Consider the following 48,410-nt stretch of genomic DNA (forward strand, 5'->3'; position numbering starts at 1 on the left):
GCGGCGTTCCCGGTGTTCGCCGCCGCGCTGGACGAGATCTGCGCCTGCTTCGATCCGCTGCTCGGGCGTTCCCTGAAGTCCGTCATGTTCGACGGTGGTGACGGTCTGCTGGACCGGACGGACTTCACGCAGCCGGCGTTGTTCGCGTTCGAGGTGGCGTTGTTCCGGCTGCTGGAATCCTTCGGGACAAGCCCGGACTTCCTGATCGGGCACTCCATCGGTGAACTCGTGGCGGCCCACGTCTCGGGTGTGTGGTCGCTGGAGGACGCCTGCCGGCTGGTCGCGGCACGCGGGCGGCTCATGGCCGCGCTGCCGGAGGGCGGGGCGATGCTCGCCGTCGCCGTGCCGGAAGCGGAGGCGGCCGCCGCCGTCGCCCCGTACGCGGACCGGGTGTCGATCGCCGCCGTGAACGGCCCGGCCTCGGTCGTCCTGTCCGGCGACGAGGAACCGGTCGCCGAGCTGCGACAGCGGTTCGCCGACCAGGGCGTGAAGACCTCGCGCCTGCGCGTCAGCCACGCCTTCCACTCGGCGCGCATGGAACCCATGCTCGACGCGTTCACCGCCACCGCCGAGAGCCTGACCTACCACCGGCCGCGGATCCCGCTGGTGTCGAACCTCTCGGGGGACGTCGCCGGGGACGAACTGCTCGACCCGGCCCACTGGGCGCGGCAGGTGCGCGGCGCGGTGCGGTTCGCACCCGGCGTGCAGACCCTCTACACCCTGGGCGCCCGCCGGTTCCTGGAGGTCGGCCCCGACGCCGTGCTCGCGGCGACGACCCGGCAGTGCCTCACCGAGGAGGCGTCGGCGCGGTCGCTGGTGACGGCCGCGGCACGCCGCGACCACGACGAGACGGAGCAGTTCCTGACGCTCCTGGCCGGGGCGCACACGGCCGGTGCCGACATCCGCTGGGACGTGCTGTTCGCCGGGCGTCCCACGGCGCGCGTCCCGCTGCCCACCTACCCCTTCCAGCGGCAGCGCTTCTGGCTGCACCCCGCTCCCGAGGGTGTCGCCGGCGGCTCCTTCGGCCACCCCCTGCTGACCGGCGCCGTACCCGTGGCCGGCCGCGACGAATGGGTCTTCACGGGACGGCTGTCGCTGCGGACCCACCCGTGGATCGCCGACCACGCCGTGTTCGGGTCGGTCCTCATGCCGGGCACCGGATTCCTGGAGATGGCCCTCGCGGCAGGCGCCCGCCTCGGCCTGGACACCGTCCGGGAACTCCTCCTGGAATCGCCGCTGGTGCTCGCCGACGACGCCGACATCGACGTCCAGGTCACCGTCGGCCCGCTCGAGGAGGACGGGTGCCGACGGCTGACGGTCCATTCCCGCCCCGTCGACGACGGCTCCGGCGCGGCATCGGACGCGGACTGGGCGGCACACGCCCGCGGGGTGCTGGCGCCCGAGTCGGCCGTGCCGGAGTGGAGCGGTGACACCCGGCCGCCCGTCGGGGCCGACCAGGTGGACCGCGAGTTCCTCTACGACCGGCTCGCCGGACTCGGGTTCGGCTACGGGCCGGTGTTCCAGGGCGTGGCCGGTGCCCGCACCCGCGGGGACGAGGTGTTCGCGGAGGTCGCGCTGGACCATGTGACGGCGGCGACCGCGGGCGAGTTCGGGGTCCACCCGGCCCTGCTCGACGCCACCCTGCACGCCTCCATCGACGTCCTCACCCGGGACACCGCCCCGGGGCGGATCCCGCTGCCGTTCTCCTTCTCCGGGGTCACGGTGCACCGCCGGGGCGTGCCCGCCGTCCGGGTCCGGGTCCGGCACAGCGGCGAGCAGGTGCGCGTCGACGCCGTCGACGACACCGGCAGCCCCGTCCTCACCGTAGAGTCCCTGCTGGCCCGCCCGGTCGACGCCCGGGTGGTCGACGCCGCCCGCGGCGGCACCGGCCCGGCCCTGTTCGGCATCGAGTGGGTCGAGGCCACCGCCCCGGCCACCGCCCCCGCGCCCGCACCGGCCTCCGTGACGGCGGCCCTGCTGGGCTCGGCCACCGTGCCCGGAATCGACCGGCGGTACGCGACCCTCACCGACCTCGTCGCCTCCGGGGAACTGCCGGGCCTGGTGGTGTGGCACGTCGACGACTCCGGCCCGGACACCGGCGACGTGACCCGGGCCGTGCGCGAACGGGTCGGCGCCGTGCTGGACATGCTGCGCGCCTGGCTCGCCGAGGACCGCCTGGCCGGCACCCGGCTCGTGCTCGTCACCCGCGACGCCGCCGGCCTGCCCGGCGAGACACCGGATCTGCCGGCCGCGGCCGTGTGGGGCCTGGTGCGCAGCGCCCAGTCGGAACACCCGGGCCGGTTCGTCCTGGTGGACCGCACGTCCGACCTCGCCGCCGACACGGTGGCCCTGGCGGCGGCCGTCGACGAACCGCAGCTCGCGGTGCGGCCGGCCGGTGTCCTGGTGCCGCGCGTCAGCCGGACGCCCGCACCCCGCGAGGCCGCCGTCTCCTTCGGCGAGGGAACGGTGCTGGTCACCGGCGGCACCGGCGGCCTGGGCGCGGTCGTCGCCCGCCACCTCGCCGCCGTCCATGGCGTGCGGCACCTGCTGCTGGTGTCGCGGCGCGGCGAGGCCGCCGCCGGAGCGGCCGGACTCGTCGCCGAACTCGGCGAACTGGGCGCCACCGCGCGGATCGCGGCCTGCGACGTCACCGACCGGGCCGCGCTGCGGAGCCTGCTCGACACCGTCCCGCGGGAACAGCCGCTGACCGCCGTGGTGCACGCCGCCGGTGTGCTCGACGACGGCACGATCGAGACCCTCACGGCCGAGCAGGTGGACCGGGTGCTCGCCCCCAAGGCCGACGCCGCCCTGCACCTGCACGAACTCACCCGCGACCTCGACCTCTCGGCGTTCGTGCTGTTCTCCTCGGCGGCGCCCCTGCTCGGCGGCCAGGGCCAGGGCAACTACGCGGCGGCCAACTGCGTCCTCGACGCGCTCAGCCGACGACGCCACAGCGAGGGCCTGCCCGCGCACTCCCTGGCCTGGGGTCTGTGGACGATCGGCATGGCGGAGGCGCTGGGCCGCGAGGGCAGCGAGCACCTGGCACGGCAGATCCGCACCCGCCTCGGCCTCGCCCCGATCGGCGCGGAGCAGGGCACCGCCCTGTTCGACGCCGCGCTGGCGACCGACGAGCCGGTCGTGCTGACCGCCCTGCTCGACACCACCGCCCTCGGCGCGCTCGCCGCCGGCGGCATGCTGCCCAGCACCCTGCGCGGCATCGTCCGGACTCCCGCCCGGGAACGCCGGGCCGAGGCCGGTGCGCTGGCGCGGCGCCTGGCCGGACTGCCCGAGCAGGACCGCGAAGGCCACGCCGTCGAGGAGATCCGGGCCCTGGCGGCGGCGGTCCTCGGACACGGCTCGGCCGACGCGGTCGACGCCGAGACGCCGTTCACCGAACTCGGCTTCGACTCGCTCGGCGGCATCGAGTTCCGCAACCGGCTGGCCAAGGCCTCCGGGCTGACCCTGCCGCCCACCCTGGTCTTCGACCACCCGACGGTGCGCGAGGTCGCCAAGTTCGTGCTCGCGGAGGCCGAGAACGCCGGCACCGACGGCGCGGACCCCCGGCCGGCGGCCGGGACCCGGGGCACCCTCACCGACCTGGTCCTCGGCGCCCACCGGCGGGGCGCCGTCATCGACGCCATGCCCCTGCTCGTCACGAGCTCCACCCTGGCGCCGGCCTTCGCCGCCGTCGACGAACTCGCCGAGCGGCCCCGGCCGGTGCCGTTCACCCGGGGCACGTCGGCACCGGCACTGATCTGCGTGCCGTCCTTCCTGGCCGGGTCGGGCGCGCACCAGTTCGCCCGGCTGGCCCGTGAACTCGGCACGGACCACGCGGTGTCCGCCCTGCGACTGCCCGGCACGACACCGGGGGAGGCGCTGCCGGGCTCCTGGGAGGCCGCGATCGACCACCTCGCGAGCGGCGTCGGCGACGAACCCGCGCACCGGCCCGTGGTCCTCGTCGGGTACTCGATCGGCGGCGCGATCGCCCACGCGGTGGCACACCGGCTGGAGGAGCGGGGCACCGGCCCCGCCGGGGTGGTGATGATCGACACCTACTCCCCGGACGACATGGACCTCAACCACGCGGTGCTCGCCGACGCGCTCGGCGCCCTGCTGGACCACGAGCAGGCGGCGGCGCTGGTCGACGACAAGGGCCTGGTCGCCATGGGGAACTACGTGCGCATCTACGGCGAACGCAGGCCACGGCCCATCGCGGCGCCCACGCTCAACCTGCGCGCGACCAGCGCCCTCGGCGCCACCCCCGTCCCGGAGCCGGTGCCCGCCTGGCAGCACTCCGGCCCGGTGGTCGAGATCGACACGAACCACTTCTCGATCATCGAAGAGGACGCTCCGCTCACCGCCCAGCGCATTCGACGCTGGCTCGACTCGACCATCCGCGGATGAATTCGGGAACGGAAACGATGACACAACGCCATGAACAGCGTCCGGGCCGTGCCCGTCCGGCCCCCGGCCGGCTGAAGCGGACCTTCGACCGCGTTCATTTCGTCCGGCGTGCCTGGGGCACGACCGAGGACGAACGGACGGGGACCGAGGAATGCATGAAACACGTCCCCCCGCCGCTCGACACGTACTACCGGGGCATCACCGTGCACGCCGACCGCGCCGTCGTGTGGCGCTGGCTGTGCCAGATGCGAGTGGCTCCCTACAGCTACGACTGGATCGACAACTACGGCCGCCGCAGCCCCCGCACCCTCACCCCCGGCGCGGACGACCTGGAGATCGGGCAGCCCATCCTGGTGATCTTCCAGGTGGTCGGATTCGAACGCGATCACCACATCACCGTGCAGATCAAACCCGGTCTGCGCTGGTTCTGGGGCAACACCTGCTGCACGTTCCGGGTCGCGGACAGCGCCGACGGCGACGGCTGCCGACTGCTGATGATCATGACTGTGCACGACCGGCCCGGCCGGCTCGCCCGGGCCACCGGCCTCTACCAGGTGCGGAAGTACTTCTTCCCGTGGGCCGAGTTCGTGATGGTCCACAAGCAGTTCCGCACCTTCAAGATGCTCGCCGAGAAGACGGCGAGGGAGAACCCGTCGAAGGAGGCCGGAAATGCCGGTGTCATTCCACCTGGCTAGTTACCCGGTACGCGGCTGGGTGCCGCTCATGACCCGAATATCCCGCATCAACAAGGAGATCCGGCAGGCGCCCGGATTCCTGGAGGGCCGGGTCTTCGGCACCGGCGACCTGAAACCGCCCATCGGCGGCGCGCCCGTGTTCCGGCGCTGGGCACTCCTCGTCGCGTTCCGGTCCGACGAGGAGATGAAGGAGTTCCAGCAGTCCCGCACCGTGGACGAGTTCACCGACCGGGCCCGCGAGGTGTGGCGAGCGTCCCTGGTCCCCACCCGGGTCGGCCGCGGAACCTGGCGGGGATGGCGCCCCGAGGTCGACCCGGTCCCGCACGACGACACCGAGCCGGTGCTGTCACTGACGTACAGCCACATCCGCACCCCCTACGTGCCGGCGTTCCTGTGGAACAACAAGCGCGTCGTCGACCAGCAGCGGACCACCGCCGACGGACTGATCGCGCAGCTCGGCATCGCCGACGACCTCACCGCCACCAGCACCCTGTCCGTCTGGCGCAGCCAGGCCGACCTGGTCGACTTCGCCTACCGCCGGTCACCCGCCCACAAGGCCGTCATCAAACCGTCGCTGACGAAGTGGCAGACGCAGAACTTCTCGGCGCGTTTCCGCATGACCGAGTCCTCCGGCACCTGGGACGGCCGTGACCCCGCCGTCGCCGCACGACTCGCCGCCGAGGAACTCGCCCGCCTCCGCACCACCCACCCCTGACCCCCCTGCACCGCCCCACCGACCCGGAGGATCCCGCCATGCCCGTGCTGTCCTTCAACCCCGCCAACACCCCGCCCCCCGCCGAGGGGTTCAGCCACGCGACGCGAGCCCGCGGCGACATCATCCACCTCTCCGGCCAGGTCGGCGTCGACGAGTCCGGGGCCGTGGTCCCCGGCGGCCTCGCCGCCCAGACCGAACAGGCACTGCTCAACCTCTGCCGCGCCGTGGAGGCCGCCGGAGGCCGCGCGGAAGACCTCGTCAGCGCCCGCTTCTACGTCGTCGACTGGAAGCCCGAACTGTTCGGCGAGCTGATGGCCGGCGGCCAGGCGGCCGGCAGCAAGCACGCCTTCCCCGAGATGGCGGTGACGCTGGTCGGAGTGGCCCGCCTGTTCACCCCGGAACACCTGATCGAGGTCGACGGCGTCGCGGTCGTCGACACCGCCGGCTGACCACGGACCGGCACGGCCCCGCCTCCGGCCCCCGACCCCGCAAACCGCTTCTTCGACAGATCAGGTGGAATCGATGTACGACGTGACCATCGTCGGCGGCAGTCTCGCCGGCTGCTCGGCCGCCATCCTGCTGGGCCGCGCGGGCCTGAGGGTGGCGGTGCTGGAGACCCACAAGGACCCCGCGCACTACAAGCGCCTGTGCACCGCCACCATCCGCTCCAGCGCCCTGCCGACGCTGCAACGCCTCGGCCTCGACAAGAAGATCGCGGCCGAGGGCGGCATGCCCTGCCACGACGCCTTCCACGGGGACGACGGCTGGATCCGCGACCCCGGCTCCGCCTCCCGGCCCGAACACGGCTACAACCTCCAGCGGCCCAAACTCGACCCGCTGATCCGGCAGGCCGCCGCCGAGACACCCGGCGTCGACATGGTGCTGGGCGCCAAGGCCTTCCAGCTGTCGCGCGGCCCGCACGGACGGGTCAACGGCGTCGTCGCCAAGGTGCGGGGCGAGGAGCAGCTGTTCAGCAGCCGCCTGGTGATCGGCGCCGACGGCAGGTCCTCCACCGTCGCCGACCTGGCCGGCCTGGAGAGCAGGACCTCGGCCAACGACCGGTTCATCTTCTTCGCCCACTACCGGAACGTCGAGGTCCGCCCCAAGGAGACCCTGCGGGCCTGGTTCGTCATGCCGGACGTCTTCCTGCTCGCCAGCTTCGGGGACGGCACCACCGTCATGGCCGTCGCCCCCGACAAACGGAGCCTGCCCGAGTTCGAGAAGGACCGTGAGGCCTTCCTGCTGGGCGCCTTCGCCAAACTGCCCGACGCGCCCGACATGTCCCACGCCGAACGCGTCACCGACCTCGTCGGCACCAAGGACTACCCGAACCTCAGCCGCAAGCGGATCGTGACCCCCGGCCTCGCCGTCATCGGCGACGCCGCGATGGTCAACGACCCGGTGAGCGGCGTCGGATGCGGCTTCGCCTTCCAGTCCGCCGAATGGCTCGCCGACGCCGTCACCGAACCCCTGCGCCGCGGCGACACCGCCGCCGTCGACAAGGCACTGCGCGGCTACCAGCGGCAGCACAAGCGCCGCCTGTCCGCCCACCACCTGACCATCGCCGACCTCAGCAAGCGCAAGGTGCTGCCGCCGGTGATCCGCCTGATCCTCGCCGGAGCGGTCACCGACCCGCAGGTCGCCGAACGCTACGTCGGCGTCGTGACCCGCAACGTCTCCCCGCTCTCCCTGTTCTCACCCCCCTACCTGGCCCGCGCGGCGGTCGCCGCCCGCCGGACCCGGTCCGCCGACCCCGACGCGTCGGTGCCGGCACTCGGCAAGTGACCTGCTCGTACCCAGCTCCACCGCATGCCGACGGCCCGCCGGACACCCCCGGCGGGGCGGCGCCGTGCGCACAACGGAAAGGAAGCCACAGGTGACCGGATCGGCGTATGACGTCGCCATCGTCGGTATGTCCTGCAGGATGCCGGGCGCGGCCGATCCCGACAGCTTCTGGCGGCTGTTGCGGAACGGACGCGACGCGATCGGCGAAGCCCCGGCCCCACGCGGTGCCCTCACCGAGCGGGCCGGATTCCTCGACACCGTCGGTGACTTCGACGCGGACTTCTTCGGCGTCTCACCCCACGAGGCGCGGGCGGTCGACCCGCAGCAACTGCTCGCCCTGGAACTGGCCTGGGAGGCACTGGAGGACGCCGGCCTGGCCGGCAGGCCCGGCGACACCCCCCGCCACGGCGTGTTCCTCGGCAGCACCGGCACCGACTTCGCCGAGATCCTGGCCTCCCGGGGCGGGCTGGGCGTCAGCAGGCACTCCCTGTGGGGCGTCGGCCGCGGCATCATCGCCAACCGGATCTCGAACCACTTCGGCTTCGGCGGCCCCAGCATCGTCGTCGACAGCGCCCAGGCCTCCTCCCTCGTCGCCGTCCACCTGGCCTGCGAGAGCCTGCGCAGCGGGGAGAGCGACCTGGCCCTGGCCGGGGGCCTCAACCTCATCCTGTCGCCCACCAGCGGCACCCGGATCGAGCAGTTCGGCGCACAGTCGGAACACGCCCGCTGCGCCACCTTCGACGCGGACGCCGACGGCTTCGTACGCGGCGAGGGCGGCGGCATCGTCGTACTGAAGCCGCTCGCCCGCGCGATCGCCGACGGCGACCGCGTCCACGCCGTGATCCGCGGCACCGCCGTCAAAACCGGCAACGAACGCCGCGTCCTCAGCGCACCCAGCCAGGACGCCCAGACCGCGGCCATCAGGGACGCGCTGACCGCCGGCGGCGTCGAGCCGCACTCCGTCCAGTACGTCGAACTGCACGGCACCGGAACCCCCGCCGGCGACCCGGTGGAGGCCGCGGCCCTCGGCGCCGCCTACGGCACCGGCCGCACCACCGGCACCCCGCTGGCCGTCGGCTCCGTCAAGACGAACATCGGGCACCTCGAAGGCGCCTCCGGCATCGCCGGACTCATCAAGACCGTCCTCTGCCTCAAGCACCGCGAACTCGTCCCCAGCCTCAACTTCCGCACCCCGAACCCGCGCATCCCGCTCGACGACCTCGGCCTGCGCGTGGTCACCGCCCCCGAGCCCTGGGACGCGGACACCGCCCTGCGCGCCGGCGTGTCGTCGTTCGGCATGGGCGGCTCGAACGCCCACGTCATCCTGGAGGAAGCCCCCACCACCGGCACCGCCGGAACCCCCGCCGGCGACACCGCGGACGTCCGGGCTCTGGTCGTGTCCTCCAGCACCGAGACCGGCGTGCGCGCCCAGGCGGCCCGGCTGCGGGACTGGCTGACCGACCACCCGGAGCTGGACACCGCCGACGTGGCCCGGTCACTGCTCACCACCCGCGCGCCACTGGAATGGTGCGGCGCCGCCGTCGGACAGGACCGCGACGAACTCCTCGCCGCCCTGACCGCCCTCGCCGACCCGGCCGCCCCCGCCGACACCGTCGAGATCACCACCGGGCAGACGGCCCGGCGCCAGGTCGCCTTCGTCTTCCCCGGCCAGGGCAGTCAGTGGGAGGGCATGGCGCTCGGCCTGCTCGACGCGGGCGGCGTCTTCGCCGACTCCCTCGCCGACTGCGAAGCCGCCCTCTCCGAGTACGTCGACTGGTCCCTCACCGCGGTGCTCCGCCGCGCGGCCGGCGCCCCCTCCCTGTACCGCGTCGACGTCATCCAGCCGGTGCTGTTCGCGGTCATGGTCTCGCTGGCCCGCAGGTGGCAGGCCGCCGGCGTCCAGCCCGACGTGGTGATCGGCCACTCCCAGGGCGAGATCGCCGCCGCCTGCGTCGCCGGAGGACTCTCCCTGCCCGACGCCGCCCGCGTCGTGGCGCTCCGCTCCCGCGCCGTCGCCGAAGAACTGGCCGGCCAGGGCGGCATGGCCTCCATCGGGCTTGGCGCCGACACCGTGCGCGAACGCCTCGCCCGCTACGGCGACCGCCTCTCCCTCGCGGCCGTCAACGGGCCGCGGCAGACCATCGTCGCCGGCGAGTCGGAAGCGCTGGACGAGTTCCTCGCCGACTGCGCCGAAGCCGGCGCCTGGGCCCGCCGCGTCCCCGTCGACTACCCGTCCCACTCGAAGGCGGTGGAACGACTCCAGCACCGCCTGCTGGAGGAACTCGCCCCCGTCCGACCCCGGACCGGGACCATCCCGTTCTTCTCCACCGTCCACGCCCGGCGCTTCGACACGGCCGGCCTGGACGCCGAGTACTGGTACCGCTCACTGCGCGAACCCGTCCGGTTCGCCGACGCCGTCACCGCGCTCATCGAGTCCGGGATCAACGCGTTCGTCGAGGCGAGCCCCCACCCGGTGCTCACCATGGGCATCGCCGTCACCGCCGAGACCACCGCCCCGGCCGGCCGCGTCACCGTCCTGGAGTCACTGCGCCGCGGCGACGGCGGACCCCGCCGGTTCACCGCCTCCCTGGCCCAGGCCCACTGCGCCGGACTCCCGGTCGACACCGACGCCCTCGCCCCCGGCGGCACCCGCGTCGACCTGCCGCCCCACGCCTTCGAGCGCCGCAGCTACTGGACCGGCACCGAGCCCCTCGCCACGCCCGCACCCGAGGCGGCCACCGAGGAACCCTTGGCTCCCCAGGACGACCGGCACAGCGCGGTCCCCGACGACAGCCCACTGGCGCGCCGGCTGGCGGACACCCCCGAGTACCAGCGCGAAACGGTCGTCCTGGACGTCGTACGCGAACACGCCGCCGCCGTACTCGGCCACGACTCCGCCCAGTCCATCCACCCCGAACTGCCCTTCACCGACCTCGGATTCGACTCGGTGAGCGGCACGGCACTGGCCACCCGCCTGTCCCGGGGCACCGGCGTGCCACTGCCCCGGACCCTGATCTTCGACCACCCGACCGCCACCGCCGTCGCGACGCTGCTCCACGCGCACCTCACGGGAGCGGGCCGGGAACAGCGGCGGATCTCCCGCCGCGCGGCACTGGACGAGCCCATCGCGATCGTCGGCATGGGCGCCCGGTTCCCCGGCGGTGTGAACTCGCCCGAGGACCTGTGGCGCCTGGTCGCGGCCGGCCGGGACGCGATCGGGGACTTCCCCTCGGACCGCGGCTGGGACCTGTCCGGACTGCTCGACCCCGACCCCGACAAACCCGGCACCGTCTACAGCCGGGGCGGCGGATTCCTGCGCGCCGCGGGCGACTTCGACGCCGGCTTCTTCGGCATCTCACCGCGCGAGGCCCTGGCGATGGACCCGCAGCAGCGGCTCCTGCTGGAGGCGACCTGGGAGGCCCTGGAGGACGCTGGCATCGACCCGGCGTCACTGCGCGGCACGGACGCGGGCGTGTTCGCCGGGGCCTGTGCCTCCGGGTACGTCGACCGGGTTTCCGGCGACCTGGAGGGCTTCCGCCTCACGGGTACGTCGCACAGCGTCATCTCGGGCCGGGTGGCGTACGCGTTCGGCCTGGAGGGCCCGGCGGTGACGGTGGACACGGCCTGTTCGTCGTCCCTGGTGGCCCTGCACCTGGCCTGCCAGGCCCTGCGCCAGGGGGACAGCTCCCTCGTGCTCGCCGGCGGTGTGACGGTCGCGGCCAGCCCGTACCTGTACGTGGACTTCTCCCGCCAGCGGGGCCTGTCGCCCGACGGCCGCTGCAAGGCGTTCTCGTCCACGGCCGATGGTGTGGCGTGGTCCGAGGGTGTCGGTGTGCTGGTGCTGGAGCGTCTTTCGGACGCGCGGCGGCTGGGGCACAACGTGCTGGCGGTGGTTCGTGGCAGTGCGGTGAACCAGGACGGTGCGAGCAACGGCCTGACGGCGCCCAACGGCCCGTCGCAGGAGCGGGTGATCGCGCAGGCCCTGGCCAATGCCGGTCTGACTCCGGCGGATGTCGATGCCGTGGAGGCGCACGGGACCGGTACGACGCTGGGTGACCCGATCGAGGCGCAGGCGTTGATCTCCGCTTACGGGCAGGAGCGTGAGGAACCGCTGCGGATCGGTTCCCTGAAGTCGAACATCGGGCATGCCGTGGCTGCCGCGGGTGTGGCCGGTGTGATCAAGATGGTGCAGGCGCTCAGGCACGGCCAGCTGCCGCGGACGCTGCATGTCGACGAGCCGTCGCCGCACGTCGACTGGACGGCGGGTGCGGTGCGGTTGCTGACCGAGGCCGAGCCGTGGCCGGTGAGCGGTCGGGCCCGCCGGGCTGGTGTGTCGTCCTTCGGTATCAGCGGCACGAACGCGCACGTGATCCTGGAGGAGGAGCCCACCCCGCAGGAGACTGCGACTGAGTTGGCTCCTGTCTCGGTGATTCCGTTGGTGGTGTCCGGGCGGAGTGAGTCGGGTGTGCGGGCTCAGGCTGGGCGGCTGCGGGAGTGGCTGCTGGAGCGTCCGGATGTGGATCTGTCCGATGTGGCTGCTTCGTTGGTGCAGTCTCGGGCGCAGTTGGAGTGGCGGGGCGCGGTCGTCGGGCGTGACCGGGATGAGCTGCTTTCCCGCTTGAGTGATCTCGAACCTGATGTGGTCGGTTCGGGGAAGACGGCGTTCTTGTTCACCGGGCAGGGTGCGCAACGGGCCGGCATGGGTGCCGGTTTGTATGAGGCGTTCCCGGTGTTCGCCGCTGCCTTGGACGAGGTGTGTGCGGCGTTCGGTCCGCTGCCGTTGAAGGACGTCATGTTCGGTGACGGCGAGCTGCTGAACCGGACGGAGTTCACGCAGCCGGCGCTGTTCGCGTTCGAGGTGGCGTTGTTCCGGCTGTTGGAGTCTTTCGGAGTGCGGCCGGATGTGCTGATCGGGCACTCGATTGGTGAGCTGGTGGCCGCGTACGTCTCTGGCGTGTGGTCGCTGGAGGATGCCTGCCGTGTGGTGGAGGCTCGGGGTCGGCTGATGGGTGCTCTGCCCGAGGGCGGGGCGATGCTCGCGATAGCCGCTGCCGAGGACGAGATCGCGGACGACCGGATATCCATTGCCGCGATCAACGCCCCTGGAGCCATTGTCGTTTCGGGTGAGGAAGAGGCGATCGCTGAGGTCGAGCAGCGCTTCACCGAGGCCGGTCGCAAGACCAAGCGCCTCCAGGTGGGCCACGCGTTCCACTCGGCGCTGATGGAGCCGATGCTGGAGGACTTCGCGGCTGTTACGCGCGAGGTCACCTACAACGCCCCGCGCATACCGCTGGTCTCGAACGTCTCCGGAGAGCTGGCTGGTGACGAACTGCTGGACCCCGCCTACTGGGTCCGCCAGGTGCGTGCAGCGGTCCGTTACGCACCGGGCGTGGAAACGCTCCTCGCTTCCGGTGTCCGCCGTTTCTTGGAGGTCGGTCCGGACGCGGTCCTGGCGGCCATGACCCGCCAGAGCCTCCCCGGAGAGACGAGGGCCTTCGTGGCGGCGGCCGCGCGCCGCGACCACGACGAGCATGAGCAGTTCGTCACGATGCTCGCCCAGGCGCACACCGCCGGCATCACCGTCGACTGGACCCCGCTGTTCCCGGGCCGCCCGCAGCGGCACATCGCCCTGCCCACCTACGCCTTCCAGCACGAGCGCTACTGGTTGCAGCCCAGGCCCGACCGGGCCGGTGACGGGCTCGGGCACCCCTTGCTGACCGGTGTGGTGCCGGTCGCGGGCAAGGACGAGTGGGTCTTCACCGGCCGGCTGTCCGTGCCCGACCAGCCGTGGGTCGCCGACCACATGACGTACGGCACCGTCGTGGTGCCGAGCGCGACCCTGGTCGAGTTCCTGCTGGTGGCGGGGGGCAGGATCGACTGCGGTGTCGTCGAGGAACTGACGCTGGAGGCACCGATCCTCCCGTCCGAGGGTGACGAGGTCGAGCTCCAGGTCGCGGTGCAGGAGCCGGACGAGGCGGGCAGGCGGCCGTTCACCTTCTACTTCCGCATGGGCGGTGCGGGCGAGTGGGTCCGCAACGCGAGCGGCGTGCTAGCCGGGGCCTGGACCGCCGGCGACACCCTGCTGGAGCGGCTGCGGGACGAGCAGTGGCCGCCGTCGGACGCCGAGCCGCTGGACACCGCGTGGATCCCGGAACGGATCGCGAAGGGCTCGGGCCTCGAATACGGCCCCGCGTTCCTCGGGGTCCAGGCCGCCTGGGAGCGGGACGGGACGGTCTTCTCCGAGATCACCCTGGACGTGGCCGCCGCGCCGGAGCCGGAGCTGTACGACCTGCACCCGGCGCTGCTCGACCTGGTGATGCACGCGGGCCTGGCCGGGCTCGTCTGGCACGAGCAGGACAGCGATCCGAACACCGGCCGGCTGCTGTTCCGCTGGGGCGGGGCGCGGCTGCACCAGCCCTTGGTGAAGGCGACGACCCTGCGGGTCCTCGCCGTGGCGAGCGGGCCGGAGACGATATCGGTCGCGGCCGTGGACGATTCCGGACGCCCCGTCGTGTCGGTCGACGCGGTCGTGATGCGGCCCTACGACGTCAAGCAGCTGCGCGGCACGCTGTCCGGCGGTGACACCGAGCTCTACCAGGTGCGGTGGGCCGACGCCCCCGAGCCCGCGTCGAGCGTGCCGGCGGACCGGATGGCGGTGCTCGGAACGACCCCGGTGGACGCGGTGCGGGCCGAGTACGCCACGCCCGCGGACATCGCCGCCGCGCCGGCCGTGCCGGACCTCGTGATCTGGCATCCCCTGGCCGGCTCGGCGGGCACCGGCGATCCGGTGGACGTCCGGCGGCACCTGGAACTCACCCTCGCCACCGTGCAGGCGTGGCTGGCCGAGGACCGGCTGGCCGACGCGCGCCTCGTCGCGGTGACCACGAACGGCGCCGGGCTCGCCGGCGAGGCGCAGGACCCGGCCGCGGCCGCGGTCTGGGGCCTGCTGCGCAGCGCCCAGACCGAGCACCCCGGCCGGTTCGTCCTGATCGACCTGGAACCGCAGACCACGATCGACCCGGCGCTCGTGGGCGCCGTCGCCGGCGCGGACGAGCCGCAGGCGGCGGTGCGCGGCGGCACACCGCTGGTGCCCCGGCTGGCTCGCGCGACAGCGGCCCCGGGGACCGAGACCAAGACCGAGACCAAGACCGAGACCGAGATCGAGATCGAGATCGAGCCGGGGGAGCGGTTCGGCACGGGCACCGTGCTCATCACCGGCGGCACGGGCGGGCTGGGCGCGCTCCTGGCACGCCACCTGGTCACCGCGCACGGTGCCCGGCGACTGCTGCTGGTCTCCCGGCGCGGCCCCGCGGCCGACGGCGCCGACGCACTCGCCGCCGAACTCACCGCTGCGGGCGCCCACGTGCGCGTCGCCGCCTGTGACACCGGGGACCGCACGGCCCTGGAGACCCTGCTCGCGTCGATCGACCCCGAACACCCGCTCACCGCCGTCGTGCACGCGGCGGGCGTCGTCGAGGACGGAACGGTCGCCGGGCTGACGACCGGGCAACTGGACCGCGTCTTCACCCCGAAGGCCGCCGGCGCCTGGCACCTCCACGAGCTCACCCGCGACGCCGACCTGAGGGCCTTCGTGCTGTTCTCGTCCGCCGCGGCGGTGCTGGGATCGGCCGGACAGGGCAACTACGCGGCGGCCAACGGTTTCCTCGACGCGCTGGCCCGCCTGCGCCGCGCCGCCGGACGGCCCGCGACGGCGCTGGCCTGGGGCCCCTGGAACCAGGGCAGCGGCATGACCGGCGAGCTGGACCGCACCGCCGTCGCCCGCTGGGAGCGGCTCGGCCTGCGCCCCATCGCCGACACCGACGGCCTGCGGCTGTTCGACGAGGCGGTGGCCCGGGCGGACGCCCACCTGGTGCCGATCCGGTTCGACCCGGCCGAACTCCGCAGGGAGGCCGGCACGGGCACGGTCCCGGCGCTGCTGCGCGGGTTCGCGCGCCGGGCGGTGACACCGGCCGCCGCCTCCTCCGGATCGCTCGGCGCCCGGCTGAGCCGAGTGCCGGAAGCCAAGCGGGCCGAGGTCGTGCTGGAACTGGTGCGTGAGCACGCCGCGGCCGTGCTGGGACACGGCTCTGCCGAGGACGTGGACCCCGAGCGGCGCTTCGACGACCTGGGCTTCGACTCCCTCGGCGGAATCGAACTCCGCAACCGGCTGGCCAAGGCGACCGGCCTGTCCCTGCCGTCCACCCTCGTGTTCGACCACCCCTCGGCCGCGGCCGTGGCGACCCTGCTGCACGCCAAGACCGCCGGCGCGGACGCCGGGCCGCGCACGACCCGGGCGGCACGGCGGGCCCGCGCGGACGACCCCATCGCGATCGTCGGCATGAGCTGCCGCTTCCCCGGCGGGGTGCGCACACCGGAGGAACTGCTGCGCCTGGTCGTCTCCGGCACCGACGCCACCACGCCGTTCCCCGACGACCGCGGCTGGGACCTGGAACGGCTCATCGACCCGGACCCCGACAAGCCCGGCACCGTCTACAGCCGGGGCGGCGGATTCCTGCGCGACGCGGCCGACTTCGACGCCGGCTTCTTCGGCATCTCGCCGCGCGAGGCCCTGGCCATGGACCCGCAGCAGCGCCTGCTGCTGGAGGCGTCCTGGGAGGCCCTGGAGTACGCCGGGATCGACCCGCTGTCCCTCCGTGGCAGTGACACCGGCGTGTTCGCCGGCGCCTGCGCCTCCGGATACGTCGACCAGGTCTCCGGCGACCTGGAGGGCTTCCGGCTGACCGGCACCACGCACAGCGTGGTCTCCGGGCGCGTGTCGTACGTGTTCGGCCTCGAAGGCCCGACGATGACCATCGACACGGCCTGTTCGTCGTCGCTGGTGGCCCTGCACGTGGCGTGCCAGGCGCTCCGCCAGGGCGAGACGTCCCTCGCGCTGGCCGGCGGCGTCACCGTCGCGGCGACGCCGTACCTGTACGTGGACTTCGCACGCCAGCGGGGTCTGTCACCGGACGGCCGCTGCAAGGCCTTCTCGGCCGACGCGGACGGCGTGAGCTTCGCCGAGGGCGTGGGTGTACTGGTGCTGGAGCGGTTGTCCGACGCCCGGCGGCTGGGGCACAACGTCCTGGCGGTGGTCCGCGGCAGTGCGGTGAACCAGGACGGTGCGAGCAACGGCCTGACGGCCCCGAACGGCCCGTCGCAGGAGCGCGTGATCGCGCAGGCCCTGGCCAACGCCGGTCTGACGCCTGGCGATGTGGATGCGGTCGAGGCTCACGGGACCGGTACGACGCTGGGTGACCCGATCGAGGCGCAGGCGTTGATCTCCGCTTACGGGCAGGACCGTGAGGAACCGCTGCGGATCGGTTCCCTGAAGTCGAACATCGGGCACACCGTGGCCGCTGCCGGTGTCGGTGGCGTGATCAAGATGGTGCAGGCGCTCCGGCACGAGGTGCTGCCGCCGACCCTGCACGTGAACGAGCCGTCGCCGCACGTCGACTGGACGGCGGGTGCGGTGCGGCTGCTGACCGAGGCCGAGCCGTGGCCCGCGAACGGGCGTGCTCGCCGGGCTGGTGTGTCGTCCTTCGGCGTCAGCGGCACGAACGCTCACCTGATCCTGGAGGAGGCGCCTGCCGCTGCACCGCAGGAGACTGCGGCTGTTTCGCCGCCGCTGCCCGTGACTCCGTTGGTCGTGTCGGGGCGCAGTGAGTCGGGTGTGCGGGCCCAAGCGGAGCGGTTGCGGGAGTGGCTCCTGGAGCGTCCGGAAGTGGATCTGTCCGATGTGGCGGCCTCGTTGGTGCAGTCGCGGGCGCAGTTGGAGTGGCGGGGCGCGGTCGTCGGCCGTGACCGCGACGAGTTGCTGTCCCGCCTGAGTGACCTGGAAGCGCGGGTCGTTGGCTCGGGGAAGACGGCGTTCTTGTTCACCGGGCAGGGTGCCCAACGGGTCGGCATGGGCGCTGGGTTGTATGAGGCATTCCCGGTGTTCGCTGCGGCGCTGGACGAGGTGTGTGCGGCCTTTGCTCCACTGCCGTTGAAGGACGTCATGTTCGGTGACAGCGAGCTGCTGAACCGGACGGAGTTCACGCAGCCGGCGCTGTTCGCGTTCGAGGTGGCGCTGTTCCGGCTGCTGGAATCCTTCGGGATAAGCCCGGACTTCCTGATCGGGCACTCCATCGGAGAGCTGGTCGCGGCCCACGTCTCCGGCATCTGGTCCTTGGAGGACGCCTGCCGCGTCGTCGAGGCCCGGGGTCGGCTGATGGGTGCTCTGCCCGAGGGCGGGGCGATGCTGGCCATCGCGGCCACCGAGGACGAGATCACGGACGACCGGGTGTCCATCGCGGCCGTCAACGCCCCCGGGGCTATCGTCGTTTCAGGTGACAAGGACGCGATCGCGGAGGTCGAGCAGCGCTTCACCGATGCCGGTCGCAAGACCAAGCGTCTCCAGGTCAGCCACGCCTTCCACTCGGCCCTGATGGAGCCGATGCTGGACGACTTCGCCGCCATCACCCGCGAAATCACCTACAACACCCCGCGCATACCTCTCGTCTCGAACGTCTCCGGTGACCTGGCCGGTGACGAACTGCTGGACCCCGCCTACTGGGTCCGCCAGGTCCGCGCGGCCGTCCGTTACGCCCCCGGCATCGAGAAGCTTCTCGCCTCCGGTGTCCGGCGTTTCCTGGAGGTCGGCCCGGACGCGGTCCTGGCGGCGATGACCCGCCAGTGCCTGCCGGAGGACCTCGAGGCGAGGTCCCTCGTGGTGGCGGCCGCGCGCCGCGACCACGACGAGCACGAGCAGTTCGTCACGATGCTCACCCAGGCGCACACCGCCGGTGTCACCGTGGACTGGACGCCACTGTTCCCGGACCACCCGGGAACACACATCCCCCTGCCCACCTACGCCTTCCAGCACCAGCGTTACTGGCTCGAACCCCGCCCCGCCGGGCAGGGCGGCGGATCCGCCTCGGATCACCCGCTGCTCACTTCGGTGGTCCGGGTCGCCGACCGCGACGAGTGGCTGTTCACCGGCCGGTTCTCGCTGAAGACCCACCCGTGGATCGCCGACCACACCACCTACGGCGTGGTGCTGGTGCCGAGCGCCGCCCTGATGGAGATGCTGCTCGTCGCCGGGGACCGGATCGGCTGCCCCGGCGTGGACGAACTCACCCTGGAGACGCCGATCCTCCCGCCGGAGGACGGCGAGGTGGAACTCCAGGTCCTGGTGCAGGAACCGGACGACTCGGGCCGCAGGCCGTTCACGTTCCACTACCGCCGCGCCGTCGAAGGCGGCGCCGGGGAGTGGAGCCGGAACGCCAGCGGTGTGCTGAGCGGCCCACAGCCCGCCGGCACGGAGCTGATGGAGGCGCTGCGCGAGGAACCGTGGCCCCCGATCGCCGCCGAACCGGTCGGCACCGACTGGATCCCGGCCCAGGTGGCGCGTGCCGCCGGGCTGGAGTACGGGAAGTCGTTCATCGGTGTCGACGCCGCCTGGCGCAGCGGGGACACGGTGTTCTCCGAGGTGACCCTGAACGCGGACACCCCGGCCGAGCGGTTCCGGCTGCACCCGGCGCTGTTCGACATGGTGATGCACGCGGGGCTCGCCTGCCTGATCTGGCCGGACCACCCGGGCAACGCGGCCGAGGGCAAGTTGCTGTTCCGCTGGGGCGGCACGCGGTTCCACGGCACGGCCGCCGAGGTGACGTCGCTGCGGGTGATGGCCGTGCGGCGCAGCAGCGAGGCGATCGGCGTCGTGGCCGTCGACCAGGACGGCAACCCGGTGGTGACCATCGACGAGGTGGTCATGCGCTCCTACGACGTCCAGCAGTTCCGCGCCGCGCTGCCCGACGCCCGGGCCGGGATGTACGGACTGCGCTGGACCCCGTGCACCGCCGAGCCCGATCGGCGATCCGCCGTGACGCTGGCCTCGCTCGGTGCCGTCACGATCCCGGGGATCGACGACCGGTACCCGGATCTGTCGGCACTCACCCAGGCAACAGCCCAGGCAACCGCACAGCCACCCGCCCGGCCGGACGCCGCGCCACACGCCGTGCCCGACGCCCTGGTCTGGGAGGCCACCACCGTCGACCCGGCCACCACCGTCGACCCGGCCACCACCGTCGACCCGGCGACCGCCCGTGAAGCGGTGACCGCGGCCCTGCACATCGTGCAAGGCTGGCTCAGCGACGACCGGTTCGCCGGGTCGCGGCTCGTCGTGGTCACCACCGGCGCGTCGGCGGCCCTGCCCGGTGAGGTGCCGGATCCGGTCGGCGCCTCCCTGTGGGGGCTCGTCCGCAGTGCGCAGACCGAGTACCCGGGCCGGATCGTGCTGCTCGACCGCGCGGCCTCCGATGACACCGGCCTCTCGGGCGACTCCGTCCGGGCCGTGCTGGCGACCGGTGAGCCCCAGGCGGCCCTGCGGGGCGGCAGCGTACTGGCGCCCCGGCTGGAAGCCCTGCCCGAGCCGGCCGCCGCGGCGCCGGTGTCGTTCGGGACCGGGACCGTGCTCGTCACCGGCGGCACCGGTGGCCTCGGGGCGCGGCTGGCCCGCCATCTCGTCGCCGAACACGGCGTACGCCGCCTGCTGTTGGTGTCCCGGCGCGGTGAGCGGGCCGAGGGCGCGGCCGATCTCGTGGCCGAACTGCGCGAGGCCGGTGCCGAGGCACGGGTCGCCGCCTGCGACGTCACCGACCGTGACGCGCTGCGGAACCTGCTGCGCACGCTGCCGGCCGACCAGCCGCTCACCGGCGTCGTCCACACGGCCGGCGTCCTCGACGACGGCACGGTGCACACCCTGACGGCCGGCCAGGTCGACGCGGTGTTCGCGCCCAAGGCCGACGCCGCGTGGGCGCTGCACGAGCTGACCCGTGAGGCGGACCTGTCCGCGTTCGTGCTGTTCTCCTCGGTGTCCGGGCTGATCGGCTCGGCCGGACAGGCCAACTACGCCGCCGCGAACGCCTTCCTGGACGCCCTGGCGGTGCGGCGCCGCGCCGAGGGGCTGCCCGCGCTGTCCCTGGCCTGGGGCCCGTGGGAGCAGGACACCGGCATGACCGGCGGCCTCGACCGGACAGGGGTGGCCAGGCTGGCCCGGCTCGGCCTGCACCCGCTGGACGGCACCGACGGACTGCGGCTGTTCGACGGGGCGCTGTCCGCGCCCGAACCGGCCCCCGCCCTGCTGCGGTTCGACCCGGACGACCTGCGTCTGGAGGCGCAGACCGGGGCGGTGCCCGCGGTGCTGCGCGCGTTCGTCCGGACGCGGCGGCAGCAGTCCCCGACGGCGGCGGCGAACCGCACGGCCTCGCTGGGCGAACGACTGCACGGCGTTCCCGACGGGAAGCGGCACGCGGTCGTGCTCGACCTCGTGCGGGAACAGGCCGCCACCGTCCTGGGATTCGCCTCGCCCGCCGACATCGACCCCGACCGCGGCTTCGACGTGCTGGGCTTCGACTCCCTCGGCGGGGTCGAGTTCCGCAACCGCCTGGCCAAGGTGACCGGGCTGTCCCTGCCGTCGACGCTGGTGTTCGACTACCCGACGGTGAACGACATGGCCGGCTACCTGCTGTCCCGGACCACCGTCACCGCACCCGCCGAGACGAAGGCCGCCGTCCAGGGCGACATCGACCGGCTCAACGCCCTACTGGAGCGGATCCTCGCCCACGCCGGCGGCGACGACGAGACCGTCGCCGGACTGCGGGGCGTCAACGACCGCCTGCGCACCTACCTGGCCCCGTGGCCGGCCGGTGACGCCGACGATCTCGCGTTCCACTCCGACGACGAACTCTTGGATCTGATCGACGAGGAGTTTGGCCCAGCATGAGCAACCCCAGCACGAACAACGAGGAACGGCTCAGCCGGTACCTGCGGAAACTCACCGGAGACCTGCGCGCGGCCAACAAGCAGATCCACGAGCTGGAGGAGCGCGCCCGCGAGCCGCTCGCGATCGTGGGCATGAGCTGCCGCTACCCCGGCGGTGTCGAGACCCCCGCCGACCTGTGGGACCTGGTGGCGTCCGGAACCGACGCCATCGGCCCGTTCCCGCCCGACCGGGGCTGGGACCTGGAGAAGCTGTTCGACAGCGATCCCGACGCGCCCGGCACCGTCTACACCAGGGAAGGCGGATTCCTCGACGGGGCCGCCGACTTCGACGCCGGTTTCTTCGGCATCGGCCCCCGCGAGGCGGCGGCGATGGACCCGCAGCAACGCCTCTTCCTGGAGGCGTCGTGGGAGGCGCTGGAGCACGCCGGCATCGACCCGGTGTCCCTGCGCGGCAGCGACACCGGGGTGTTCGCCGGTGTCATCCACCAGGACTACGGCCACCGCGTGGGTTCGCCCGCGCTGACGGCCGAGTCGGAGGGACACGCCTACCTCGGCGTGTCGGCCAGCGTCCTGTCCGGCCGCGTGGCCTACACCCTGGGGCTCAAGGGCCCGGCCGCATCCGTGGACACCGCCTGCTCGTCGTCCCTGGTGGCCCTGCACCTGGCGTGCCAGGCGCTCCGCCAGGGCGACACGTCCCTGGTGCTGGTGGGCGGCGTCACGGTGATGTCCGACCCGACCCTCCTGATCGCGTTCGGACGCCAGCGCGCCCTGTCGCCCGACGCCCGCTGCAAGGCGTTCGCCGCGGCGGCCGACGGCACCGGGTTCTCCGAGGGCCTCGGCATGCTCGTGGTCGAGCGGCTGTCCGACGCCCGCCGCCTCGGGCACCGCGTCCTGGCCGTGATCCGCGGCAGCGCCGTCAACCAGGACGGCGCCAGCAACCGCCTCACCGCGCCCAACGGCCCCTCCCAGGAGAAGGTGATCGCGCAGGCGCTCGCCAACGCCGGTCTCACACCCGTGGACGTCGACGCGGTCGAGGCGCACGGCACCGGCACCACGCTCGGCGACCCGATCGAGGCGCAGGCCCTGATCGCCGCCTACGGCCGTGACCGGTCCGGGGAGCCGCTGCGGATCGGCTCGCTCAAGTCGAACATCGGGCACACCTCGGCGGCGGCCGGTGTCGGCGGCGTCATCAAGATGGTGCAGGCGCTCCGGCACGAAGTGCTGCCCCGGACCCTGCACGTGGACGCCCCCACCCCGCACGTCGACTGGTCCGACGGATCGGTCCGGCTGCTCCTCGACGCCGAGCCGTGGCCGGCCGGGGAGCGGGTGCGGCGGGCCGGCGTGTCCTCCTTCGGCGCCAGCGGCACCAACGCCCACGTGATCCTGGAGGAAGCCCCGGCGGAGCCCCCCGCCACCGAGGCGGCGGACGAACCGGCGGAGCCGGGACGGCCCGGCCTCCTCCCGGTCGTGGTGTCGGCCAGGACCGAGGCCGGCGTGCGCGCCCAGGCGGCCAAACTGCGGCACTGGGCGGCCCGGCGCCCCGACCTGGCCGTCACCGACCTGGCCCACGCGGCGCTCACCACCCGCACCGCGCTCGAATGGCGCGGCGCGGTGGTGGCCGAGGACCGGGACGGTGTGCTCGCCGGGCTCGCGGCACTGGCCGAACCGGAAGCGGCGGGCGCCGCCGACGACGTGGTCACCGGCCGCGCGACCAGCCGCAAGGTCGCCTTCGTCTTCCCCGGACAAGGCAGCCAGTGGCAGGGCATGGCCCTCGAACTGCTCGCGGCCGGCGGCCCGTTCGCCGAGTCCATGGCGGCGTGCGAAGCCGCCCTGAGCCGGTACGTCGACTGGTCCCTGAGCGCCGTGCTGCGCGGCGAGGACGGCGCACCCTCACTGGAGCGGGTCGACGTCGTCCAGCCCGCGCTGTTCGCCGTGATGGTGTCCCTGGCCGAACAGTGGCGCGCCGAGGGCGTCGAACCCGATGTCGTCGTCGGCCACTCGCAGGGCGAGATCGCCGCGGCGTACGTCGCCGGCGCCCTCACCCTCGAGGACGCGGCCCGCGTGGTCGCCCTGCGCAGCCTCGCCGTCGCCGAGGAACTCGCCGGCGCCGGGGCGATGTCCTTCGTGAACCTCGACGAGGAGGCCACCCGGGCACGACTGGCGCCCTACGGCGACGGGCTGTCCCTCGCGGCGGTCAACGGCCCCGTGCAGTCCGTCGTCTCCGGCGACCTGGACGCGATGGACGAGTTCCTCGAAGCGTGCCGGCAGGACGGCGTGCGGGTGAAGCGCATCCCCGTCGACTACGCCTCCCACTCCAAGGCCGTCGAACGGCTCCGCGAGCGCCTGCTGCGCGAACTCGCCCCCGTCCGCCCCCGCTCCGGGACCGTCCCGTTCTTCTCCACCGTGCACGCCGACTACCTGGACACCTCCGGGCTGAACGCCGACTACTGGTACCGGGCGCTGCGCGAGCCCGTCCGCTTCGCCGCCGTGTCCGAGGCACTGATGCGGGCCGGGTTCACCGCCTTCGTCGAGGCCAGCCCCCACCCGGTGCTCACCGTGGGCCTGGCGGCCACCGCCGAGGCCGCCGGAGTCGCCGACCGGGTGAGCATCGTCGGCTCCCTGCGCCGGGACCGGGGCGGGCCCCGGCAGTTCACCCTCGCCCTGGCCCAGGCCCACGCGGCCGGACTGCCGGTGCGCTGGGAGTCCCGCTTCGGCGACCGCCCCCTGCCCACCGTCGACCTGCCCACCTACGCCTTCCAGCGGCAGCGCTACTGGATCCGGCCCGAGGCACCGGGCGCCGGCGGTGACGTCACCCACGCCGGCCTGGTCTTCCCCGACCACCCGCTGCTCGGCGCGGCCGCCGAACTGGCCGGCCGCGACGAGTGGTTGTTCACCGGCCGCATCGCCACCCGGACCCACCCGTGGCTCGCCGACCACGTGGTGTTCGGCACCGTGGTGGTGCCGGGCACGGCCATGGTCGAGATGGCGCTGTGCGCGGGGGAGAAGCTCGGCTGCCCCGTCGTCGAGGAGATCGTCTTCCAGGCGCCGCTCGTGGTCGACGGCGAGGACGACGTCCAGATCCAGCTCGCCGTCGGCGAACCGGACGACCGCGGGCGGCGCGTGCTGTCGGTGTACTCCCGCCCGGACGCCCCCGCCGACTGGACGCTGCACGCGGAAGGCGTGCTGGCCCCCGCCACCGGCGACGACCCACCCGGACCGGCCGACCCGTCCGAGGACGCGGAGCACCTCGACGGCCAAGCGCTCTACGACCGCCTGGCCGGCATGGGCTTCGGCTACGGCAGCGCCTTCCAGGGCGTGACCTCCCTGTGGCAGGACCACGACGAGGTCGTCGCCGAGGTGTCCCTGGACGACCCGACCGCCGAACAGGCGGGCCGGTTCGGCATCCACCCCGCACTCTTCGACGCGGCCCTGCACGGCCTCGGCCTGCTCGGCCGGTGGGAGGAGGGCAGGCTGCCGCTGCCGTTCTCCTTCACCGGCGTACGGCTGCACCGGCCCGGAACCGACGCGGTGCGGGTCCGCATCACCGGCATCGGACGCGACCGCGTGCGGATCGCCGCGCACGACGACACGGGCGAACCCGTCCTCACCGTCGAGGCGCTGCGCACCCGCCCGATCGACGCCGGCACCCTGCTCGACACCCGGCGGGACACCCACCACTCACTCCACCTGCCGCAGTGGAAGGACCTGCCCGCCCCGACCCCGGCGAACCCGCCGCGGCTGGCGTCGCTCGGGACCGCGCCGGACGCCGCCCCGGGCATCGAGCACACATACCCGGACCTCGACGCCCTCCTCGACTCCGGCGACACCCCGGACGCGGTCGTATGGACCGCGACCGACGCGCACGGGCCGGACGCGACCGACGCACACGGATCGGTCGCGGGCGACGCGCACGGACCGGTCGTGGCCGACGCGCACGGATCGGTCGCGGCCGGGGTGCACGCAAGCGTGCGGGCCACGCTCACCACCCTGCGGACCTGGCTCGCCGACGACCGCTGCGCCCGCTCGACCCTCGTGGTGGTCACCCGCAACGGCGCGGGCCTGCCCGGCGAGTCCCCGGACCTCGCCGCGGCCGCCGTCCGGGGACTCGTCCGCAGCGCACAGTCGGAACACCCGGGCCGGATCGTCTCCGTCGACTGCCTCGACGAACTCACCGCGGACCTGGTCGCCGCCGCGCTCGCCACGGACGAACCACAGATCGCCGTCCGCGACGGCGGCCTGCGCGTGCAGCGCCTCGGCCGGTCCCCCGCCCCCACAGCAGAACCGGAGCAGCCGTTCGGCACGGGCACCGTGCTGATCACCGGCGGCCTCGGCGGCCTCGGCTCCCTGGTGGCCGAACACCTCGTCGAGACACACGGCGTGCGCGACCTCCTCCTCGTGTCGCGGCGCGGCGCCGAGGCCGAGGGCGCGTCCGCACTCGTGACCCGGCTGACCGAGCGCGGCGCCCGGGTCCGCGCCGCGGCCTGCGACGTCACCGACCGCCCGGCCCTGGCCGCCCTGCTCGACTCGATCGCACCGGACCGCCCCCTCACCGCCGTGATCCACTCGGCCGGTGTACTGGACGACGGCACGATCGAGACCCTCACCGCCGACCAGGTGGACCGTGTCCTCGACGCCAAGGTCGACGCCGCCCTCAACCTGCACGAACTGACCCGGAACCATGACCTGTCGGCGTTCGTCCTGTTCTCGTCCGCCGCGGCACAGCTGGGCTCACCGGGTCAGGGCAACTACGCCGCCGCGAACAGCGCCCTCGACGCACTGGCCCGGCACCGGCACAGCGCCGGACTCCCGGCCCAGTCGGTCGCCTGGGGCCCCTGGCAGCAGCGCAGCGACATGACCGGCGGCCTCGGCCAAGCCGGATTCGCCCGACTGGAACGCATGGGACTGCGCCCGGTCGACAACGACTTCGGCCTGCGGCAGTTCGACGTGGCCACCGCCACCAGCGAACCGCTCACGACCGCCGTCGACTTCGACCGCGCCGCACTGTCGCTGCAGGCCCGGGCCGGCCTCCTGCCCGCCGTCCTGCACGGACTCGTCCCGGTGCCGGAACGGCGAGCCGGCGCGGCCGGGGCCCTGGCCCACAAGCTCATGGCGGCGGACGAGGCCGAACGGGACACACTCGTCGTCGATTTCGTCCGCGGACACGCGGCAGCCGCCCTCGGCCACGCCACGACCGACGCGATCGGCACCGACGTGCCCTTCACCGAACTCGGCTTCGACTCCCTGGGCGGCGTGGAGTTCCGCAACCGGCTGGCCAAGGGCACCGGCCTGGCCCTGCCCTCCACACTGGTCTTCGACCACCCGACCGTCACGGCCGTGGCCGCACTGGTGCGCTCCCGCATCGAGGGCGAGCAGACCCACGCCCCCGCACGACGGACGGCACGCCGCGCGGCGCACGACGAGCCCATCGCCATCGTCGGCATCGGCGCGCGGTACCCCGGCGGCGTCGGATCGGCCGAGGAACTGTGGCGCCTGGTCGCGGCCGGCCGGGACGTCATCGGGGACTTCCCCACGGACCGCGGCTGGGACCTGTCCGGCCTGTTCGACCCGGACCCGGACCGGCCCGGCTCGGTGTACACGCGGTCCGGCGGATTCCTGCACGGCGCGGGCGACTTCGACGCGGGCTTCTTCGGCATCTCACCGCGCGAGGCGTCCGCCATGGACCCGCAGCAGCGGCTCCTGCTGGAGGCGACCTGGGAGGCGCTGGAGAACGCCGGCATCGATCCGACGTCGCTGCGCGGCACGGACGCGGGCGTGTTCGCGGGCGCGTGCGCCTCCGGATACGTAGACCGGGTCTCGGGCGACTTGGAGGGCTTCCGCCTCACGGGTACGTCGCACAGCGTCATCTCGGGCCGAGTGGCCTACACGCTGGGGCTGGAGGGCCCGGCGGTGACGGTGGACACGGCCTGTTCGTCGTCCCTGGTGGCCCTGCACCTGGCCTGCCAGGCCCTGCGCCAGGGGGACAGCTCCCTCGTGCTCGCCGGAGGCGTCACCGTCGCCGCCGAGCCCGACATCTTCATCGACTTCTCCCGCCAGCGCGGCCTGGCACCGGACGGCCGCTGCAAGGCCTTCTCGGCCGACGCGGACGGCGTCGGCTTCGCCGAGGGCGTGGGTGTGCTGGTGCTGGAGCGCCTGTCGGACGCTCGGCGGCAGGGGCACAACGTGCTGGCGGTGATCCGCGGTAGCGCGGTGAACCAGGACGGTGCGAGCAATGGCCTGACGGCCCCGAACGGCCCGTCCCAGGAGCGAGTGATCGCGCAGGCCCTGGCCAACGCCGGTCTGACGCCTGGCGATGTGGACTCGGTCGAGGCTCACGGGACCGGTACGACGCTCGGCGATCCGATCGAGGCCCAGGCGCTGATCTCCGCGTACGGTCAGGACCGTGAGGAACCGCTGCGGATCGGCTCCCTGAAGTCGAATATCGGGCACACTGTGGCCGCTGCCGGTGTCGGTGGCGTGATCAAGATGGTGCAGGCGCTTCGGCACGAGGTGCTGCCGCCGACCCTGCACGTGGACGAGCCGTCATCCCATGTGGACTGGTCTTCAGGTTCGGTGCGGTTGCTCACCGAGGCCGAGGCATGGCCGGTGACCGACCGGGTCCGCCGGGCTGGTGTGTCGTCGTTCGGCGTCAGCGGCACGAACGCCCACCTGATCCTGGAGGAGGCGCCCACCGCCCAGGAGGCCCCTGCCGAGCCGGCTCCTGTTCCGGTGGTGCCGTTGGTGGTGTCGGGCCGGAGTGAAGCGGCTGTGCGGGCACAGGCATTGCGGCTGCGGGAGTGGCTGCTTCAGCGGCCGGATGCGGACTTGCCTGACGTGGCTGCGTCGTTGGTGCAGTCGCGGGCGCAGTTGGAGTGGCGGGGCGCGGTCGTCGGCCGTGACCGCGACGAGCTGCTGTCCCGCTTGAGTGATCTCGAGCCCGGTGCGGTGGGTTCGGGCAAGACGGCGTTCCTGTTCACCGGTCAGGGTGCGCAACGGGCCGGTATGGGCGCCGGGTTGTATGAGGCGTTCCCGGTGTTCGCCGCCGTGCTGGACGAGGTGTGTGCGGCCTTTGCTCCGCTGCCGTTGAAGGACGTCATGTTCGGTGACGGCGACCTGTTGAACCGGACGGAGTACACCCAGCCCGCGCTGTTCGCGTTCGAGGTGGCGCTGTTTCGGCTGTTGGAGTCCTTCGGAGTGCGGCCGGATGTGCTGCTCGGGCACTCGATTGGCGAGTTGGTGGCCGCCTACGTCTCCGGCGTCTGGTCGCTGGAGGATGCCTGCCGGGTCGTCGAGGCTCGGGGTCGGTTGATGGGTGCTCTGCCCGAGGGCGGGGCGATGCTCGCGATAGCCGCTACCGAGGACGAGATCGCGGACGACCGGATATCCATCGCCGCGGTCAACGCCCCTGGAGCCATTGTCGTTTCGGGTGAGGAAGACGCGATCGCGGAGGTCGAGCAGCGGTTCACCGATGCCGGTCGCAAGACCAAGCGCCTCCAGGTCAGCCACGCCTTCCACTCGGCTCTGATGGAGCCGATGCTGGACGACTTCGCGGCTGTCACCCGCGAGGTCACCTACAACACCCCGCGCATACCGCTCGTCTCGAACGTCTCCGGAGAACTGGCTGCTGACGAACTGCTGGACCCGTCCTACTGGGTCCGCCAGGTGCGTGCGGCCGTCCGTTACGCCCCCGGCATCGAGACACTCCTCGCCTCCGGCGTGCGCCGTTTCCTGGAGGTCGGCCCGGACGCGGTCCTAGCGGCGATGACCCGCCAGAGTCTCCCCGAGGAGGCCAAGGCTTTCGTGGCGGCGGCCGCGCGCCGAGACCACGATGAGCACGAGCAGTTCGTCACGATGCTCACCCAGGCCCACACGACCGGCGTCACCGTGGACTGGGCCCCGCTGTTCCCGGGCCGCCCGCAGCAGCACATCGCTCTGCCCACCTACGCCTTCCAGCACCAGCGCTACTGGCTCCAGCCGCCTGCGGAAAGCACCGGCGACCGGTTCGAACACCCGTTGCTCACAGGCGTCATGCCGGTCGCGGGGAAGGACGAGTGGGTCTTCACGGGCCGGCTGTCCCTGGCCACCCACCCCTGGATCGCTGACCACGCGGTGTTCGGCTCGGCGCTGTTGCCGGGCACCGGCTTCGTGGAGCTGGCCTTGGCCGCCGGCGAACGGCTCGGTGCCGACACGGTCGAGGAGATCCTGCTGGAGTCACCGCTCCTGCTCGACGGGGACGAAGCCGTCGACGTCCAGGTCACCGTGGGCCGGGCCGACGACGAGGGCCGTCGCGCGTTCGCCATCCACTCCCGCGCGGTCGACGGCGACGCCGACTGGGTCGGACACGCCGGCGGCTCCCTGATCGCCGTCCCCGCGGCAGCGGACGTGGACGCGGCCGGGGCCTCCTGGCCCCCGCCCGGCGCGGAGCCGCTGCCGGTGGACGACCTGTACGACCGCCTCGCCGAGTTGGGCGTCACGTACGGCCCCGCCTTCCAGGGCGTGAGCTCGGCTTGGACGCTCGGTGACGAAGCGTTCGCCGAGATCGTGCTGGACGAGGCCACCGCCGAGGCGGCCACCCGCTTCACGGCGCACCCGGCGCTGCTCGACGCCGCGCTGCACGCCGCGATCGACACCCTGGCCCGGGACATGCCCGCGGGCCGGGTGCCGCTGCCGTTCTCGTTCTCCGGGGTGCGTGTCCATCGCGCCGGCACCGCTGCCGTCCGGGCCAGGATCGTCCGTACCGGCGCCGAGAGCGTACGAGTGGAAGCCGTCGACGAAACCGGGGCGCCCGTGGCGACGGTGGGAACCCTGCGCGCCCGCGCGGTGGACGCCGCCACCCTGGGCGGCCGGCGACAGACCGGCAGGACGCCCCTCCACGAACTGCGCTGGACCGACGTCGAAGCCGGCACCACCCCGTCCGTCTCTGCCTCCGCCCCGCGCGTCGCCGCGCTCGACTCGCCCGAGGTGACCGGCGTCGTCGCTCACCACGGCGGCCCGGCCGACGCGGCCCGCGCCGAGGACCCCGCAGAGGTCCTGGTGTGGACCGTGGAGGCCGGCGGCACCGGCACCGCCGACCGGTCGGTGCGCGACCGGGTGCGGGCGGCACTTGTAATGATCAAGGCCTGGCTGGCGGAGGACCGCCTGTCCGGCACCCGGCTGGTCGTGGCCACCCGCAACGGTGCGGGACTGCCCGGCGAGACACCCGATCTCGCCGCCGCGGCGGTGCGCGGACTGGTGCGCAGCGCCCAGTCGGAGCACCCCGGCCGGATCGTGCTGCTCGATCACGACGGTGACCTGTCCGCCGACACGGTGTCGATCGCGCTCTCCGCCGGTGAGTCCCAGGTCGTCCTGCGGGACGGCAGGACTCTCGTGCCCCGCCTGACCCGCGGCACCACACCCGCGCCGGACCAGGACGCCCGGGCGGCGTCGCTCGGCACGGGCGGCACCGTACTCGTCACCGGCGGCACCGGCGGCATCGGCGCCCGCCTGGCCCGTCACCTGGTCGCGGAGCACGGCGTGGCGGACCTGCTGCTGGTGTCCCGCCGGGGCGACCGCGCGGACGGCACCCGGGAGCTGGTCACCGAACTGACCGCGCTGGGCGCCCAGGTTCGGGTGGCCGCGTGTGACGTGTCCGACCGCGACGCGGTGCGGGCACTGCTGGACACCGTCCCCGACGAGCGTCCGCTGACGGCGGTCGTCCACGCCGCCGGCGTCGTGGACGACAGCACGATCGAGAAGCTGACACCCGACCAGCTCGACCGGGTGCTGGCCTCGAAGGCGGACGCGGCCCTGCACCTGCACGACCTCACACGGCACCTGGACCTGTCGGCGTTCGTGACGTTCTCGTCCGTCGCGGCCGTCGTGGGCTCGCCCGGGCAGGCCAACTACGCGGCGGCCAACAGCGTCCTGGACGCCCTCGCGCGGTGCCGGACCGAAGCCGGACTGCCCGCCGTGTCGATCGCCTGGGGCCCCTGGAACGCCGGCAGCGGCATGACCCGCGACCTCGGACGCGACGGCCTGACGCGACTCGAACGGCTGGGCCTGCGCGCCCTCGCCGACGCCGACGGCTTCCACCTGTTCGACCAGGCACTGCACGCCGGCGCGCCCACCGTGGCGGCCGTCGAGTTCGACGCCGCCGCCCTGGCCGTCCAGGCCCGGGCCGGGACCCTGGCCGACGTCCTGCGGGAGGTGGCGCCGGTCACCGTGCGCCGCGCCGACAGGACAGGGGCGACAACCTTGGCCCGACGCCTCGCGGCGGCACCTCGGGACAAGCACGGCGAGCTCCTCCTCGACGCCGTCCGCGAATGCGCGGCAGCCGTGCTGGGCCATGCCTCGGCGGACGCGGTCGGCGGGGACACGCCGTTCAGCGAACTCGGATTCGACTCGCTCGGCGCGGTGGAGTTCAGGAACCGCCTCGCGCAGACGAGTGGGGTGACGCTGCCGTCGACCCTGGTGTTCGATCACCCGACGGCCAACGCCGTGGCACGGTACCTGCGCACCCGCATGGAAGGCGCGGGCACGACCGCTCGGCAGGTCACACGCCGCACCCGCGTGGAAGAGCCGATCGCCATCGTCGGAATGAGCTGCCGCTATCCCGGCGGTGTCGCCTCCGCCGACCAGTTGTGGGACCTCGTGGGAGCCGGCGGCGACGGCATCGGCCCGTTCCCGTCGGATCGCGGCTGGGACCTGGCCAACCTCTTCGACCCCGACCCGGACAAGCCCGGCACCGTCTACACCCGTGAAGCCGGTTTCCTGGCCGGCGCCGGTGACTTCGACGCGGCCTTCTTCGGCATCGGGCCGCGCGAGGCAGCCGCGATGGACCCCCAGCAGCGCCTGCTGCTGGAGGTCTCCTGGGAGGCACTGGAGAACGCGGGCATCCCCCCGACGTCCCTGCGCGGCACCGACACCGGCGTCTACGCCGGCGTGATGTACCAGGACTACGAGCACACGGCCCGGTCGGCCGCGGCGGCCGCCGAGGGCTACGTGGCCACCGGCTCGGCGGGCAGCGTCGTCTCGGGCCGGGTCGCCTACGCCCTCGGCCTCGAAGGCCCGGCGGTCACCATCGACACGGCCTGCTCGTCCTCGCTCATGGCGATGCACATGGCGGCCCAGGCGCTGCGGCAGGGGGAGTCGTCCCTGGTCCTCGTCGGCGGTGTGACGGTGATGTCCACGCCGCTGCTGTTCGTGGAGTTCTCCCGTCAGCGCGGACTTTCCCCGGACGGCCGCTGCAAGGCGTTCTCGTCCACGGCCGATGGTGTGGCGTGGTCCGAGGGCGTGGGTGTACTGGTGCTGGAGCGTCTTTCGGATGCCCGGCGGTTGGGGCACAACGTGCTGGCGGTGGTTCGTGGCAGTGCGGTGAACCAGGACGGTGCGAGCAACGGCCTGACGGCCCCGAACGGCCCGTCCCAGGAACGGGTGATCGCGCAGGCGCTCGCCAACGCCGGTCTGACACCGGGTGATGTGGACGCGGTCGAGGCCCACGGCACGGGCACGACCCTCGGCGATCCGATCGAGGCCCAGGCGCTGATCTCCGCTTACGGCCAGGACCGTGAGGAACCGCTGCGGATCGGCTCGGTGAAGTCCAACATCGGACACACGCAGGCCGCCGCGGGTGTGGCCGGTGTGATCAAGATGGTGCAGGCGCTCAGGCACGGCTGGCTACCGCGGACGCTGCACGTCGACGAGCCGTCGCCGCACGTGGACTGGTCGGCCGGCTCGGTGCGCCTGTTGGCCGACCCCGAGCCGTGGCCCGCGAACGGCCGGGTCCGCCGGGCGGGTGTCTCGTCCTTCGGCATCAGCGGCACCAACGCCCACGTCATCCTGGAGGAGGCGCCTGCCGCTGCCGCGCGGGAGACTGCGGCTGAGCCGGCTCCTGTTCCGGTGGTGCCGTTGGTGGTGTCGGGCCGGAGTGAAGCGGCTGTGCGGGCACAGGCATTGCGGCTGCGGGAGTGGCTGCTTCAGCGGCCGGATGCCGACTTGCCTGACGTGGCTGCGTCGTTGGTGTCGTCGCGGGCGCAGTTGGAGTGGCGGGGCGCGGTTGTCGGCCGTGACCGCGACGAGTTGCTGTCCCGCTTGAGTGATCTCGAACCTGGTGCGGTCGGTTCGGGGAAGACGGCGTTCCTCTTCACCGGCCAGGGTGCGCAACGGGCCGGTATGGGTGCCGGGTTGTATGAGGCGTTCCCGGTGTTCGCTGCCGCGCTGGACGAGGTGTGTGCGGCGTTCGCTCCGTTGCCCTTGAAGGACGTCATGTTCGGCGATGGCGACCTGCTGAACCGGACCGAGTACACCCAGCCCGCGCTGTTCGCGTTCGAAGTGGCACTGTTCCGCCTCCTCGAATCGTTCGGGATAAGCCCGGACTTCCTGATCGGGCATTCCATCGGTGAGCTGGTGGCCGCGTACGTCTCCGGCATCTGGTCGCTGGAAGACGCCTGCCGGGTTGTCGAGGTCCGGGGCCGGCTGATGGGTGCTCTGCCTGAGGGCGGGGCAATGCTCGCGATAGCCGCTACCGAGGACGAGATTGCGGACGACCGCGTGTCCATCGCCGCGGTCAACGCCCCCGGGGCCATTGTCGTTTCGGGTGACGAGGACGCGATCGCGGAGGTCGAGCAGCGGTTCACCGAGGCCGGTCGCAAGGCCAAGCGTCTCCAGGTCAGCCACGCCTTCCACTCGGCTCTGATGGAGCCAATGCTGGACGACTTCGCCGCCGTCACGCGCGAGGTCACCTACAACGCCCCGCGTATACCGCTCGTCTCGAACGTCTCCGGTGACCTGGCTGGTGACGAACTGCTGGACCCCGCCTACTGGGTCCGTCAGGTCCGCGCAGCGGTCCGTTACGCCCCCGGCGTCGAGACACTCCTCGCCTCCGGCGTGCGCCGTTTCCTGGAGGTCGGTCCGGATGCGGTCCTGGCGGCGATGACCCGCCAGAGCCTCCCCGAGGAGGCCAGGGCCTTCGTGGCAGCGGCCGCGCGCCGCGACCACGACGAGCACGAGCAGTTCGTCACGATGCTCACCCAGGCGCACACGACCGGCATCACCGTGGACTGGGCCCCGCTGTTCCCGGGCCGCCCGCGCAAGCACATCGCTCTGCCCACCTACGCCTTCCAGCACCAGCGCTACTGGCTCGAAGCCGACCTCTCCGCTACAGGAGACCTGAGCCGGGCAGGGCTGCTGTCGTTCGCCCACCCGTTCCTCACGGCGGACGTGCGGCTGGCGGGCCGGGACGAGCGGCTGTTCACCGGCCGGCTGTCCCTGGCCACCCACCCCTGGCTGGCCGACCACGCCGTCCTCGGTTCCGTGCTGCTGCCGGGCACCGCGTTCGTGGAGCTGGCGCTGAGCGCGGGCGCCCACGTGGGCGTCGGGACGGTCGAGGAACTGCTGCTGGAGGCCCCGCTGCCGCTGGCCGCCGACACGGCCGTGGACGTCCAGGTCGGCGTCGGTCCCGTGGACGGAGCCGGCCGCCGCACCTTCGCGGTGCACTCCAGGCGGGTGTCGGGCACGGCCGGGCAGGACGCGCCCGACGACGACTGGCTGCTGCACGCCCAGGGCGTGCTGGCACCCGCCGACACCACCCGGGTGCCGGCGGGGACCTGGCCGCCCGCGGACGCCGAACGGCTGCGCGGCGAGGACCTGTACGGCCGCTTGGCGGATCTCGGGTTCGAGTACGGGCCGGCGTTCCGGCGGGTGTCGGTGGCCTGGCAGCGCGGCGACGAGGCCTTCGCCGAGCTGGCGCTGGACGACACCGCCCCCGCCCTCGCGCCCGCGCCGGGCTTCGGCATCCACCCGGCACTGTTCGACGCGGCGCTGCACGCCGTGATCGACGGGCTCGCCCAGGCGATGCCGCCGGGACGGCTGCCGCTGCCGTTCTCGTTCTCCGGGGTCCGGCTGCACCGCGCCGGCGCCTCGGCGGTACGGGCCCGTATCGTCCGCACGGGCGAGGACGAGGCCCGGATCGAGCTGGTCGACGAGACGGGGGCGCCGGTGCTGACCGTCGAGTCGCTGCGGGCCCGCCCGGTCGAGGCCCGCTCGCTCGGTGACGCGGCGCAACGCGTCAACGGGGCGATGCTGGGCCTGGAATGGGTCGAGGTCGCCGGCGCGGGCCACGGCTCGGAGCCGGTCCCCGAACCGGTCGCCGAACCGGTCGTGTGGAACGCCGGCTCGGTGTGCCCCGACGGGGACGGGAGCGCCGAGGCGGTGCACGCCGCCGTCCGGGCGACGCTGGGCATGCTGCGGGAGTGGCTCGCCGACCGCGGGTCCTCCGAGTCGCCGCTGGTCGTGGCCACGCGGGGCGCGGCGGCGCTGCCCAGTGAGGCGCCGGATCCGGTCGCGGCGGCGGTGGCGGGGCTGGTGCGCAGCGCGCAGTCGGAGCACCCCGGCCGCATCACCCTCGTCGACCATGACGGCGGGGAACTGCCCGCCGCCACGGCGGCCCGGGCGGCGGCAGCGGAGGAGCCCGAACTGATGCTGCGCGACGGGCGGCTGCTCGCCCCCCGCCTGGCCCGGATGGGGGCGAGCGCCTCGGAGGTGTCCTTCGGGTCCGGCACGGTGCTGGTCACCGGCGGCACCGGCGGGCTCGGCGCGGCCGTGGCCCGGCACCTCGTCGAGGCGCACGGCGTCCGGCACCTGCTGCTGGTGTCGCGGCGCGGTGAACAGGCCGAGGGCGCACCGGAGCTGGTGGCCGCGCTGCGCGCCGCGGGGGCCGAGGTGCGGGTGGCGGCGTGCGACGCGGGCGACCGCGCGGCACTCCGGGACGTGCTCGCCGCCCTGCCCGCCGACGCGCCGTTGACCGCCGTCGTCCACTCGGCCGGCGTCCTGGACGACGGCATGGTGGAGACCCTGACCCCGGAGCAGGTGGACCGGGTCCTCGCGCCGAAGGTCGACGCGGCGCTGAACCTGCACGAACTGACCCGCGAGCACGACCTGTCGGCGTTCGTGCTGTTCTCCTCGGCGGCGGCCGTGCTCGGCTCGCCCGGACAGGGCAACTACGTGGCGGCGAACAGCTTCCTCGACGCCCTCGCCCGTCGCCGCGCCGCCGAAGGCCTGCCCGCCGTCTCGGTCGCCTGGGGCCCGTGGCAGCAGGACTCGGGCATGACCCGGGGACTGGGTGACGCGGGGCTGTCGCGGCTGGAGCGCATCGGGCTGCAGGCGCTCGGCCAGGACGAAGGGCTCGCGCTGTTCGACCTGGCCGTCGGTGCCGGACGGCCGGTGGTGGCCGCGACCCGGTTCAGCCGGGCGCGACTCGCGGAGCAGGCCCGTGACGGACTGCTGCCTGCCGTCCTGCGGGGGCTCGTGCCGACGGCCGTGCGGCAGCCGGACGACACCGGGGAGCTGACGCGCAGGCTCGCGTCGGCGCCGCCGGACGAACGGGAGGCGCTCGTCGTGGACCTCGTCCGCGACCAGGCCGCGGCCGTGCTCGGTCACACGAGCGGCGAGGCGATCCCCGTCGAGGCGCCGTTCACGGAACTCGGGTTCGACTCGCTCGGCGGAGTCGAGTTCCGCAACCGGCTGGCGAAGGCGACCGGACTGTCGCTGCCGTCGACCCTGGTGTTCGACCACCCGACCACGGCGGCGGTGGCGAAGCTGCTCCTGTCGCGCCTGGAGGACGGCGGCCCGGACGGGGCCGTCGAGCAGCACGTCGAGTCGCTGCGGACGGTGCTCTCGCAGATCACGTCCGGCTCGGAGAAGGTGCGGCTGGCCCGGCAGCTCCGCGCGCTCGTCGCGGAGGTGCTGGAGGAGCGCGAGCCCACCGCGCAGATCACCGCCGCCGCGGTCGAATCGGCCACGGGCGACGAGATCTTCGCACTGATCGACAAGACCCTTTCGTGACCGTGGACGGTCTCCCGGAGAGAAGGTTGTGAGATGACGCAGACGAGTGTCCCGGCGGGCACGGACGGCGAGGAGAGGACGCTCGAGGTCAGCTGGGCCGATCCCCGCGCGGCGCTGCTGCGCGCGTTCGGGATGTCGCGCGACGAGCTGCTGAAGAGCATCGTCGACGGGGACCTGCCCAATCCGCCGATCGGGCAGTTGCTGAACTTCAGGGTCACGGAGGCCGCGCCCGGCCGGGCGGTCATCGAGTTCGTGCCGGAGGAGCGGCACGAGAACCTCATCGGCGTGGTGGCCGGCGGAGTCGCCGGAACCGTGCTGGACGCCGCGATGTGGATCGCCGTCCAGGCGTCGCTGGAGGACAAGTCGGTGGTGAGCACCGTCAGCCTGAGCCTGAACTTCATCCGCAAACTGTCCCGGGAGTCCGGAACGGTGCGCGCGGTGGCCCGCACGCTCCACGTCGGGCGGTCGACCGCCACCGCGGAGTCCTGGCTGGAGGACGCGTCGGGACGGCGGTACGCGCAGGCCACGGCCAGTTTCCTGCGCATGGGAGGCGGCGAGTGACGCGACGCTGACCAGGCACCACCGCCCCTCCGGCCCACGCAACCGCAGGCCGGAGGGGCGGCGGCCGACCCGCCCGGCGGGATGTCCTAAACGCCCTGAGTCCCTCCGGTCCCGAACCGGTCCGGACGCATGAAGTCCAGGCCGTCGACGGTCTGCTTGCCGAGCGCCTCGTGTGCGGCGATGTGGCCGTAGCCGGTGGCCATTTTGAAGCCCTTTCCGGAGAATCCGGTCGCACAGTAGATCCTGCTGTCGTCGTCCAGCCGGCCGAGGAGGGGATGCCTGTCCTCGGTGAAAAGCTCGGGAAAGGCGTCGGAGCGCACGATGGTGGGGGTGAGGCCGGGGAAGAACTCGCTGACGGTCTCGGTGACCCTTTCGATTTCTTCCGGGGTGAGTTCTCTGGGCACGGAGGCCGGGTCGGGGGTCGCCCTCGCCCGCCCGGCCGGCGGTCCGTCCACCGATGCCTTGACCGTCACGCCATCGACGGCGGGTGCCCCGTACAAGGAGCGATCCTCGTACAGCCGGCTGAAGACGGGGAATCTCTCCGGCGAGAACTGCGTGCCGTCCTGGGCGATGAACCAGGTCAGGACGATCCGATGGGTTTCCGTGACGGCCTTGAGACGGTCGGGCATGAGCCTTCGGGACCAGCCGCCCGAGGCGACGATGACCCTCTCGAACGTCCAGGTTCTGTCACCCGAGGTGACGACCACGCCGTGTTCGGTTTCGGTGATGCTCTCCACGGGTGTGTTCTGCAGGACGGTGGCGCCGTTGGCCCGGGCCGCCGCGACGGCGGCGCTGACGGCGCGGTCGGTGCGCAGAACGCCGGCGCGGGGATCGTAGACGGCGCAGTCGTCGGGGCGGAGGTTGTGCTGGGGGTAGCGTTCCGCCAACTCCTCCCGGCCGAGGACGCGGTGCTCGGCTCCGGTGCTGCGCGTCGTCTCGAGGAGGCTGTTGATGAAGCCGCCGTTCGCCGTCCCGATGGACAGGCCCCCGGTGGGGAGGAAGATGTGCTGCCCGGTTTCCGCTTCGAGCTCCGCCCAGAGACTGCGGGAGCGTTCGATGATCGGGTAGTAGTCGGGTCTCCCGAGGTAGACCATGCGGAACAGGCGGGTGTCCCCGCCGACGGCACTGCGGCCGTGGGCGGGTGTGGCGGCCTCGAAGCCCACCACCGAGCCGGACAGCCGGGAGGCCTGCCACAGGGCCATGCTTCCGATGCTGCCCAAGCCGATGACTGCGAGTTCTGCGTCCATGTGAGCAGGTCCTTTTCGTCTACTCGTGAAGTCCGGCGAGCCTGCTGCCGAATCTGGCCAGGAGTGAGGTCCTGCTGGAACCCCTGCGCTCTTCCCACTGGTCGGCAATACCGAAGAGCCGGTACATGGCGTGGACGCCCAGCCAGCGGATGGGTTCCGGTTCCCACTTCCGTGCCCGGTGGCCGACCCAGGGAAGGGTGGTGCGTTCGGTTTCCTTCTCGAAGGCGAGCTCCACGAGAGTCCTGCCGCCGACGTAGGCCGACGTCACGCCGTGCCCTGCGTAGCCGGTGGACGATCCGACGCCCGATGCCGGGTCCCAGAGCACGCCGCCGTTCCAGTCCCGCGTGACGCCCAGGACTCCCGACCAGGCGTGATCCACCTCGAAGGGGATCCCCGGGAAGAAGGAACCGAGCTTCTGCGAGAGCAGGTCGATGGTGGACCGGGCGGTCGCCCCGGCTCCCCCTGTGCCGGAGCCGAAGCGGTAGGGGACACCGCGGCCTCCCATGGCGATACGGCCGTCCGACGTCCGCTGGGCGTAGATGAACGTGTGCGCGGAGTCGTTGAGGCACTGGGGCCCGTCCCAGCCGATCTGCTGCCACGCCTCCTCCGGCAGGGGCTTGGTCACGATCATCGAGGAGTTGACCGGGATCAGGCTCCGGCGGCCCAGCAACTGGCCCGAATACCCCTCGGTGCAGATGAACGTCTTCGCCGCGGTGACCCGCCCGCCGGCCAGAGTGAGGGTCCTGCCTCCGACACTGTCCACGCGGCTGCCCTCGTAGATCCTGACCCCCATGGAGGTCAGGGTGTCGGCGAGGCCGTAGACGAGCTTCGCGGGGTGGATCCGCGCGCAGTGCTTGTAGTAGAGCCCGCCGTGGACGGTGGAGATGTTGACCTGGGACTGGAACTCGTCCCGGTCGAGCAGGTGGACCTCGTCGTCGGTCAGCCCGTACTTCAGGTCCGCATCACGCCGGGTGACGAGTCGGCCCAGCCCCGCCCGGGTGTGGGCGGCGACGAGCGCGCCCCCCTTGTGCTGATCCGCGTCGATGCCCTCGGCCTGGAGGATGTCCAGGACCGCGTCGACGCCGGCGACGAACTCCTGCTGCAACCCCCGGCTCGCCTCCAGCCCTCCTCCGGCGCGGGCGAAGGTGGCACGGTTCCCCGGCGGCATGGCCGACAGCCAGCCACCGTTGCGCCCTGACGCGCCGTAGCCCACCTGCTCGGCCTCGAAGACGGCCACCGTGAGCGACGGTTCGAGCTTCTTGGCGAAGTACGCCGCCCACAGACCGGTGTAGCCGCCGCCGACTATGGCCACGTCGACGGAGTCCTGGCCGGTGAAACGGGGGAACGAGGGCCTCCTGTCGGCCAGTTGGGCCACCCAGAAGCCGAGCTCTCCGTTTCGGGGTGGCGCCGCGAGGGCGTTCATGCGCGTCCTTCCTCTGTGTCTGGGAACGGCGTCGGTACGGGAAGGCGGTGGAGCCCCGCCGACGGGGGAGAGGCGGGGACCTGTGACCGCTCGCCGAAGTCCGGCGTACCGGCCAGAAGACCGGCGTCTGCACGAGCCGGACCCGGTCGTGCAGACGTACGCGTCGCCGGCGAGTACGGGTATCTCCAGTCCTCGGTTCTCCGCTCAGGCGTCAGGGGCGCGGGAGGCCGAAGAGGACCGGGAGGTCGGCGATGTCGGTGATCCGCTCGTAGCCGAGCCAGTGCTCGTCGTGCTCCCAGCCGCGGTCCATGTACACCTTGTTCTCGATGCCCATGATGGCCGCGGAGCGCAGGTCGTACATCGGGCTGGCGGAGACGTGCACGATCTCGTCGGGTGTCACGCCGAGCTTGTCCAACATGTACTCGAACGCACTGAGCCGCGGCTTGTAGACGCCCATCTCCTCGGCGCTGATGACGACCTCGATCGGGGCCTTGAGGTTCTCCGCGAGGCGCACGGCGTGCGCCGTGTCGCTGTTGGTGATGATGACCAGCGGGACTGCCTCGGCCAGGCGGTTCAGCGCCTCGGTGACACCGGGGTACGGGCCCCAGGTGGGGATGCGCTCGTACACCGCCCGCGCCTCGTCCTCGCGGTACTCGAGACCGACGCTGCGCGAGGCGCGTTCCATGGAACGCGCGACGATCTGGTGGAACGGCTGGTACGCGCCCGTGCACTCGTCGATCCGGTACGCCTTGCAGATCCGCAGGTACTCATCGGCGACCTCGGCCGGCAGCCGGTCGCCCAGCACCTCACGCATCGTGTCGTTGATGCTGAACTTGATCAGTGTTCCGTTCATGTCGAACGTCGCGAACTTGGGCTTGATGTCGAATCCCACGGTTCCTCCTAGTGCCTCAGCGGAGCAGCTCCGCTTTGGTCGATTGTCGACCATCTGCCTTTGTCGATTGTCGACCAGATGCTCCTGGGCTGTCAATGGGGTTGTCAACGGGGCTGTCGATGAGGGGCTGGACGCGAAAACCGCAAGGGTATAGTCGACAAACGACCAAATGGTCGGCGAGCGTCGAGGGAGGGCCCCGGGGTGGACCACAAGTTCGAGTGGCAGGAGCAGCGGACGACGACGCCGGAAGGTGTCTACCGCACACTGCGCGCCGCCATCCTCGACGGGACCGTACCTCCTGGTGGCCAGCTGCGCGAAGCGCACATCGCCTCTGATCTCGGGATCAGCCGGTCCCCGCTGCGTGAGGCGCTGACCAAGCTGGAGGAGGAAGGGCTCGTCGTCAAGATCCCCTACCGGGGGGCGTTCGTCGTCGAGGTGAGTGCTCGCGAGGTCGCCGAGATCGACTCGGTCCGGCTGCGTGTCGAGCCGTACGCCGCCGAGCTCTCGGCCGAAGCGCTGCGCGGCCCTGAGCGGCCCCGGCTGCTGCAGACCGTCGAGGATCTCCGCCGGGCGATGGAGAAGGACGACATCCCCGCCAGCATCGACGCGCATCTTCGCTTCCACAGGCTCTTCTACGATCTCTCGGGCCACGGCGTCCTGCAGAGCCTGTGGAGCGGCTGGGAGACGAAGCTGCGCCTGCACCTCAGCGTCGATCACCGCACGTACAGCGACGACCCGCATCAACTGGTCGTCGAGCACGAGAGGTTGGCCACGGTCGCCCTGGAGGGCGACACCGACGCGTTCCGTCAGGAACTGGCTGCCCATTTCCCCATGGGGCTGCGAGCCGGGACGGAAGACCCGGGGGAGCGCACGCACCGGCACGCGTGAGGCGATGCCGGCTGCGTGAAGTCTCCCGGCCGGCTCGCCACCCGGACGACAAGACCCCGTAGGGCACGGCGACGCGGGATCAGCGCACTCAGAGGTTGAAGCCTGTATTGACAGCGCTCGACAGGCCCTCATATGGTCGACAAACGACAATCGACTGAGTGTTTTCAGCCTCCATACGAGATTCGTCGCCCCCTGTTACTCGAGAGGAGAGCCGAGTGCAGATGATCAGAATTCACCCGAACCGGGCGCTCGTGGCCAACTGCGAGGGTGTGTCCCCTGGCGCGTCGTCCGTGCTGGTGACCCGATGAGCGGGTCCGTGACCTCGGCAGCGAACACCGACTCCGCTTCCGGCCGGCTCCAGGCCTTGGGCCTGGCCCTTCCCGAGCTCCGTGACAACCCGCACTACGTGCACCACCGGAGTGTGGACTCCAGCATCTACATTTCGGGCCAACTGCCATACAAAGACGGTCGGTTGATGGGCCAGGGCATCGTCGGCCGGGACGTCGACCTGGAGACGGCGCGGGAACTCGCGCGCCACGCAGCGCTCAACTGCCTCGCCGCCGCTGCGCAGGCGGTGGGCGACCTGGACCGGGTCCGGATCGTGCAGATGCTGGTCTTCGTGGCCGGCACGCCGGACTTCGGCGAGCAGTCGAACGTCGCCGGCGCGGCCAGTGAACTGCTCATCGAGGTGCTGGGCGAGAACGGACGGCACGCCCGCACCGCCATCGGTGTCGCCGGGCTGCCGCTCAAGAGTCCGGTCGAGATCCAGATGGTCTGCACCGCTGTGTAGGACGGGGCCGACGGCCCCGCACGCAAGTGCGCGCGATCTCGCGGACCGCGCACGCTCGGCATCCAGGGGCAGCCGGCACCCGTGCCCCCCGATCATTCCAGCCAGAACCACAAGGAGGGCAGCGTGAACCGGCTGCAACGAGCACTCGACGCTCTGGTCGAGCGGATCGACACCCCCGCGCCGATCGTGCTGGTCGACGTCATGCAGGGCAACATCGACCGCGTTCAGGGCTTCGCCGACCAGCACGACCTCAAGGTCAGGCCGCACGTCAAGACGCACAAGTGCGTGGAGATCGGGCGGCGTCAGGTCGAGGCCGGCGCGGTCGGGATCACCGCGGGAAACGTCGGTGAGGCCGAGGTCTTCGCCGCGGCCGGATTCGACGACATCTTCCTCGCCTACCCGATCTGGCCTGCGGGTACGAAGGGACCCCGGATCCGCCGGCTCGCCGAGTCCGCCCGGCTGCGGGTCGGCGTCGACAACGTCCCGGCGATCGAGGCCCTCGCCGACGCCATGGGAGACGAACCGGACCGCTTGCAGGTCGTGATCGAGGTCGACTGTGGCGCCCGTCGTTCCGGGGCGCCGCCCGAGGTCGCGGGCGACCTCGCGCGCGCCGCCCGCAAGCGCGGTCTGGTACCGGTGGGCGTCTTCACCTATCCAGGCCACGGCAGCGCCGGCCCCGACACTCGCCGGCGCGCGGCGCAGGACCAGGAGGCCGCGCTCACCACCGCGGTACGCGGTCTCGCCGTCGTCGGGGTCACCGCTGAGGTGGTCAGCGCCGGCTCCACTCCCACCCTGGAGTTCGCCACCAGCGGCGTGATCACCGAGATCCGTCCCGGCGAGTACGTCTTCGGCGATCTGAACAACGCCCGGCTGGGCTCCTGCACGGAAGACCAGATCGCGCTGTTCGTCGCCGGCACCGTGGTCAGCGACTGGGTCCCCGACCAGGTCGTTCTCGACGTGGGCACCAAAGCCCTCAGCCGTGAGGGCAGCCCCGAACTCGGCTACGGCGGCATCGCCGGCACGAAGGCGGTGCTGGCCAAGCTCAACGAGTACCACGGATTCCTCCCGTTGCCGGGCGGCGAGTTCCGCCCCGGCGTCGGCAGCGTCGTACCGGTGGTGCCGAACCACGTGTGCCCGGTCGTCCTCGGCTTCGAGGAACTGATCGTCACCGACAGCACGGGCACGTCGCTTCAGCGGTGGCCGGTCGACGCCCGCGGATTCCTCAACTGACAGGGGGCGGGACGAGATTTTCGTGGCCGAGCCCGCAACCGACCGACCTCCCCCGTAAAGGAATGTCTGACATGAGACTCAACAACGTCGCCGCCCTGGTGACCGGTGCCGGCAGCGGCATCGGCGAGGCGGTGAGTTCCCACTTCCGCCGCGAGGGCGCGCGGCTGCTGCTCACCGGCCGCAGGGAGCGACTCGACAGCGCTGAACCCGACGACCTGTACGTGCCCGGAGACCTCAATGACGAGGCGTTCGTCGAACACCTGGCCAAGCAGGCCGCGGAGTCCTTCGGCACCCTCGACGTCGTCGTCCTCAACCACGGCCTGCAAGCCACCAGTCCGCTCACCGAGATGACCTACGACGACGCGAAGAACGTGCTCGAGAGCAACCTGCTCAGCGCGTTCCTGGTGATGAAGCACTTCGCGCCGCTGATGCCCCCCGCAGGAGGCTCGTTCGTCTGCGTCGGTTCCCGGCTCGGCATGGTCGGCAAACCCGGGGAAGTCCTGTACTCCGCCGCCAAGGGCGGCCTCATCATGCTCGCCAAGGGCGCGGCGATCGAATGGGCCCCGCGCAACATCCGCGTCAACGTCGTCGCTCCGGGGCTGACCGCCACTCCGGTCATCGAAGCGTCGTTCCAGCGCAGGCCCGACCCCGAGGCCTACCGTCGCGAGCGCGAGAGCCAGATCCCGCTCCAGCGCCTCGCCACCCCCGAAGAGGTCGCTGACGCGGTGCTCTTCTTCGCGTCGTCGGAGTCGTCCTACGTGACCGGATCGGTCCTGACCGTCGACGGCGGATACACCGCCTTCTGAACATCCGCTTTCCGAACATCCCTGCTGGACATCCCCGCTGGACATCAGCAGCGCTGGGCGGAACGTCCTGTTCTCCGTCTCGTCTGCCGAACGATGTCGCCGGAGTAGGCCTTCATGCTCGGCGCTGGTGAGGACCCCCGGCCCCCTGCGCGTCGCCGTCTGGCCCCCGCACTGCTGGTCCCATATGTACCTGAATGAGGAGTTTTGTCATGAATGGTTCCCAGGTCAGCCGTAGAGCGCTTTTGCGCGGCGTGGGCGGCCTGGCCGCCGTCGCCGCTCTGCCCTCCCTCACCGCCTGCGGCACCGGCACCAGCCGTGCGGCGGCGGGGGATGGCAAGGGCGGCGGCAAGACGGTGGTCGTCCGTGACAGCGGCGGCTCCTATGGTGCGGCTCTGCAGAAGGCGATCTACACGCCGTTCACGCAGGAGACCGGCATCCAGGTGAAGGTGCTGAACCTGGACGACGCCCCGCTGCTGGCCCAGATCAAGCAGGGCCGCCCGCAGTGCGACCTCATCAACAACTCGATGATGTCCCACCACAAGTACGTGGCCCAGGACGCCCTGGAAACGCTGGACCGCGACCGGATCAAGAGCCTGAAGACCGCAAAGATCCCCGAGGCCCAGATCACCGACCATGCCATCGGCCACAGCTTCTACGGCCAGTGCATCGGATACCGCACCGACGCCTTCGACGGCCGCAAGCCCGAGTCCTGGGCGGACTTCTGGGACACCAAGGCGTTCCAGGGCAGCCGCGCGATGGTCCACCCGGACGGTGACCTGCCGGAGCTGGAGTTCGCCCTGCTGGCCGACGGCGTCCCCATGGACAAGCTGTACCCGCTCGATGTGGACCGCGCGTTCAAGGCGCTGACCCGGCTCCGGCCGGACATCAAGAAGTTCTGGGACAGCGGCCCGCTGCCGGGTGTACTGCTCAGCCGCCAGGAAGTGACGATGTCCACCGTCTGGGATGGCCGGCTCGCCGACCTGCAGAAGCAGGGCGTCCCGGTGCAGCGGCAGCTCAACGGCATGCGCCGCCAGTTCCAGGGCTACGCCATTGCCAGGGACGCGGCCAACGTGGACAACGCCTACCAGCTGATGGATTTCGCCCTGCGCGCCGAGAGCCAGGCCGCGCTGGCGAAGGCGTTCCCGTCGAACCCGTCGTCCCCGGTGGCTTACGCGAAGCTCACGGAGGACGAGCGCAACGCGCTGGCGGGTGCGCCGAAGTACTACGACGAGGGCTTCGACGCGGATGTCGACTGGTGGCTGAAGAACGAGTCGGCCGTCACCAAGCGCTGGTTGGAGTGGGCTCGTGGGTGAATTCGGTATCGCGGCACCGTCGTTGAAGGTGGCCGGTGACAAGCCGGCCACCGCGACCGGCAAGGCGCTGTCGGTCGTGGCCCTGCGCAAGACCTACGGGGACGTCGTCGCGGTTGACGAGGCGTCGATGGAGATCGCGGCGGGGGAGTTCGTCACCTTCCTCGGCTCCTCCGGGTCGGGCAAGACCACGACGCTGATGATGATCGCCGGGTTCTGTGAACCCGACTCCGGCACCATCACCGTCGGCGGCCGCGACATGACGCGGCTGGCGCCGCAGAAGCGCGGCCTCGGCTTCGTCTTCCAGCAGTACCTGCTCTTCCCGCACATGACCGTGCAGGAGAACGTCGCCTTCCCGCTCACCCTGCGTGGTGTGCCGAAGGACGAGATCCGTCGCCGGGTGGGGGAGACGCTGGAGATCGCGGGCCTGTCCCGCTTCGGCGGCCGCAAGCCGCGTGAGCTGTCCGGCGGTCAGCAGCAGCGGGTCGCCCTGTGCCGCGCGCTGGTCTACCGCCCGCCGGTCATCCTCATGGACGAGCCACTGGGCGCCCTGGACAAGAAGCTCCGTGACCAGCTCCAGGTCGAGATCAAGACCATCCAGCAGGAACTCGGCCTGACCGTCATCTATGTGACGCATGATCAGGAAGAGGCGCTGGTCATGTCGGACCGCATCGCGGTCATGCGCAACGGCCTGATCGAGCAGTTCGACACCCCGAGGGAACTCTTCGAGCGGCCGAAGACCCCCTTCGTGGCGGACTTCCTGGGCGCGGCCAACTTCCTGCCCGGCCGCGTGGAGCAGCACACCGACGAGCACACCTTGGTCCGTCTGGACGGCAGCGGCGGCCTGATCAAGGCCCGCCGCCACGACCTGCCCTCCGGCGCGTCGGTGAAGGTCGCGGTGCAGCCGGGCCGGCTGCGGGCCTGTACCGCCGACGACGGCTTCTGTACCGGCACCGTCGAGACCGCCACCTACGTGGGCACCCTCGTACGCGCGGGTGTGCGTATCGACGGCGGTCAGTCGCCGCTGCTGCGTCTGGAGGTTCCGGCCGGCCGCGGCCCCGTCGCCGGCGAGCGTGTCGGCATCACCGCTGACCCGGACGACGTCAACCTCTTCGCCGACGAACAGGCGGGGTGAGTCATGGCCGCCACCCTCACCGCCACCACCCCCGCACGCCCCCGCAAACTGCTGGCCTCGCGCCGGACCCGGGTCGGGATCCTGTACGCGCTGCCGGTCGTCGTCTACCTGCTGGTGCTGTTCGTCTATCCGATCTTCTCCACGCTGCTGCTGAGCCTGAAGAACGCCGACGGCTCGTTCACCCTGCACTGGTACGCCGACGCACTGACGGGTGTGAACCTGTCGGTGCTGATCACCACGCTGCGGATCTCCGCCGAAACAGCCGTGCTGAGCCTGGTGTTCGGGTTCGTCCTGGCTCAGGCGATCACCCGGCTCAAGCCCATCCTTGCGGGCCTGGCGATGCTGGTCGTGGTCGTGCCGCACTTCGTCAGCGCCCTGGTGCGCACCTACGGCTGGATCATCATGCTCGGCGACAAGGGCCTGGTGAACGAGACCCTGACCGCCATGTCGGTACCCGGAGCGCCGTTCCAGCTCCTCTACAACGAGCTCGGCGTGGTCATCGGCACCACCTCGATGATGCTCCCGTACACCGTGCTGCTGCTCTACGGCGTGATGCGCGGCGTGGACCGGCGCCTGCTCGCGGCCGCGTCCAGCATGGGCGCGGGCAAGGTGACCATCTTCCGCCGCATCTACCTGCCACTGGTCGCCCCCGGCCTGGCCAGCGCCGGACTGCTCAGCTTCATCCTCTCGCTGGGCTACTACATCACCCCGGCCCTGATGGGCGGACCCGACCAGACCATGATCGCCACCCTCATCAACCAGCAGGTCACCAAGGAGAACCAGTGGAACGGGGCCGCCGCGCAGGGCGTGATCCTGCTGGTGCTCACCCTGGCCGGACTGCTGCTGGTCAAGGCCGTGACCTCGCTGGGGGCCAGCCGTAAGAAGAGGAGCGCGACATGATGGAACTGCGCAAGTCCCTCGCCGGACGCATCGCCCTGACCGCGGTGGC

Annotated in this window: 18 protein-coding genes; 15 read left to right on the forward strand and 3 right to left on the reverse strand. The window is 72.3% G+C overall.

Annotation, left to right across the window (positions count from 1 at the left end; all coding sequences use genetic code 11):
- From ABZ948_RS32375 to ABZ948_RS32410, 8 genes are all read left to right on the forward strand, one after another.
- On the forward strand, nucleotides 1-4,404 hold a 4,404-nt coding region (locus ABZ948_RS32375), incomplete at its 5' end, for an SDR family NAD(P)-dependent oxidoreductase (RefSeq protein ID WP_359765561.1).
- A 155-nt stretch (nucleotides 4,405-4,559) separates the two neighbouring features.
- The gene (locus ABZ948_RS32380) at nucleotides 4,560-5,099 is read left to right on the forward strand and encodes a hypothetical protein (protein WP_359765563.1); all 540 of its coding nucleotides are present in this window, start codon (nucleotides 4,560-4,562) and stop codon (nucleotides 5,097-5,099) included.
- Nucleotides 5,100-5,127: 28 nt separating this feature from the next.
- Nucleotides 5,128-5,814 carry a hypothetical protein gene (locus tag ABZ948_RS32385; RefSeq protein ID WP_359765565.1) on the forward strand — a complete coding sequence of 229 codons (687 nt, stop codon included), beginning with the start codon at nucleotides 5,128-5,130 and terminating at the stop codon, nucleotides 5,812-5,814.
- 38 nt (nucleotides 5,815-5,852) lie between these two features.
- Nucleotides 5,853-6,263, forward strand: coding sequence for a RidA family protein (locus ABZ948_RS32390; protein WP_359765567.1), 411 nt, complete (start codon nucleotides 5,853-5,855; stop codon nucleotides 6,261-6,263).
- 73 nt (nucleotides 6,264-6,336) lie between these two features.
- Nucleotides 6,337-7,599: an FAD-dependent oxidoreductase gene (locus ABZ948_RS32395; protein WP_359765569.1), complete on the forward strand. Its 1,263-nt coding sequence runs from the start codon at nucleotides 6,337-6,339 to the stop codon at nucleotides 7,597-7,599.
- A 91-nt stretch (nucleotides 7,600-7,690) separates the two neighbouring features.
- Entirely contained in the window at nucleotides 7,691-21,364 is a 13,674-nt protein-coding gene (locus ABZ948_RS32400) for a type I polyketide synthase (protein WP_359765571.1), read from the forward strand.
- Entirely contained in the window at nucleotides 21,361-37,179 is a 15,819-nt protein-coding gene (locus ABZ948_RS32405) for an SDR family NAD(P)-dependent oxidoreductase (protein WP_359765573.1), read from the forward strand. The genes ABZ948_RS32400 and ABZ948_RS32405 overlap by 4 nt, the downstream gene beginning before the upstream one ends.
- Nucleotides 37,180-37,212: 33 nt before the next feature.
- A complete protein-coding gene (locus tag ABZ948_RS32410; protein ID WP_359765575.1) occupies nucleotides 37,213-37,740 on the forward strand; it encodes a PaaI family thioesterase in 528 nt (175 codons plus the stop codon).
- 86 nt (nucleotides 37,741-37,826) lie between these two features.
- Here the strand turns inward: ABZ948_RS32410 and solA are convergent, their stop codons facing one another.
- From solA to ABZ948_RS32425, 3 genes are all read right to left on the reverse strand, one after another.
- A complete protein-coding gene (solA, locus tag ABZ948_RS32415; RefSeq protein WP_359765577.1) occupies nucleotides 37,827-38,987 on the reverse strand; it encodes an N-methyl-L-tryptophan oxidase in 1,161 nt (386 codons plus the stop codon).
- Nucleotides 38,988-39,006: 19 nt separating this feature from the next.
- Nucleotides 39,007-40,410: an NAD(P)/FAD-dependent oxidoreductase gene (locus ABZ948_RS32420; protein ID WP_359765579.1), complete on the reverse strand. Its 1,404-nt coding sequence runs from the start codon at nucleotides 40,408-40,410 to the stop codon at nucleotides 39,007-39,009.
- A 211-nt stretch (nucleotides 40,411-40,621) separates the two neighbouring features.
- The gene (locus tag ABZ948_RS32425; protein WP_359765581.1) at nucleotides 40,622-41,302 is read right to left on the reverse strand and encodes a haloacid dehalogenase type II; all 681 of its coding nucleotides are present in this window, start codon (nucleotides 41,300-41,302) and stop codon (nucleotides 40,622-40,624) included.
- Nucleotides 41,303-41,503: 201 nt separating this feature from the next.
- On the opposite strand from ABZ948_RS32425, the gene ABZ948_RS32430 reads away from it, so the two are divergent.
- The 7 genes from ABZ948_RS32430 to ABZ948_RS32460 all read left to right on the forward strand — a co-directional run bounded on the left by ABZ948_RS32430 (nucleotide 41,504) and on the right by ABZ948_RS32460 (nucleotide 48,361).
- Nucleotides 41,504-42,190 (forward strand): GntR family transcriptional regulator, encoded by a 687-nt coding sequence (locus ABZ948_RS32430; protein ID WP_359765583.1) that lies wholly within the window; start codon nucleotides 41,504-41,506, stop codon nucleotides 42,188-42,190.
- A gap of 304 nt (nucleotides 42,191-42,494) precedes the next feature.
- Nucleotides 42,495-42,980 (forward strand): RidA family protein, encoded by a 486-nt coding sequence (locus tag ABZ948_RS32435; RefSeq protein WP_359765585.1) that lies wholly within the window; start codon nucleotides 42,495-42,497, stop codon nucleotides 42,978-42,980.
- Nucleotides 42,981-43,103: 123 nt separating this feature from the next.
- Nucleotides 43,104-44,210: an alanine racemase gene (locus tag ABZ948_RS32440; RefSeq protein WP_359765586.1), complete on the forward strand. Its 1,107-nt coding sequence runs from the start codon at nucleotides 43,104-43,106 to the stop codon at nucleotides 44,208-44,210.
- Nucleotides 44,211-44,281: 71 nt separating this feature from the next.
- The gene (locus tag ABZ948_RS32445) at nucleotides 44,282-45,016 is read left to right on the forward strand and encodes an SDR family NAD(P)-dependent oxidoreductase (RefSeq protein WP_359765588.1); all 735 of its coding nucleotides are present in this window, start codon (nucleotides 44,282-44,284) and stop codon (nucleotides 45,014-45,016) included.
- A 209-nt stretch (nucleotides 45,017-45,225) separates the two neighbouring features.
- Entirely contained in the window at nucleotides 45,226-46,329 is a 1,104-nt protein-coding gene (locus tag ABZ948_RS32450) for an ABC transporter substrate-binding protein (protein ID WP_359765590.1), read from the forward strand.
- Nucleotides 46,322-47,461, forward strand: a complete 1,140-nt coding sequence (locus ABZ948_RS32455) for an ABC transporter ATP-binding protein (RefSeq protein WP_359765592.1) — start codon at nucleotides 46,322-46,324, stop codon at nucleotides 47,459-47,461. Before ABZ948_RS32450 ends, ABZ948_RS32455 begins: the two co-directional genes overlap by 8 nt.
- A 3-nt stretch (nucleotides 47,462-47,464) precedes the next feature.
- Complete coding sequence (locus ABZ948_RS32460) at nucleotides 47,465-48,361, forward strand: ABC transporter permease (RefSeq protein ID WP_359765594.1); 897 nt, start codon at nucleotides 47,465-47,467, stop codon at nucleotides 48,359-48,361.
- Nucleotides 48,362-48,410 lie beyond the last annotated feature (49 nt).

The sequence above is a fragment of the Streptomyces olindensis genome (assembly GCF_040645895.1).
GTDB lineage: Bacteria > Actinomycetota > Actinomycetes > Streptomycetales > Streptomycetaceae > Streptomyces > Streptomyces olindensis.

What these genes read in the sequence shown, in the direction of transcription:
- ABZ948_RS32380 (WP_359765563.1), top strand. Translation starts at nt 4,560, where the DNA reads ATGAAACACGTCCCCCCGCCGCTCGACACGTACTACCGGGGCATCACC.
- ABZ948_RS32385 (WP_359765565.1), top strand. Translation starts at nt 5,128, where the DNA reads ATGACCCGAATATCCCGCATCAACAAGGAGATCCGGCAGGCGCCCGGA.
- ABZ948_RS32390 (WP_359765567.1), top strand. Translation starts at nt 5,853, where the DNA reads ATGCCCGTGCTGTCCTTCAACCCCGCCAACACCCCGCCCCCCGCCGAG.
- ABZ948_RS32395 (WP_359765569.1), top strand. Translation starts at nt 6,337, where the DNA reads ATGTACGACGTGACCATCGTCGGCGGCAGTCTCGCCGGCTGCTCGGCC.
- ABZ948_RS32405 (WP_359765573.1), top strand. Translation starts at nt 21,361, where the DNA reads ATGAGCAACCCCAGCACGAACAACGAGGAACGGCTCAGCCGGTACCTG.
- ABZ948_RS32410 (WP_359765575.1), top strand. Translation starts at nt 37,213, where the DNA reads ATGACGCAGACGAGTGTCCCGGCGGGCACGGACGGCGAGGAGAGGACG.
- solA (WP_359765577.1), bottom strand. Translation starts at nt 38,987, where the DNA reads ATGGACGCAGAACTCGCAGTCATCGGCTTGGGCAGCATCGGAAGCATG.
- ABZ948_RS32420 (WP_359765579.1), bottom strand. Translation starts at nt 40,410, where the DNA reads ATGAACGCCCTCGCGGCGCCACCCCGAAACGGAGAGCTCGGCTTCTGG.
- ABZ948_RS32435 (WP_359765585.1), top strand. Translation starts at nt 42,495, where the DNA reads ATGAGCGGGTCCGTGACCTCGGCAGCGAACACCGACTCCGCTTCCGGC.
- ABZ948_RS32445 (WP_359765588.1), top strand. Translation starts at nt 44,282, where the DNA reads ATGAGACTCAACAACGTCGCCGCCCTGGTGACCGGTGCCGGCAGCGGC.
- ABZ948_RS32450 (WP_359765590.1), top strand. Translation starts at nt 45,226, where the DNA reads ATGAATGGTTCCCAGGTCAGCCGTAGAGCGCTTTTGCGCGGCGTGGGC.
- ABZ948_RS32460 (WP_359765594.1), top strand. Translation starts at nt 47,465, where the DNA reads ATGGCCGCCACCCTCACCGCCACCACCCCCGCACGCCCCCGCAAACTG.